The 57,671-nt window shown below is 71.9% G+C and carries 40 protein-coding genes and 2 pseudogenes (2 of these 42 running past the window's edge); 20 read left to right on the top strand and 22 right to left on the bottom strand.

From position 1 onward, the window contains the following. The 7 genes in view from HNR67_RS22675 to HNR67_RS22645 are tightly spaced (at most 29 nt apart) and all read left to right on the top strand, a layout consistent with a single transcriptional unit that may run on beyond the window. Window positions 1-682: the 3' portion of an LLM class flavin-dependent oxidoreductase gene (locus HNR67_RS22675; protein ID WP_185004211.1), read on the top strand. 281 nt of this gene lie to the left of the window's left edge; only the last 682 of its 963 coding nucleotides appear in the window; the start codon falls outside the window, past its left edge; it ends in the stop codon at window positions 680-682. After that, complete coding sequence (locus HNR67_RS22670; protein ID WP_185004210.1) at window positions 679-1,251, top strand: flavoprotein; 573 nt, start codon at window positions 679-681, stop codon at window positions 1,249-1,251. The genes HNR67_RS22675 and HNR67_RS22670 overlap by 4 nt, the downstream gene beginning before the upstream one ends. Further along, on the top strand, window positions 1,248-2,132 hold the full coding sequence (locus HNR67_RS22665) for a hypothetical protein (protein ID WP_185004209.1): 885 nt from the start codon (window positions 1,248-1,250) through the stop codon (window positions 2,130-2,132). Before HNR67_RS22670 ends, HNR67_RS22665 begins: the two co-directional genes overlap by 4 nt. Then, the gene (locus HNR67_RS22660; protein WP_312987837.1) at window positions 2,119-2,970 is read left to right on the top strand and encodes an ABC transporter ATP-binding protein; all 852 of its coding nucleotides are present in this window, start codon (window positions 2,119-2,121) and stop codon (window positions 2,968-2,970) included. Before HNR67_RS22665 ends, HNR67_RS22660 begins: the two co-directional genes overlap by 14 nt. Window positions 2,971-2,975: 5 nt before the next feature. Next, a complete protein-coding gene (locus tag HNR67_RS22655; RefSeq protein ID WP_185004208.1) occupies window positions 2,976-3,785 on the top strand; it encodes an ABC transporter permease in 810 nt (269 codons plus the stop codon). 29 nt (window positions 3,786-3,814) lie between these two features. Continuing rightward, entirely contained in the window at window positions 3,815-4,534 is a 720-nt protein-coding gene (locus HNR67_RS22650) for an ABC transporter ATP-binding protein (protein WP_185004207.1), read from the top strand. Further along, window positions 4,531-5,214 (top strand): hypothetical protein, encoded by a 684-nt coding sequence (locus tag HNR67_RS22645; protein WP_185004206.1) that lies wholly within the window; start codon window positions 4,531-4,533, stop codon window positions 5,212-5,214. Before HNR67_RS22650 ends, HNR67_RS22645 begins: the two co-directional genes overlap by 4 nt. An 8-nt stretch (window positions 5,215-5,222) precedes the next feature. Here the strand turns inward: HNR67_RS22645 and HNR67_RS22640 are convergent, their stop codons facing one another. The 9 genes and pseudogenes from HNR67_RS22640 to HNR67_RS22565 all read right to left on the bottom strand — a co-directional run bounded on the left by HNR67_RS22640 (window position 5,223) and on the right by HNR67_RS22565 (window position 27,899). Next, the gene (locus tag HNR67_RS22640; protein ID WP_185004205.1) at window positions 5,223-5,414 is read right to left on the bottom strand and encodes a hypothetical protein; all 192 of its coding nucleotides are present in this window, start codon (window positions 5,412-5,414) and stop codon (window positions 5,223-5,225) included. Window positions 5,415-5,466: 52 nt separating this feature from the next. Further along, entirely contained in the window at window positions 5,467-5,715 is a 249-nt protein-coding gene (locus HNR67_RS22635; protein WP_221490004.1) for a PASTA domain-containing protein, read from the bottom strand. Between the two features lie 8 nt (window positions 5,716-5,723). Beyond that, a complete protein-coding gene (locus HNR67_RS22630) occupies window positions 5,724-5,867 on the bottom strand; it encodes a hypothetical protein (RefSeq protein ID WP_185004204.1) in 144 nt (47 codons plus the stop codon). A 7-nt stretch (window positions 5,868-5,874) separates the two neighbouring features. Beyond that, window positions 5,875-9,879: a type I polyketide synthase gene (locus HNR67_RS22625; protein WP_185004203.1), complete on the bottom strand. Its 4,005-nt coding sequence runs from the start codon at window positions 9,877-9,879 to the stop codon at window positions 5,875-5,877. A 48-nt stretch (window positions 9,880-9,927) separates the two neighbouring features. Further along, a pseudogene (locus HNR67_RS22620) lies at window positions 9,928-15,396 on the bottom strand (type I polyketide synthase); the annotation flags it as partial. 54 nt (window positions 15,397-15,450) lie between these two features. Next, window positions 15,451-16,731 (bottom strand): cytochrome P450, encoded by a 1,281-nt coding sequence (locus tag HNR67_RS22615; RefSeq protein ID WP_185004201.1) that lies wholly within the window; start codon window positions 16,729-16,731, stop codon window positions 15,451-15,453. Further along, window positions 16,728-26,120 (bottom strand): annotated as a pseudogene (locus HNR67_RS45775) (SDR family NAD(P)-dependent oxidoreductase); the annotation flags it as partial. The pseudogene HNR67_RS45775 and the gene HNR67_RS22615, both read right to left, overlap by 4 nt. Before the next feature lie 361 nt (window positions 26,121-26,481). Further along, window positions 26,482-27,222 carry an SDR family oxidoreductase gene (locus tag HNR67_RS22570; protein WP_185004200.1) on the bottom strand — a complete coding sequence of 247 codons (741 nt, stop codon included), beginning with the start codon at window positions 27,220-27,222 and terminating at the stop codon, window positions 26,482-26,484. Beyond that, window positions 27,219-27,899, bottom strand: coding sequence for a TetR/AcrR family transcriptional regulator (locus HNR67_RS22565; RefSeq protein WP_185004199.1), 681 nt, complete (start codon window positions 27,897-27,899; stop codon window positions 27,219-27,221). The genes HNR67_RS22570 and HNR67_RS22565 overlap by 4 nt, the downstream gene beginning before the upstream one ends. Window positions 27,900-28,064: 165 nt before the next feature. Between HNR67_RS22565 and HNR67_RS22560 the strand changes: the two genes are divergently transcribed. Then, window positions 28,065-28,706, top strand: a complete 642-nt coding sequence (locus HNR67_RS22560) for a maleylpyruvate isomerase family mycothiol-dependent enzyme (protein ID WP_246492573.1) — start codon at window positions 28,065-28,067, stop codon at window positions 28,704-28,706. A 187-nt stretch (window positions 28,707-28,893) separates the two neighbouring features. Here the strand turns inward: HNR67_RS22560 and HNR67_RS22555 are convergent, their stop codons facing one another. The 3 genes from HNR67_RS22555 to HNR67_RS22545 form a co-directional block, all read right to left on the bottom strand. After that, window positions 28,894-29,415 carry an RICIN domain-containing protein gene (locus HNR67_RS22555; protein WP_185004198.1) on the bottom strand — a complete coding sequence of 174 codons (522 nt, stop codon included), beginning with the start codon at window positions 29,413-29,415 and terminating at the stop codon, window positions 28,894-28,896. A 17-nt stretch (window positions 29,416-29,432) separates the two neighbouring features. Beyond that, entirely contained in the window at window positions 29,433-35,111 is a 5,679-nt protein-coding gene (locus tag HNR67_RS22550; protein WP_185004197.1) for a sialidase family protein, read from the bottom strand. A 202-nt stretch (window positions 35,112-35,313) separates the two neighbouring features. Next, on the bottom strand, window positions 35,314-39,534 hold the full coding sequence (locus HNR67_RS22545; RefSeq protein ID WP_185004196.1) for an nSTAND1 domain-containing NTPase: 4,221 nt from the start codon (window positions 39,532-39,534) through the stop codon (window positions 35,314-35,316). Window positions 39,535-39,629: 95 nt separating this feature from the next. Between HNR67_RS22545 and HNR67_RS45770 the strand changes: the two genes are divergently transcribed. Further along, entirely contained in the window at window positions 39,630-40,436 is an 807-nt protein-coding gene (locus HNR67_RS45770; protein ID WP_312987831.1) for an alpha/beta fold hydrolase, read from the top strand. Window positions 40,437-40,600: 164 nt separating this feature from the next. After that, the gene (locus tag HNR67_RS22535; RefSeq protein WP_185004195.1) at window positions 40,601-40,882 is read left to right on the top strand and encodes a hypothetical protein; all 282 of its coding nucleotides are present in this window, start codon (window positions 40,601-40,603) and stop codon (window positions 40,880-40,882) included. A gap of 26 nt (window positions 40,883-40,908) precedes the next feature. Here HNR67_RS22535 and HNR67_RS46305 read toward each other — a convergent pair whose 3' ends face one another. Next, window positions 40,909-41,829 carry a M56 family metallopeptidase gene (locus HNR67_RS46305; RefSeq protein WP_185004194.1) on the bottom strand — a complete coding sequence of 307 codons (921 nt, stop codon included), beginning with the start codon at window positions 41,827-41,829 and terminating at the stop codon, window positions 40,909-40,911. Beyond that, the gene (locus HNR67_RS22525) at window positions 41,826-42,188 is read right to left on the bottom strand and encodes a BlaI/MecI/CopY family transcriptional regulator (RefSeq protein ID WP_185004193.1); all 363 of its coding nucleotides are present in this window, start codon (window positions 42,186-42,188) and stop codon (window positions 41,826-41,828) included. Before HNR67_RS22525 ends, HNR67_RS46305 begins: the two co-directional genes overlap by 4 nt. 98 nt (window positions 42,189-42,286) lie before the next feature. On the opposite strand from HNR67_RS22525, the gene HNR67_RS22520 reads away from it, so the two are divergent. Continuing rightward, window positions 42,287-43,294 (top strand): C40 family peptidase, encoded by a 1,008-nt coding sequence (locus HNR67_RS22520; protein ID WP_185004192.1) that lies wholly within the window; start codon window positions 42,287-42,289, stop codon window positions 43,292-43,294. 29 nt (window positions 43,295-43,323) lie between these two features. On the opposite strand, the gene HNR67_RS22515 is transcribed toward HNR67_RS22520, so the two are convergent. After that, complete coding sequence (locus HNR67_RS22515) at window positions 43,324-43,818, bottom strand: DUF3237 domain-containing protein (protein ID WP_185004191.1); 495 nt, start codon at window positions 43,816-43,818, stop codon at window positions 43,324-43,326. Beyond that, on the bottom strand, window positions 43,815-44,264 hold the full coding sequence (locus HNR67_RS22510; protein ID WP_246492572.1) for an ester cyclase: 450 nt from the start codon (window positions 44,262-44,264) through the stop codon (window positions 43,815-43,817). Before HNR67_RS22510 ends, HNR67_RS22515 begins: the two co-directional genes overlap by 4 nt. 58 nt (window positions 44,265-44,322) lie before the next feature. Between HNR67_RS22510 and HNR67_RS22505 the strand changes: the two genes are divergently transcribed. Further along, complete coding sequence (locus HNR67_RS22505) at window positions 44,323-44,931, top strand: TetR/AcrR family transcriptional regulator (RefSeq protein WP_185004190.1); 609 nt, start codon at window positions 44,323-44,325, stop codon at window positions 44,929-44,931. A gap of 19 nt (window positions 44,932-44,950) precedes the next feature. Here HNR67_RS22505 and HNR67_RS22500 read toward each other — a convergent pair whose 3' ends face one another. Continuing rightward, window positions 44,951-45,601: an O-methyltransferase gene (locus tag HNR67_RS22500; RefSeq protein WP_185004189.1), complete on the bottom strand. Its 651-nt coding sequence runs from the start codon at window positions 45,599-45,601 to the stop codon at window positions 44,951-44,953. A 72-nt stretch (window positions 45,602-45,673) separates the two neighbouring features. Between HNR67_RS22500 and HNR67_RS22495 the strand changes: the two genes are divergently transcribed. From HNR67_RS22495 to HNR67_RS22485, 3 genes are read left to right on the top strand one after another with little or no spacing between them, the layout of a single operon-like run. Then, window positions 45,674-46,291 carry a TetR/AcrR family transcriptional regulator gene (locus tag HNR67_RS22495; protein WP_185004188.1) on the top strand — a complete coding sequence of 206 codons (618 nt, stop codon included), beginning with the start codon at window positions 45,674-45,676 and terminating at the stop codon, window positions 46,289-46,291. Window positions 46,292-46,324: 33 nt separating this feature from the next. Beyond that, window positions 46,325-47,401, top strand: coding sequence for a serine hydrolase domain-containing protein (locus HNR67_RS22490; RefSeq protein ID WP_185004187.1), 1,077 nt, complete (start codon window positions 46,325-46,327; stop codon window positions 47,399-47,401). Window positions 47,402-47,435: 34 nt separating this feature from the next. After that, window positions 47,436-48,221: a MerR family transcriptional regulator gene (locus HNR67_RS22485; RefSeq protein WP_185004186.1), complete on the top strand. Its 786-nt coding sequence runs from the start codon at window positions 47,436-47,438 to the stop codon at window positions 48,219-48,221. Window positions 48,222-48,298: 77 nt separating this feature from the next. On the opposite strand, the gene HNR67_RS22480 is transcribed toward HNR67_RS22485, so the two are convergent. Genes HNR67_RS22480 through HNR67_RS22470 form a run of 3 tightly spaced genes read right to left on the bottom strand, consistent with a single transcriptional unit; the run spans window position 48,299 to window position 50,714 of the window. Continuing rightward, window positions 48,299-48,751, bottom strand: coding sequence for a hypothetical protein (locus HNR67_RS22480; RefSeq protein ID WP_185004185.1), 453 nt, complete (start codon window positions 48,749-48,751; stop codon window positions 48,299-48,301). Next, the gene (locus tag HNR67_RS22475) at window positions 48,748-49,524 is read right to left on the bottom strand and encodes a hypothetical protein (protein ID WP_185004184.1); all 777 of its coding nucleotides are present in this window, start codon (window positions 49,522-49,524) and stop codon (window positions 48,748-48,750) included. The genes HNR67_RS22480 and HNR67_RS22475 overlap by 4 nt, the downstream gene beginning before the upstream one ends. Window positions 49,525-49,535: 11 nt before the next feature. Beyond that, window positions 49,536-50,714, bottom strand: a complete 1,179-nt coding sequence (locus HNR67_RS22470) for a PA2928 family protein (RefSeq protein ID WP_185004183.1) — start codon at window positions 50,712-50,714, stop codon at window positions 49,536-49,538. A 125-nt stretch (window positions 50,715-50,839) separates the two neighbouring features. Between HNR67_RS22470 and HNR67_RS22465 the strand changes: the two genes are divergently transcribed. The 5 genes from HNR67_RS22465 to HNR67_RS22445 are packed head-to-tail and all read left to right on the top strand — an operon-like array spanning window position 50,840 to window position 56,178. Beyond that, window positions 50,840-52,072, top strand: a complete 1,233-nt coding sequence (locus HNR67_RS22465; protein ID WP_185004182.1) for a hypothetical protein — start codon at window positions 50,840-50,842, stop codon at window positions 52,070-52,072. Further along, the gene (locus HNR67_RS22460) at window positions 52,069-53,001 is read left to right on the top strand and encodes a hypothetical protein (RefSeq protein WP_185004181.1); all 933 of its coding nucleotides are present in this window, start codon (window positions 52,069-52,071) and stop codon (window positions 52,999-53,001) included. The genes HNR67_RS22465 and HNR67_RS22460 overlap by 4 nt, the downstream gene beginning before the upstream one ends. Next, window positions 52,998-54,647, top strand: coding sequence for a tetratricopeptide repeat protein (locus tag HNR67_RS22455; RefSeq protein WP_185004180.1), 1,650 nt, complete (start codon window positions 52,998-53,000; stop codon window positions 54,645-54,647). The genes HNR67_RS22460 and HNR67_RS22455 overlap by 4 nt, the downstream gene beginning before the upstream one ends. Then, window positions 54,644-55,717, top strand: coding sequence for a CHAT domain-containing protein (locus HNR67_RS22450; RefSeq protein ID WP_221490002.1), 1,074 nt, complete (start codon window positions 54,644-54,646; stop codon window positions 55,715-55,717). Before HNR67_RS22455 ends, HNR67_RS22450 begins: the two co-directional genes overlap by 4 nt. Window positions 55,718-55,740: 23 nt before the next feature. Further along, on the top strand, window positions 55,741-56,178 hold the full coding sequence (locus HNR67_RS22445; RefSeq protein ID WP_185004178.1) for a PH domain-containing protein: 438 nt from the start codon (window positions 55,741-55,743) through the stop codon (window positions 56,176-56,178). On the opposite strand, the gene HNR67_RS22440 is transcribed toward HNR67_RS22445, so the two are convergent. After that, window positions 56,168-56,371 (bottom strand): hypothetical protein, encoded by a 204-nt coding sequence (locus HNR67_RS22440; protein ID WP_246492571.1) that lies wholly within the window; start codon window positions 56,369-56,371, stop codon window positions 56,168-56,170. The genes HNR67_RS22445 and HNR67_RS22440 overlap by 11 nt on opposite strands. Before the next feature lie 83 nt (window positions 56,372-56,454). Beyond that, window positions 56,455-57,671: the 3' portion of an FGGY-family carbohydrate kinase gene (locus HNR67_RS22435; protein WP_185004177.1), read on the bottom strand. The gene runs 280 nt beyond the window's last position; only the last 1,217 of its 1,497 coding nucleotides appear in the window; its start codon lies off the right edge, out of view; its stop codon occupies window positions 56,455-56,457.

Here is a 57,671-nt window from a genome sequence, read left to right as displayed (position 1 = left end):
CCCCGGCGCCACCGGTTTCCAGCGCGCCGTGCTCGGCCATCCGTACCGCAGTCAGCTCACCGCGGTCCGGGAGTACCTCATCGCCTTCCGGGCGCTGCTGGACGGGGTGGAGACCGACGCGGGCGCGGAGTACTTCCCGCTGGAGGCCCGGCTGACCGACCTGCCGCACCCGCCGGTGGAACTCGGCGCCGGCGTGCTGCGGCCGCGGATGGCCCGGCTGGCCGGGGAACTCGCCGATGTCGCCCTCACCTGGCTCACCCCGCCGGCGTACCTGCGGGAGGCCATCGCTCCCGCCCTCGCCGAGGGGGCCGCGTCGGCAGGCAGGCCGATGCCCGAGCTGACCGCGGTGGTGCACGTCGCGCTGCGCCGTCCCGGCCGGGATCCGGTCGAGCTGGCCACCAGGGTCGCCAGTGGACATCTGACCGCGCCGCACTACACCGACATGCTGCACCGCGCGGGAATCCCGGTCGATCCCACCGATCCGGCGGCGGGCGCGCGGGCCCTGGTGGACGCCGGGGTCTTCCTCACCGGTGATCTGGACCAGGTCCTCGCCGGGCTGGCCGCCTACCGGGCGGCCGGGGTGCGCGAGATCGTGCTCAACCTCAGCGGCGTCGGACTCGCCGAGGGACCGGCGGTGGCGGTGCGGGAGCTGGCCGAGATCACCGAGGCGGTGACCGGATGAGCGCACCGGGGTTCGACCGGCTGCTGTTCGTGGGCACCGGCGCGGCGAGCGCGGCGTTCCTGCCGTTCTGGCTCAACTGGCTGCAGCTGACCCATCCTGCCCTGGACACCCGGGTGGTGCTCACCCGTACCGCCCAGCGCTTCGTCACCCGCGAGGCGCTCGCCGGTTTCTCCGCGCGGCCGGTGCTGACCGATGGCTGGCCGGACGAACCGAGCCGGTCGGCCCTGCACGTGGAACTGGCCGAATGGGCCGAGGCGATCGTCGTCTACCCGGCGACCCTGCACTTCACCGCCCGCCTCGCCCTCGGCCTGGCCGACTCCCCCGCGCTGCTGGCCGCCCAGTGCGCCACCGCGCCGATCGCGGTGGCTCCCTCGCTGCCGCCGGGCGGTGCGGACAGCGCCGCCTACCGCGGCCACCAGGAGGCCCTGCGGCAACGGGACAACGTGGTGGTGGTGCCGCCCCAGCCCGGCCTCAGCCGCACCACCGGCCGCCAGGACGCCTGGGTCTGCGCCGATCTGCCGGTGGTGCTGACCGAACTGAGCGCGCTGCACGCCGGTGCCGCCCGATGACCCGGCGGCACACCGTGGTCGTGCCCGAGTACGGCACGCGCTGGCAGCGGCAACTGGTGCGCACCGGCCTGGACGGCGGCTACGAACTGTTGCGCAGTCCGGGTCCGGACCGGCGGATCCCGTTCCGGGCGCCCGACGCCACCCTGCGCGCCTGGCTCGCGCGGGTGGCGACGCCAGGCGGCGGGCTGGTCCCCGGCCGCCCCTCCCCCGCCGGGACCGTGTACCCGATCGAGCACTGGCGCACCGCGGCGGACCTCCTGCTCGCCGGCGCGGCTCCGGACCGCGCCGGACTGGTCGGGGCGGTCCGGGAAACCGGTCGCCTGCTGGCGCTGGCACACCGCGGCGCACCGCCGTCGGTCGGTGTCCCACCACCGGCGCACGCCCGGCTCACCGCCTTCCTGCGGGTGGGCGGCCGCACCGAGGCGACCCGGCTGGCGGCGGCCACCCTCTGCCAGGGCCTGGGCATCCCGGCCTGGGCCCGGCTGCTGGGCTGGTGCGCCGACCTCGCCGCCGACCCGGACCCGGTGCTCGTGCACGGCGCGCCAGGACTGGCCGCGATCGTGCCGGGACAACGGGTCCAGCTGTTGATCGGCGACGACCTCGGCGCCGCCCCCGCTGCCTTCGACCTCGGCTGGTTGCTGGGCGAACTCCTCGAACTCAGCCACGCCTTCCCCGGCCCCGGCTGGCCGGAGCTGATCGCGGCGCTGGCCGAGGGCTACGGCACCGAGCTGGACGAGCGGGTGCGCCGGATGGCGGTGCTGCGCATCGTGCTGCACCTGCACGACTTCGTCGGCTACGTCGGCTGGCACACCGGTGCGGTGCGGAACTACGTCGGCCTGGTCGCGGACACACTGGAAGGAGTCCACAGTGGAGCGTGCTGAGCCCGATGCGGTGTCCGTGCGGGAGCTGCGGATGTGTTACGGCCGCACCGAGGTGCTGCGCGGGGTCGAGTTGACCATCCGGCGCGGCGAGATCTTCTGCCTGCTCGGCCCCAACGGCGCCGGCAAGACCACGATGATCGAGATCCTGGAGGGCCACCGGAGGCGCTCCGGCGGCGAGGTCAGGGTGCTCGGCTCGGATCCGGGCAGGCCCGGTCCGGGCTGGCGGGCCCGGATCGGCGTCGTGTCGCAGTCCTGGCGGGACCACGCGCAGTGGCGGGTCGGCGAACTGCTGTCCTATGTGGCCGGTCACTACCCTGACCCGCACGATCCGGCGGAGCTGCTGACGCTGGTCGGCCTGACCGCGCAACGAGATCATCCCGTGGCGCGGCTCTCCGGGGGTCAGCGCCGCCGCCTGGACGTGGCCCTCGGGGTGATCGGCAGGCCCGAGTTGCTGTTCCTGGACGAGCCGACCGCGGGCTTGGATCCGGTGGCCCGGCGGCAGTTCCACGACCTGGTGACCCAGCTCTCCGGCACCGAGGGCATGACCATCCTGCTCACCACGCACGACCTCACCGAGGCGGAACGGCTGGCGCACCGGATCGGCATCCTGGTGCAGGGCAGGCTGATCACCACCGGCACCCCGGCCGCACTGGCCACGATGACCACGGCCGGCACCGAGGTGCGCTGGGCCGAGGCGGGCGGGCAACGCCGGGAGCTGGTCGAGGATCCCTCGGCACTGCTGCGTGAGCTGAACGAGCGCTTCGGCTGCGCGGTGCCGGAACTACAGGTGCGCCGGCAGTCCCTCGAGGACACCTATCTAGACCTGATTGGCCGGTGATCCCGTTGTCCCAGCGTGCGAACACACTCCGGGCGGCCCGGCTGCGGGCCGTGGTCGAACTGAAACTCCAGTTGCGCGGTCGCCGGGAACGCGCCGGGCACGCCTTCGTACCGGTGATGATGGCCGTGCTGCTGCTGATGCTCGGCCAGGACGTCATTCCCGGCACGCCGGCCCGGTACGCCGAGCTGCTGCTGGCGGGTGGTCTGGCGCTCAGCGTGGTCAGCACGAGCCTGCTGGGACTGATGCAGTGGCTGGCCACCGACCGCGAGGACGGCGCGCTGCTGCGCCTGCGCGGGGTGCCCGGCGGGGTGCAGAGCTACCTGCTCGGCAAGCTCGCCGTGATCGGCGTGCTCACCATCGCCTACGTGATCGCGCTGCTCGTGATCGGGACGGTCGTCTCGGGCACCGGTCTGCCCGCGGGACCGGCAGGCTGGGCGACCCTGGCCTGGGTGCTGCTGCTGGGGGTGCTGGCGATGTCCGGCCTTGGTGCGATCGGCGGTGCGCTGGCCCCGGATCCGCGGCTGGTCGCCGTGGTGGGGTTGTTCCTGCTGGGTCTGATCCCGCTGTCGGGGTTCTTCTTCCCCGTCGACTCGCTGCCGGGGCCGCTGCGGATCGTCGGCGCGGTGTTCCCGTTGTCCTGGCTGGCGGAGGGGATCCGGCTCGCGTTCACCCCCGGACCGGCGCCGGGGCGGCTGGTCGTGGTGGGGCTGGTGCTGGGCGCCTGGACCGTGCTGGGCGCGGTCTGCGCGCCGCCCCTGCTGCGGCGGATGACCCGGCTGCGGTCGGGTTCGGCGCCGGCGAAGGCCAGCGCGTGATCAGGTCCCCAGGCGAAGGAGTTGGGCGAATGCCGCCAGTTGTGCGGTTCAGCGGGTTCGGCAAGGTCTACCGCGAGGTGGTGGCCGTGCGGGAGTTGAGTTTCACCGTCGGCCAGGGCCGGATCCTCGGTCTGCTGGGGCCCAACGGCGCGGGCAAGAGCACCGCGTTGCGCGGGCTGCTCGGGCTGCTGCGGCCGACCGCGGGGTCGGCGACCGTGTTCGGCAGGCCCTACGGCGAGCTGTCCACTCCCGCCAGACGGGTGGGCGCGCATCTGGACGGGGTCGGGTTCGAGCCGGGGATCAGCGGCCGCGGGCACCTGCGGATCTGCGCGGCGGCCGCGGGCGCGTCCCGGCAGCGGGTCGAACGGCTGCTGGCGGAGGTCGGCCTGCGCGCGGCCGCCAACCGCAGGGTCGGCAGGTACTCCGCCGGGATGACCCAGCGGCTGGGCCTGGCCACCGCGCTGGTCGGCGATCCGGAGCTGCTGGTGCTCGACGAACCGGCCAACGGCCTGGATCCGGACGGCATCCGCTGGCTGCGCCGGTTCCTGCGCGAGTTCGCCGACGGCGGTGGCACCGTGCTGCTGTCCAGTCACCAGCTCGCCGAGGTGGCCCAGACCATCGACGATGTGGTGATCATCAAGGGCGGCCTGCTCTTCGCGGGCAGCCTGGCCGAACTCACCGACGGCGGCAGGCACGAGCTGGAGCAACGCTACTTCGACCTGATCGACCGCGCCGGTGAACCCGCGTGAAGGCCGCCCTGCGGATGGAACTCCTGCGCCTGCCCCGGGATCCGACGCTGCTGGGCTTCCTGGTCTACGCGGTGCTGACCACCGCGATCTCCGGCCTCACCGGGAAATCCACGCCGACGGCAGGCGCCATGGTCACCCTGGTGTGCCTGCAGACCGCGGTGCTGGCCGCGCTCTACGGCGCGGTGCGCTTCACCCTGGCCTACCGGCACGGCGTGGTGGCCCGCGCGATGCTGCTCGGACGACGCGGACCGGTACTGGGCGCCGCCGCGTGCACCGCGGCGATCGGCGGCACGCTGCTCATGGTCACCGCCCTGGGCACCGGCGCGGTGGTCCTGGTGGCCCGGACCGGCTCGGCGGCGGGGCTGGTCGGCGGCCTGTGCTCGGTGCTGCCTGCCGGCCTGGTGCTGGCGGCGGTGCCTGCGGCGTGGGGACTGCTCGTCGGATCCATCGTGCGCCACCACGTGCTGGCCCCGCTGGCCGCCGCGGCCTCGCTGTTCGCCCCGTTGCTGCTGCCCCAGCCTGGGATCATCCGCCTGTTCCCGGCGGGCGCGGCGATGTCCCTGCTCGGCCTGGGCGAGCACCCCTGGCCCGCCCCAGCCGCGCTGATCGTCCTGCTCGGCTGGCTGCTGGCCCTGGCCCTACTGGCGCACGCCCTGCTCCAGTCCCGCGACCTCCGGTGACCCGCGGGCTAGTTCGGGGTGTTGCCGGTGGTCGTGGGGACGATGAGCGCGGCCGCCGTGGCGTTGTCGTCCTTGGTCTCGGCGACCGGCGTGACCGTCCAGGTCTTCGGCGCGGCCAAACTCGCCCGCGACCGCTGCCGGCGACAGCCCGCGCACCAGCGTCGTGAGGTGTCATGCCGCTCGCAGTGGTTGGGGCTCATGGGGTTCAGGCTACGTCGGCGCACTCCCAGCTGCCCGTTGACCATGAGAAAGTCATGCCCCACCGTGCTCGCGGAACTTCTCGAACTCGATCCGCACCACGTCCGCCCGGCGCAGGCGGCGCCCACCCGGCGGGTTCTGGGCGGTGACAACCCAGGTCCCTGGCCAGGTCAGGGCGCCCAGTGCCGGTCCGTCCAGGTCCGGGCCGGTGACGACCAGGCCGGCGTCGTGGCCGAGGCCGCGGGCGATGGGCACGGTCAGGCCGACGAGGTTGGGCACCTCGACCATGTCGGGTTGTTCCACTTGTCCCCCTAGTGCTCGCGCGGTGGCAGGTAAGGCCGGAAGTGCCCGGCGAGGTCATCCGCGACGCCTTCAGCATCCCGCGAGCCGTCCACCTCGACAACCCGGATTCCCAGTCCCAGCGCCGTTCGCACCGCGTCGTCGGGCACGGCCACTCCTCTCCTACCGGCTGGGCAGCACCTCCGGCAGCCAGGCGTGCAGGCGTTCGGACACCACGTCCGCGTGCCTGGACAGCATGGTGAAGTGGTCGCCGGGGATGGATTCCTTCCGGTGTACCAGATCCAGCGGGAACTGACGGTCTGTCGGGTTGGCCGAGATGCCGCCGACCGCCTCCGACGCGGTCAGGTGCAGGATCGGCGCCTTGATCGGCTGCGGGTGCCAGTCGCCGAACATGCGGTTGTAGCCGCCCATGGCGCCGATCTGGCCGGTGGTGGTGGCGGTGCGGTCGTCCCGGCCCACCGAGGCGGCCATCAGGTCGCGGCGGCGGATCTGCTCCTGCATGAACTCGCTCTGGTTCTCCGTCTGGGCGACCTCGGCGTCGGGCAGGTAGGTGTCGATCAGCAGCAGCGCGGACACCGGGACGCCCTCGGCCTCCAGGTGTTCGAGCAGGCCGTGCGCGAGGTAGCCGCCGGAGGAGTAACCCGCGAGCATGAACGGGCGGTCCGGGAACTGGGCGAGCACGGGTTTGGCGAGCATGCGGAACAAGGCCGGGCGGTCGGCGGGCAGCGGGTTGTCGCCGGTGAAGCCGGGGGCCCACAGGGACCAGACCTCGGAGGCGGGGCGCAGGGCGGAGTGCAGGTAGGTGTAGGGCAGGTCGAGGTTGGGGAAGATCGGCGGGGTGAGGCCGATGATCAGCGGGCCCTCGCCGCCGTCGCCGACCTTGATCAGTTCGGCCAGGTCCCGTGGATCGTCCTGGGTGAAGGTGTCCCGGGTTTCGGAGACGGCGCGGGCCAGGCGCAGGGCGGCGTTGAGCTTGCCGCTCTCGATCGCGCCGATGTAGACCGCGGCCAGGCTGTCGGACTCCTGCGACGGCTCGGGCGCGTTCCCGGGCACGCTCACCGGCGTGGACAGGGTGTCCTCCTCGGCCATCTCGGCGAGTTTCTCCACCGCGAGTTCGGCCAGGTCGAGCACGGTGGGGTAGTTGAGGATGTCGCCGAGGGAGAACTCGATGCCGGTGGCGGAGGTGACCCGGTTGCGCAACTGCATGGCGCTCAACGATTCCAGGCCCTGGTCGCGGAAGGTGTCCTCCAGGGGCACGTCCTCGGTGCCGGGGTGGTTGAGCACCACGGCGACGTGGCTGCGGATGATGTCGACGAGTTCGGTCTCGCGTTCCTCCGTTGGCAGCGCCCACAGCCGGGCGGCCGGGGAGGTCGCGCCGCCCGCGGGCAGGGCCTGGCCGTCGGCGGTCATCCTCGGCGTCTTCCACTCGCGGTCCAGCCAGTAGCGTTCGCGCTGGAAGGCGTAGCCGGGCAAGGGAATCCGGCGTGCGCCGGTGCCCGCGAAGACGGCCTGCCAGTCGATGGCGGCACCGGCGATGTATGCCTCGCCGAGGGCGCGGACGAACCGGGACAGGCCGGCGTCCTCGCGGTTGAGGGTGCTGGTGGCGACCGCGGCGATGCCTGCCACGTCAATGGTCTCACTGACCGGGTGCACCAGCAGCGGGTGTGCGCTGACCTCGACGAAGATCCGGTGGCCGTCGGCCAGCAGGGTGTCGGTGGAGCGGTCGAAGCGGACGGGTTCGCGGATGGCCTGGTACCAGTACTCGGCGTCGAGTTCGGCCGTGCCCACCCACTGGCCGGTGCGGCCGGAGACCAGTGGCACGGTGGCCGGTCGCGGCGCCAGGTCGGCGAGTTCGGCGATCAGGTTGTCCCGCAAGGGTTCCATCCGCGGGGTGTGCGAGGCGACCTCGGCCTGGACCCGGCGGGCCCGGATACCCCTGGTCTCACAGCGGGCGAGCAGTTCGGCGACCGCCTGCTCCTCCCCGGAGACGGTGACCGCGAAGGCGCTGTTGACCACCGCGATCCACAGCCGGTCCGCCCAGTCGGCCATCAGCGCGCGGGCGTCGGCCTCCGGCAGGGGCAGGGTCAGCATCCCGGCCGGTCCATCGTCGAGTGCGGCCATCAGTTTTCCGCGCACGACGGCGATCCGCATGGCCTCGGGCAGGGTCAGCGCACCGGCGGCCCAGGCGGCGGCGACCTCGCCCTGGGAGTGTCCGGCGATCGCGCCGGGGGTCAGGCCGACCTCGCGCCACAGTGCGGTCAGCGCGATCATCACGGCCACGTTGACCGCCTGCACCACCTCGGTGCGGTGCACCGGCGGTGCGCCGGGCGCGCCGTGCAGCACCTCCCAGAGTGACCAGGACACGTGCGGGCGCAAGGCTTTCTCGCACTCGTCCAGGGTGGCGCGGAAGGTCTCGGACTCGGCGCTGAGCGCGGTGGCCATGCCTGCCCACTGCGCGCCCTGGCCGGGGTAGAGGAAGGTGGTGCTGCCGTCGCCGACGGCGTTGCCCGCGATGACCGCGTGCGAGCCGCGGTGGGTGGACAGCGCGGTCAGCGCCTCGGTCAGATCCTCCAGTGTGCGGCCGAAAATGACCGCGCGGCAACGCAGGTGGGTGCGGGCGGTGGCCAGCGAGTGGGCCAGGTCGAGGGGATCCGGCTTGCTGCGCTCGATGTGCGCCAGCAGCGCACCTGCCTGCACTGGCAACGATTCCGGCGTCTTGGACGAGATGATCCAGGGCAGCAGCGGCAGGGTTCGGGTAGCCGCCGCAACGGTTTGTGGCTCGGACTCGGCGTGTTCGAGGATGACGTGCGCGTTGGTGCCGCTGACGCCGAAGGAGGACACGCCCGCGCGGCGCGGCCGTCCGGTCTCCGGCCAGGGCAGCGGTTCGTCGAGCAGGGCCAGGGCCGCGCCGTCCCAGTCCACCCGGGGGTTGGGCGCACCGGCGTTGAGGGTTTTGGGCAGCACGCCGTGCCGCATGGCCAGCAGCACCTTCAGCACGCCCGCGACGCCGGCGGCGGCCTGGGTGTGGCCGAGGTTGGACTTCACCGCACCCAGCAACAGTGGACGGTCCGCACCGCGGGCGCGGCCGTAGGTGGCTTGCAGGGCCTCGGCTTCGATCGGGTCGCCGAGCACGGTGCCGGTGCCGTGCGTCTCCACCACGTCCACGTCGGCGGCGGAGAGTTTGGCGGCGGCCAGGGCGGCGGTGATCACGCGTTGCTGGGCCGGGCCGTTGGGGGCGGTGAGCCCGCTGGAGGTGCCGTCGGAGTTGACCGCGGAGCCGCGCAGCAGGGCGAGCACCTGGTGGCCGTTGCGCCGGGCGTCGGAAAGCCGTTCCAGCACAACGAGTCCGGCGCCCTCACCCCAGGAGGTGCCGTCGGCGGTGGCGGAGAAGGGTTTGCACCGGCCGTCCGGGGCGAGTGCGCGCTGCTGGGAGAACTCCACGAACAGCAGCGGACTGGACAGGATGGTGACGCCACCGGCCAGTGCGAGGGAGCATTCGCCGTTGCGCAGGGCCTGGGCGGCCAGGTGCATGGTCACCAGCGAGGAGGAGCAGGCGGTGTCGACGGTGATCGACGGGCCTTCCAGGCCGAAGAAGTAGGACAGCCGCCCTGAGGTGACGCTGGGCGCGTTGCCGATGGAGAACTGGCCGATGAGTTCCTGCGGCACCTCGGTGACCGCGGCGGTGTAGTCCGAATTGGACAGTCCGACGAAGACACCGGTGCGGCTGCCGCGCAGGCTGGCCGGGTCGATCCCGGTGTCCGCGACGGCCTGCCAGGCCACCTCCATCAGCACCCGCTGCTGCGGGTCCATGCCGAGTGCCTCGCGCGGGGAGATGCCGAAGAAGCCGGGGTCGAAGTCGGCGGAGCCGGTGATGAACCCGCCCTCACGCACGTAGGACTTGCCGGGGGTGCCCGGTTCCGGGTGGTAGACCTGGTCCTCGGTCCAGCCCCGGTCGGCCGGGAACCCGGTGATCACGTCCCGGCCCTCGGCCAGCACGTCCCAGAGTTCCTCCGGCGAGGACACGCCGCCACCGAAGCGGCAGCCCATGCCGACCACGGCGATCGGGTCCTCTTCGGCGTTCTCCAGTTCCCGCAGGCGTTCCCTGGTGCGGGCGAGTTCGGCGGTCACCCGCTGGAAGTACTCCAGGAGCTTGGGGTCATCGGCCATGGCAGATCAATCCTTCGGGCTGGGTGGCGGACGGGAGGCGGTGGCGGCTCACGGGCTGCCCAGCTCTCGGTCCACGAAGGCGTACAACTCCTCGGCCGAGGCGGTCCGCAGACCTGCCACGACGTCCTGACCCGGGTTGTCCCCGAGCGTGCCGAGCAGGGCGCGCAACCGCTGCCGGAGCAGCTCGCGCGCGTCCTCGTCCGCGCCGAGCGCGCGCTGCCGGACGGCGTCCTCCAGCGCGGTCAGCTCGATGCCGGGATCGAGGGTGGTTTCCGTCGCGTCCGGGGCGATTTCCTGGCCCAGGTGACCGGCCAGCGCGGCCGGGGTGGGGTGGTCGAACACCAGCGTGGCGGGCAGGCGCAGCCCGGTCGCGCTGTTGATCCGGTTGCGCAGTTCCACCGAGCTGAGCGAGTCGAAGCCGAGATCGCCGAAGGCGCCCTCGGCCGGGACCCCGTCGGCGGAGGTGTAGCCCAGCACGGCGGCGACGTGCCCGCGCACCAGGTTGGTGAGCTGCCGGTCGCGTTCCTCCGGGCTGAGTCCGGACAGCCGCCTGGCCAGGGCCTGCGGGGTTTCCGAAGGCGCGCCCCCGCGTTGCCCGGCCGCGCTGCGCCGGGAGGAGCGGCGGACCAGGTCGCGCAGCAGCGGCGGGATGCCGTCGGCGCCGAGTTTGCCGACCGCGCCCAGGTCCACCCGGATCGGCACCAGGTAGTCCCGGCCGGTGGCCAGCGCGTCCGTCCACAGTGCGAGGCCCTGCGGGTCGGTGAGGCCGAGGATGCCGGTGCGGTTGAGCCGGGCCTGGTCGGCGGCGGCCAGGCCACCGCCCATGCCGTCGGCGCCGCTGTGCTCGTCGGCGGCCCACAGACCCCAGCCGAGGGAGAGCCCGGCGAGTCCGGCGGCCCGGCGGCGGGCGGTGAGCGCGTCCAGGAAGCTGTTGGCCGCCGCGTACGCGCCCTGTCCCGCGGTGCCGAAGACCCCGGCGGCGGAGGAGAAGCAGACGAACATGGCCAGGTCCAGGTCCTTGGTCAGCTCGTGCAGGTGCCAGCCGCCGTCGACCTTGGGCCGCAACACGTTCTCCAGCTGCGTCGCGGTCAGCGTCTCGACCAGCCCGTCGTCGAGCACGCCCGCGGCGTGGATGACCGCGGTGAGCGGGTGCGCGGCCGGGATGTCGGCGAGCACCCGTTCCAGGTCGGCCCGGACGGCCACATCGCCTTGGGCCAGCACGGTGTCCGCGCCCAGCTCGGTCAGGTCGGCGAGCAGTTCGGGTGGGGCGGTGCCGCGGCGGGAGAGCAGCACGATCCGGCGGGCGCCCTGGGCGGCCAGGTGCCGGGCGAACACGCCGCCGAGCCGTCCGCCGCCGCCGGTGATCAGCACGGTGCCGTCGGGGGCGCGGTGCGGGTCACCGGGAGTGGCCCGGTGCAGGCGGGGTGCGTAGAGCGCGCCGTCGCGCAGGGCCACCTGGGGTTCCCTGGCGGCCTTGGCGGTGGCCACGGCCAGCAGCGGCCAGGAGCGCAGGTCGTCGGTGTCGATCAGCAGCACCCGGTGCGGGTGTTCCATCTGCGCCGAGCGGGCCAGTCCCCAGGCCGCCGCGGTCACCGGATCGGGTTGCTCGCCGGGCAGCACGCCCAGGGCCTGCTCCGAGCACAGCACCAGCGCGGACTCGGCGAAGCGCTCGTCACCCAGCCAGTCCCGCAACAGCCCGGCCAGTTCACCCACTGCGGTGCGTACCGCGTCCGTCTCGCTACCGACCGGTCGGTAGAGACGCGAGAACACGACCTCGGGGGCGGGCAGGCCGTCGTCGACGAGGGCGCCGAGGGCGGCCAGGTCGGGGGCCTGCTCACCCAGCGCGACCCAGTCCCGGGCGGTGTCCGCGGACAGTGGCAGCGGCGCCCAGTCCAGGCCGAACAGCGCGGAGCTGTCCTCGGCCGGGCCGTGCAGGTGCGCGGCGTCCGCGGGCAGTGGCCGGAACAGCAGGGAGTCGACGGTGGCCACGGTCGCGCCGGAGCCGTCGGCCAGGGTGATCGCCACATCGCCGTTGTCGCCGGTGATGTGCACCCGCAGCATGGCCGCACCGGCGGCGAACAGGGAGAGCCCTGACCAGGAGAACGGCATCGAGCCGTGGCCCTGGTCGATCGTGTCGAGCTGCGGGCCGAGGCCGACCGCGTGCAGCACGGCGTCCAGCAGGGCCGGGTGCAGGTTGTACCGCTTGGCATCACCAGCGGCGTCCACGGGCAGGGCGACCTCGGCGAACATCTCCGGCCCTGCCGGGCTGTCCCGCCGCCACAGCGTGCGCAGGCCGCGGAAGGCCCCCTCGTAGGAGAAGTGCCGTCCCTCCACGACCTCGTCGTAGACCTCGGAGACGTCGATCTCCACCACATCGGTCGGCGGCCACTGCACCAGCGTCGCCTCGGGCACCGCGGTGCGGACGCCGACGAACCCGGCGGCGTGACCGCGCCAGCTGCCGGAGTCGTTGTCCGGCCGGGAGAACACCCGCACCGGGCGGCGGCCGGACTCCTCCGCCGCGCCGAGCACGACCTGGACCTGCACGCCGCCGTCGGTGGGCAGTGCGAGCGGGGCCTCCACGGTCAGCTCCTCGACCGCGTCACAGCCGACCTGCTCGCCCGCGGCCAGCGCGAACTCCAGGAACGCGGTACCGGCCAGCACCGGGATGCCGCGGATGATGTGCCCGGCCAGCCAGGGCTGACTCTGCAGGGAGAGACGGCCGGTGAGCACCACGCCGTCGCCGTCGGCTGCGCTCAGCACCGCGCCCAGCAGGGGGTGTCCGGCTGCTTCCAGACCGGCGGACTTGAGGTTGACCGAGTCGCCGTCGGGAACCAGCCAGTAGTGCTCGTGCTGGAAGGCGTAGGTGGGCAGGTCGGCGATCCGGGCGGGGACGGCGGGCAGTACCGCGGTCCAGTCCACGTCCACGCCGCTGTCGTGCACGGCGCCGAGGGCGCGCAGCAAGCTCTCCGGTTCGGCGTGGTCCTTGCGGCACACCGGGATCGCGGTCTCGGCCGGTCCGGCGTCCTGGCGAGCGAGTGCGGAGAGCACCGCGTCGGGGCCGAGTTCCAGCAGGGTGCTGACGCCGTTGGCGCGGGCGGTGGCGAGGCCGTCGTGGAAGCGGACGGCCTGGCGCACGTGGTCGGCCCAGTAGCCGGGTGAGCGCAGTTGGTCGGCGGTGGCGATCCGGCCGGTGAGGTTGGAGATCACCGGGATGGCCGGTTCCGCGGTGGGCAGCGCGGCGACGATCTCGCGGAACTCGGCGAGCATCGGCTCCATCAGCGGCGAGTGGAAGGCGTGGCTGACCTGGAGCCGCTTGGTCTTGCGCCCCTTGGCCGCCCAGTCCGTCACGAGCACCTCGACCTCGGCGGCGTCGCCGGAGATGACCACCGAGTCGGCCGAGTTCACCGCGGCGATCGACACCAGCTGCTCGCGTCCGGCGAGTACGGCGGTGACCTCTTCTTCGTTGCCCTGCAAAGCGACCATCGCGCCGCCGGTGGGCAGTGCGGCCATCAGCCGGCCGCGCGCGGCGACCAGGGTGGCGGCGTCGGCCAGGGTCCACACCCCGGCCACGTGCGCCGCGGCGATCTCGCCGATGGAGTGCCCGAGCAGGTAGGCGGGCCGCAGTCCGCAGGATTCGGCGAACCGGTACAGCGCGACCTCCACCGCGAACAACGCGGCCTGGGCGAAGTCGGTGCGGTGCAACAGTTCCGCGTCGTTGGCGATCACCTCGCGCAGTGGGCGCGGCAGGTGCTCGTCCAGGTGCCCGCACACCTCCTCGAAGGCGGTGGCGAAGGCGGGGAAGGTCTCGGCGAGGGCCAGTCCCATGCCCGGCCGCTGCGCGCCCTGCCCGGTGAAGAGCACGCCAAGCGAACCGGTGCCGGGCACCTGGTCACCGGGACCGGCCTCGGCGAGTCGGCGCAGTTCGGCGGCCAGTTCGGCCTTGTCCCGGCCGAAAACCGTGCGCCGGTGCCGGAAGTGCGTGCGTCCGGTGGCCAGTGCGTGCGCCACCCCAGCCGCGTGGGTCTCGTCCTGTTCGGCGAACTCGGCCAGCCGGGCGGCTTGACCGCGCAGTGCGGCAACGGTTTTGCCGGACACCGTCCAGGGAAGCACCGGCAACTCACCATCCACAGTGGACTCGACGTCCTCGGCGGGTGGTTCCTCCAGGATGATGTGCGCGTTGGTGCCGCTGATGCCGAAGGAGGACACGCCAGCGCGCCGGGGGTTCCCGGTCTCCGGCCAGTCCACCGGTTCGGCCAGCACACTGACCGCGTTGACACCCCAGTCCACCTTGGGCGTGGGCGCATCCACGTGCAAAGACTTGGGCACCCGGCCGTGCCGCATCGCCATGATCATCTTGATCGCACCGGCCACCCCGGCCGCGGCCTGGGTGTGCCCGATGTTGGACTTCAGCGAGCCCAGGTACAGCGGTCGCCCGTCCGGCCGGTGCTCGCCGTAGGTGGCCACCAGCGCGGTGCCCTCGATCGGATCACCCAGCGGGGTGCCGGTGCCGTGTGCCTCGACCACGTCGACCTGTTCGGGCGCCAGGCCCGCGTCGGCCAGCGCGGCCCGGATGACCTCCTGCTGTGCGGTGCCGTTCGGCGCGGACAGCCCGTTGCTGGTGCCGTCCTGGTTGATCGCCGAACCGCGCAGCAGCGCGAGCACCTGGTGACCGTTGCGCCGGGCGTCGGAAAGCCGTTCCAGCAACAGCAGTCCGGCGCCCTCGGCCCAGATCGCCCCGTCGGCCGCGGCGGCGAAAGCCTTGCTGCGCGCGTCCTTCGAGGTCACCCCCTGCCCGCAGAACTCGACGAACGTGCCCGGCGTGGCCAGCACGGTCACCCCACCGGCCAGTGCCAGCCCGCACTCCCCCGCCCGTAGCGCCCGCGCGGCCAGGTGCGCGGCCACCAGCGAGGAGGAACACGCGGTGTCGATGGTGACCGCGGGACCGCTGAAGTCGAAGGCGAAGGCGATCCGGCCGGAGATCACACTCATCGTGCTGCCGGTGATCGCGTACTGGGAGTACTGCGTGGTGCCCTGCCACAGCATCTGGTAGTCGTTGCTGGACGCGCCGGCGAACACCCCGGTCCGGCTGCCCGCCATCGACTCCGGCGGGATACCGGCGGACTCGAACGCCTCCCAGGCCAGTTCCAGCATCAGCCGCTGCTGCGGGTCCATCACCAGCGCCTCACGCGGTGAGATGCCGAAGAAGGCCGGGTCGAATTCGCCTGCCCCGTCGAGGAATCCGCCCTCGCGCACGTAGGTCCGGCGGGCCTGCTGGGAGTTCGGGTCCGGATCGTAGAGGTCCTCGATCGGCCAGTGCCGGTCCCGCGGGAACGGCGAGATCGCGTCCACCCCGCCGTCGACGAGATCCCACAGCTGGGCCGGGGAGGCCACACCGCCGGGCAGGCGGCAGGACATGCCGACCACCGCGATCGGCTCGTCGTGCTGCTGCTCGGCCTCGCGCAGTCGTTCCCTGGTGGCGAGCAGGTCCGCGGTGACCTTCTTCAGGTACTGGCGGATCTTGGCTTCGTCGCTGGACATCGGATCACCTCGTGGCGGGTTTGGCAGGCAGGGTCAGGCTTTGAAGGTGATGCGCTGGGTGTCGAGACCGCGCACCACCACGTGCCTGCGGTAGCTCAGCGAGTCCTCGTGCACGTGGAAGTCCGGCAGGCGTTCGGCGACCGTGCGGAAGACGATCTCGGCCTCCAGCTTGGCCAGGCTGTTGCCGAGGCAGTAGTGCGCGCCGACGCCGAAGGCCAGGCCCATGCTCTTGCTCTGCCGCTGGATCCGGAACTCATCGGCCTGCGGGAACTCGCGCTCGTCCCGGTTGCCCGAGCCGATCACCAGGGTGACGATGGTGTCCTTGTCGATGTCGATCCCGTTGACCTGCTTGCCTTCCAGCGCGACCCGGCCGATCAGCAGGATCGGGCAGTCATAACGCAGCACCTCGTCCACAGTGGACATCGCGAGCGACGGGTCCTGGCGCAGCTGGGCGAGCTGGTCCGGGAACCGGGACAGCGCGAGCAGGCCGTTGGTGATCAGGTTGGTGGTGGACTCGTGCGCGGCGATGAACACGGTGGCCACGGTGTTGGTGACCTCGCGGCGGCTGAGCTTGCGGCCGTCGTGCTCGGTGCGGATCAGGCTGGAGATCAGGTCCTCGCCGAGGTTCTTGCGCCGCTTGAAGATGAGGTCGGCGAAGTAGGCGTGCACCGTGGTGGTGGTCTGGGTGAGCCGGATCAGCTCGTCCCTGGTGAAGGTCTCGGCGTTGTGGAAACTGGCGACCAGGGTGGGGAGTTCGGTGGACAGCGCCATGTCACTGGACCACTCGCGCAGCTGCGGGATGTCCTCGGCCGGGATGTCGAGCAGTTTCGCGATCACACCAAGGGAAAGCCCGGTGGCCAGGTCCTCCACGCCGTCGAACTCGCCATTGGCGATGAACTTGGCGAACAGCGAGTCCACGATCTCCCGGATCCAGGGCTCGTACCTGGCGGTGATCCGCGGCGTGAACGCCTTGGTGACCAGCCTGCGCTGCCTGCCGTGCGCCGGGTCGTCCAGGAAGAAGATCGAGTTGAGCACCGGCTCCTCGGTGGCCTCCGGGAAGACCCGCTGCATCGCGGGCGAGGCGAGGGTGTCGTTGCCCATGGCGGCGTGATCACGCAGGATCGCCATGCAGGTGGCGTAATCGCTGATGATCAGCGACCCGTCCTCGGTCTCGATCGGCCCCATCTCCCGCCACTTGGCCAGCATCGGATAGGGATCGGCGAGGGTTTCCGCCTCCAGCAGGGCGTACAGCGGGTTGTCGCGGCTCGCGACCCGTTCCCCGGCGAGGGTCATCGTCTTGGCTCCCTTGGTCATCGGTCTTCGGCGAGCACGCCGTCAATCAGGTCGAAGATCTCGTCATCGGTGGCGCTGTCCAGGTCCGGCTTGGCTGTCTCGTCGCGTTCCCTGGACTGCCAGGACCGCAGGATCCGTTCCAGCGTGCTGGTGATCGCCTCACCCCGGCCCACCGCGCCCGGCCGCAGTTCCGACAGCGCCGTTTCCAGTTCCCGCAACCGGTTCATGGTGGTCTGGACCGCATCCCGCACCCCGCCACCCAGCGCCTCGATCAGGTGCCGGGCCAGCGCGACCGGGGTGGGGTGCTCGTAGACCACGGTGGCGGTCAGCGGGGCCCCGGTCGCGGTGCTGATCCGGTTGCGCAACTGCACTCCGGCCAGCGAATCCAGGCCGAGTTCGCGGAAGGACCGGCCCGGCGGGATCTCGTTCGCGGGGTGGCCGGACACGGCGGCCACGTGCGAGATCACCACCTGGGTCAGGTAGTTCTCGCGTTCCTCGGCGGGCACGTCGTCCAGGCGTACCGGGGCCGGGGGTGCGGGGTGGTCGTCCGGTTGCACGCCGGGCAGGTTGTCGCACAGGTGGCTCGGGCGGATCGCGTTGTGGGTGGCGGCGAACCGGGACCAGTCGACCTCGGCGATCGCGTATTCCGGACCGCCACCGGCCAGTGCGCGACCGAGGGCGTCGAGTGCGGCCGCCGCGGGCATCGGGGTGATTCCCCTTGTCCGCCAGGCGGTTTCGAGTTCGGTGGTGGCCATGCCGGTGTCCGCCCACGGGCCCCAGGCCAGGCAGGTGGCCGGCAGGCCGAGTGAACGTCGTTGGTGGGCAAGGGCTTCCAGCACCGCGTTGGCGGCACTGTAGTTGCCCTGGCCGGGTGAGCCGACCGTGCTGGCGAGGGAGGAACACAGCACGAAGAAGTCCAGTGGGTGATCGCGGGTGAGGTCGTGCAGGTGCCGGGCGCCGCCCACCTTGGCCGTGAACACGGTGTCGAACCGGTTGGGCGACAAGGACTCCAGCACGCCGTCATCCAGGACTCCGGCCGTGTGCACGACGCCGGAGAGCTTGTGGTCGGCGAGCAGGTCGGCCAGGGCGTCGCGGTTGGTGATGTCGCAGGCGGCGATGGTGACCTCGGCGCCGGTGGCGGTGAGTTCGGCGTGCAGGTCCTGCGCACCAGGGGAATCCGGTCCCTGCCGTCCGACCAGGAGCAGACGGCGGGCGCCCCGGGTGGCGAGCAGGCGGGCCACGTGCCCACCAAGTCCGCCGAGTCCGCCGGTGATCAGGACGGTTCCGGTGGTCTCCGGCACCACGCTGGGCCCGGCGGGCACGGTGGCGAGTCGGCGCACGTACCCGCGGCCGTCGCGGATCGCGGTCTGGTCCTCGCCGCCGAGTGCCGCGCGGAAGGCGAGCCAGTCGGCCTCGGTCGGCTGCTCGGGCAGGTCAATCAGCCCACCCCAGCGGCCGGGCGACTCCAGCGCGGCCACCCGTCCCAAGCCCCAGACCCCGGCCTGTTCCGGCCGCGGCACGGTGTCACCCGTGCGGGCCCGGATCGCGCCCTGGGTAAGCGCCCACACCGGGGTGCCCTCGGGTGCGGACTGGAGCAGGGCGAGGGTGGCGGTGACCGCACGCGGGACGCTCGCCTCGCCGATCACCGGGTCCAGCGCGAGCAGGGACACGATCCCGGCACTGGGTGGGAGCGCCTCGGTTCCGTTGAACCGCAACACCTCTGTGGTTTGAAGCGAGCGTGCCACCGCGTCGATGATCTCGTCGAACTGCTCCCCCGGCGGCGCGACGACCAGCCAGGGACCGGTCAGCGGCAGGTGCTTCGGCGTCGCCGCCGACCACTCGACCACATGCAGCAGCGGATCCCGGGACGGCTGCGCGGCGCGGACCGGCAGCCAGTACCGCTCCCGGCTGAACTGGTAACCCGGCAACGTCACCCGCCGACCGCCGACACACCAGGCAGCCCAATCCACGGTGACCCCACGGGTGTGCGCACCGGCGAGCGCCCGGAGCACCGACTCCACGCCGGGACGCCCCTTGGGCAGCACCGGCAGGAACTCCGCGTCGGGCCGGCTTTCCTGGCCGAGTGCGCTGAGCGTGTTGCCCGGCCCGATTTCCAAGTAGGTCCCGGCGGCCAGCGCGCCGAGGCAGTCGTGGAACCGAACCGGATGCCGCGCGTGCCGGACCCAGTATTCCGGGGTGCGCAGGTCCGTCCCGGTGACGGGGCGGCCGGTGACCGAGGAGATCACCGGGATGGCAGGCTCGTGGAATTCCAGCCTGGCAAGGACTTCCCGGAACGGCGCGAGCATCGGCTCCATGTGCGGGGAGTGGAAGGCTTGCGCCACATCCAGTCTGCGGGCGTGCGGGGTGCGCGCGGCCAGTTCCAGGACGAGGTCGGCGGTACCGGAGAGGACCACCGAGTTCGGGCCGTTGATGGCGGCGATGGCGACCTGGTCTTCATGTCCGCGCAACAGTTCCCGGGCCTCGGCCTCGGTGGCGCGGATGGCGACCATCGCACCGTCGCGGTCCAGCTCGTGCATCAGGCGACCGCGGGCGGCGATCAGCGTGCAGGCATCCGGGAGGGACAGGACTCCGGCGACGTGCGCGGCGGCGATCTCGCCGACCGAGTGCCCGGCGAGCGCGTCCGGGACCACGCCGAACGCGGTGATCAGCCGGTACAGCGCCACTTCCACCGCGAAGACCGCGGCCTGGGTGTGGTCGGTGCGGGTGAGTTCGCCGGTGAAGGTGAGGTCGGCCAGGGGGCGGTCGAGGTGCTGGTCCAGTTCGGCGGCGACGGCGTCGAAGGCCGCGGCGAAGCGGGGTTCCTCGCGGTGGAGGTCGGCGGCCATGGCGGGGAATTGGGCGCCCTGGCCGGGGAAGAGGAAGGCGGTGGGGCCGTCATGGACCTCGCCGGTGATGGCGGTGGCGGTGCTGATGGCCTGGTGCAGTTCGGGTTTGGTGCGGCCGAGGTAGACGGCTCGGGCGGGGAGGTGGGTGCGGGTGGTGGCGAGGGAGTGGGCGATGTCGAGGGGGGTGGCGGGGTGGGTGAGGAGGGCTTGGGCCTGGCGGGGCAGGGCTTGGGGGGTGGCCGCGGAGATGAGCCAGGGCAGGAGTCGGGGCTGGGACTCAGGGTCGGGCGCAGGCGCGGGGTCCGGCACGGGCCGGGACGCGGGCACCGGTCCGGAGCCAGACACGGGCAGTGCCGCGAGTTCCGGCACGGTCGTGGGCGTGGCCGCGGGCTGTGCCGCGGTGTCCGACCCGAGCCGGGGCGCGGGGGCCGGGGCGAGTTCCGGTGCGGGCTCTTCCAGGATCACGTGCGCGTTGGTGCCACTGATCCCGAACGAGGAGATCCCCGCCCGCCGCGGCCGCCCCGTCTCCGGCCAGCTCACCGACTCCCCCGCGAGTTCCACCGACCCGCCGGCCCAGTCCACGTGCGGACTCGGCCGTTCCAGGTGCAGCGTCCCCGGCAACACCCCGTGCCGCATCGCCATCATCATCTTCAGCACCCCGGCCACCCCCGCCGCGGCCTGGGTGTGCCCCAGGTTCGACTTGGCCGAGCCGATCAGCACCGGGCGGTCGCGGTCCTGGCCATAGGTGGCCAGCAGGGCCTGGGCTTCGATGGGGTCGCCCAGGGTGGTGCCGGTGCCGTGGGCTTCCACCGCGTCCACTTCGGACGGTCGCAGGCCCGCTGCGGACAGGGCGGCCTGGATCACCCGGCGCTGGGCGGCGCCGTTGGGGGCGGTGAGGCCGTTGGAGGCGCCGTCGGAGTTGATGGCGCTGCCGCGCAGGATGGCCAGGATCTGGTGGCCGTTGCGGCGGGCGTCGGAGAGTCGTTCCAGGACAACGAGTCCGGCGCCTTCGCTCCAGGCGGTGCCGTTGGCGGCCGCGGCGAAGGGTTTGCAGTGGCCGTCGGGGGCCAGGGCGTAGACCTTGGAGAATTCGACGAACAGGGTGGGGGTGGTCATCACGGTGACGCCGCCGGCCAGGGCCAGGGTGCATTCGCCGTCGCGCAGGGCTCTGGCGGCCAGGTGCATGGCGACCAGGGCGGAGGAACACGCGGTGTCCAGGGTGATCGCGGGGCCCTCGAAGCCGAAGAAGTAGGCCAGGCGGCCGGAGGCGACGCTGCTCGCGTTGTCGATGGAGACCTGGCCGCTGAGGTCGGCCGGGATCTCGTGCTCGCGGTGGGCGTAGTCGCTGCCCATGGTTCCGGTGAACACGGCGGTGCGGCTGCCGCGCAGGGTGGCCGGGTCGATGCCCGCGGATTCCAGGGCGTGCCAGGCGACTTCCAGCAGGATCCGTTGTTGCGGGTCCATCACCAGGGCTTCGCGGGGCGGGATGCCGAAGAAGGCGGGGTCGAACTCGGCGGCGTCGGCCAGGAAACCGCCACGGCGCACGGAATCGTTGGTGTAGCGGGATTCGACGTCCCAGCCGCGGTCGGTGGGGAAGTCGGTGATGACGTCGCGGCCCTCGGCGAGCAGGGTCCAGAGTTCGTCCACTGTGGACACTCCGCCGGGGAAGCGGCAGCCAGCGCCGACCAGGACGATCGGGTCGTCCTCGGGTGCGACCGGGGCAGCGATCGGGGCCGGGGTGGTGGCGGTGCCGCGTAGGTGGGCGGCGAGTTGGGCGGGGGTGGGATGGTCGAAGACGGCGGTGGCGGGCAGGCGCAGGCCGGTGGCGGCGCTGAGGCGGTTGCGTAGTTCCAGGCCGCTGAGCGAGTCGAAGCCGAGGTCGCGGAAGGCCCGCTCCGGGTTGATCTTGCTGTCGTTGCCGAGCACGGTGGACACGGTGCTGAGCACCAGGTCCAGCACGGCTCGTTCGTCGCCGGGGACGAAGGTGACCGGCTGGGTGCGGGCGGCGGCTCGGCGGCGGGGGGCGAGCAGTCCCGCGAGGATGGGCAGGCGGTCGCCGGATTCGCGGTCGGTCAAGTCGAAGCGGGCGGGTACGGACAGCGCCGGTCCGGCCAGGGCCGCGTCGAACAGGGCCAGGCCGTGCTCCTGGGCGATGGGGCGCAGCCGGGACCTGCTCAGCCGGGCGTGGTCGGTGTCGCTGAGGTGGCCGGTCATGCCGGATTCCTGGGCCCACAGGCCCCAGGCCATCGAGGTGGCGGGCAGGCCGTGTGCCCTGCGGTGCGCGGCGAGTGCGTCCAGGTAGCTGTTGGCGGCGGCGTAGTTGGCCTGGCCGCGGGTGCCGATGATCCCGGCCACCGAGGAGAACAGCACGAACGCGGTGAGCGGGAGGTGGCTGGTGAGCCGGTGCAGGTTGCGGGCGCCCTCGATCTTGGGGCGGGACACGGTGTCCAGCTGCTCGGGGGTGAGGGCGTCGACCGTGCTGTCGTCCAGGACACCGGCCGCGTGGATCACCGCGGTGAGCGGGTGTGCGGCGGGGATGTCGGCGAGCAGGGCGGCCAGGGCTTCGGTGTTGGCGACGTCGCACGGGATCACCCGGACCTTGGCGCCGGGCAGATCGGGGGCCTCGGCGGCGCGGCGGCCGGTGAGGATCAGGTGGCGGACGCCGTGGTTGGTCACCAGGTGCCGGGCCAGCGCGCGGCCGAGGGTGCCGGTGCCGCCGGTGATCAGCACCGTGCCGTCCGGGTCGAGGTGGACCGGCTGGCCGGGTTCGGTGCCGCGGGACAGGCGTGGGGTGAGCAATTGGCCCGCGCGGACGGCGATTTGTGGTTCGTCGCAGGCGATCGCGGCGTCCAGCTGGTCCGGGTCGTCCAGGTCGGCCAGGGCGAAGCGGCCGGGGTGTTCGGACTGGGCGGTGCGCACGAGTCCCCAGACCGGGGCCGCGTCGAGGTCGGTGACGTCCTCGGTCGGGCTGGTGGCGACGGCCCGGTTGGTGACGACGAGCAGCACGCCGTCCTGGTCCTTGGCCAGCCAGTCACGCAGGGCGGCGAGGACCTGGTGCGCGCCGGTGGCGTGCAGGACCTCGGTGTTGCCGGTGCGGGCGGTGCGGTGCGGGACCGGGATCCAGTCGAGGTGGAACAGGGTGCGGTCGCCGCCGAGCAGGTCGGTGCGCACCGGGCGCAGGGACACCGAGTCGAGCTGGGCCACGGGTGCGCCGGTGGGGTCGGTGATGGTGACCCGGTAGGCGTCGGGGCCGGACGGGGTCAGCGTGACCCGCACCGTCGAGGCGCCGGTGGCGTGCAGGGACACCCCGTCCCAACCGAACGGTAGGCGGAGGTTCTGGTCGGCGCCGAGCAGCAGCGGGTGCAGGGCGGCGTCGAGCAGGGCCGGGTGCAGGCCGTAGCGGCCGGGTTCGGTGGGCAGGGTGACCTCGGCGTACCGGGTCTCGCCGTCCTGCCAGGCCCGCTGGAGGCCCTGGAAGACCGGGCCGTACTCGTAGCCACGGTCGGCCAGTCGCTGGTAGGCGCCGTCGAGGTTGATCTCCTGCGCACCGGGTGGCGGCCAGGCCGACCGGTCGGTCGGTTCGGGTGTGCCGTGACCGAGGGCGCCGGTGGCGTGCTGGGTCCAGGGCTCGTCCCGGGCCGGGCGGGAGTAGATCGCCAGCGCGCCCGCGGCGTCCACGGTGACCTGCAGCTCGATGGTGGCGGTGGTGGGCACCAGCAGTGGGCGTTGCACCACCAGGTCGTCCAGTCTGGGTGCACCGATCAGTTCACCGGCGTGCAGGGCGAGTTCGGCGAAGGCCGCGCCGGGCAGCAGCACCGTGCCGTTGACCGCGTGGTCGGCCAGCCACGGGTGGGCACGCTGGGACAGCGTGCCGGTGCAGACCAGGCCGTCGCCACCGGCCAGCACGACCGCGGTGGTCAGCAGCGGGTGCTCGGCGGTGGCACTAGCGGCGGCGGTGGGCAGCAGCCAGAAGCGTTCCGGCTGGAACGGGTAGGTCGGCAGGCCGGTGAGCCGTCCGCCGGGGAAGGCCCGGTCCAGGCGGAGGTCGATGCCGTTGGCCTGCGCCTCGGCCGCGGCCAGCAGGAAGCGGTGCAGGCCGCCCTCCTCGCGGCGCAGGGTGCCGAGGGTGACGCCGTCCTCGGTGTGCTCGTCCAGCAGCTGGCGCAGGCCGACGGTGAGCACCGGATGGGTGCTGCACTCCAGGAAAGCGTGCTGTCCCTTGGTGATCAGGCCGCGGACGGCGGTCTCGAACTCGACGGTCCGGCGCAGGTTGGTGAACCAGTAGTCGGCGTCGAGTCCGGCGGTGTCGATCAGCTCGCCGGTGACCGTGGAGTGGAACGGGATGTCACTGGTGCGCGGGCGGATCGGGGCCAGCAGGGTGTGCAGTTCGGCACGCAGCAGGTCGACCTGGGGTGAGTGCGAGGCGTAGTCGACCGGCAGCAGCCGGAAGCGCACGCCCTCGGCCTCCAGCACGACTGAAAGCTCGTTCAGTGCTTGGGGATCGCCGGAGACCACGGTGGCCTCGGGACCATTCACCGCCGCCACGCACAGCGCACCGGCCCAGGGCTGGATCCGCTGCTCGGTCAGCTCCCGGGACAGCCCGACCGAGGCCATCCCGCCCAGTCCGGAGAGCGCGCGGATCGCCTTGGCACGCAGGGCGACCACCCGGGCGCCGTCCTCCAGGGACAGCGCACCGGCCACGGTGGCGGCGGCGATCTCGCCCTGGGAGTGCCCGACCACCGCGACCGGATCCACGCCGTGCGCCTGCCAGAGCGCGGCCAGGGAGACCATCACCGCCCAGGTCGCGGGCTGCACGATGTCCACTGTGGACAGTGCGGTCTCATCGGCGAGCACCTCGGTGAGCTGCCAGTCCACGAACGGCGACAGGGCCTGCTGGCAGGCGGCCAGCCGTTCGACGAAGACCGGGCTGGCGGCCAGCAGGTCCAGGGCCATGCCGGTCCACTGGGTGCCCTGGCCGGGGAAGACCAGCACCGGGCGCACGTCCCGCTGCGCGGTCCCGGTGACCAGCTCCGGCGCGGGCTGACCGGTGGCCAGCGCGTCCAGTCCGGCGCGCAGGGTGTCCGGGTCGGCCGCGACCACGGCGGCGCGGTGCTCGAACCGGGCCCGGCCGGTGGCCAGGGTGAAGCCGACATCGGCCAGTGCGGCCTCGGTGTTGTCCAGGTGTGCGCGGAGGCGGGCGGCCTGGGCGCGCAACGCGGTCAGCGAGGTCGCGGACAGCAGCAGCGGCAGCACCCCGGTTTCCGCGTCCCTACCAACCGGTCGGTCGGGGGCTTGTTCGAGGAGCACGTGCGCGTTGGTGCCGCTGATGCCGAAGGAGGAGATCCCGGCGCGGCGCGGACGGCCGGTCTCCGGCCACGGTGTGTGCTCGGCCAGCGGGCGGACCGCGCCACCGGCCCAGTCCACGTGCGGGCTGGGTTCGGTGAAGTGCAGGATCTTCGGCAGGGTGCCGTGCCGCATGGCGTGCACCATCTTGATCACCCCGGCCACCCCGGCGGCGGCCTGGGTGTGCCCGGTGTTGGACTTGATCGAGCCGAGCAGCAGCGGGTGCGCGCGGTCCTGGCCGTAGGTGTTGAGCAGCGCCTGGGCCTCGATCGGGTCACCCAGGGTGGTGCCGGTGCCGTGTGCCTCCACCGCGTCGATGTCCGAAGTGGACAGACCGGCGACCGCGAGTGCCTGTCGCACCACGAGTTCCTGCGCCGGACCGCTGGGCGCGGACAGTCCGTTGGAGGCGCCGTCGGAGTTGACCGCGCTGCCACGCACGATCGCGTGCACCCGGTGCCCGTTGCGCACCGCGTCGGAGAGCCGTTCCAGCACCAGCAAACCGCAGCCCTCGGACCAGGCGGTGCCGTCCGCGGCCGCGGAGAACGGCTTGCACCGGCCGTCCGGGGCCAGCCCGCGCAGCCGGGAGAACTCGACGAACATCTCCGGGGTGGCCATCACGGTCACCCCGCCGGCCAGCGCGAGATCGCTTTCGCCGCGGTGCAGGGATTCCGCGGCCAGGTGCAGGGTGACCAGCGAGGAGGAGCACCCGGTGTCCACGGTGAGCGCGGGGCCGTGCAGCCCGAGCACATAGGCCAGCCGACCGGAGGCGACGCTGGCGGTGTTGCCGGTGATCAGGTGGCCTTCCAGGCCGTCCGGCACGGTGTGCACCCTGGGCGCGTAGTCGTGCATCATCACGCCGGTGAACACCGCGGTCCGGCTGCCCCGGATCGAAGTCGCGGCGATACCGGCGTCTTCCAGGGCTTCCCAGGCAGCGGTGAGCAGCAGCCGTTGTTGCGGGTCGGTGGTGAGTGCCTCACGCGGGGACATGCCGAAGAACGCGGCGTCGAAGTCGCCCGCGCGGTCCAGGAATCCGCCGTGCCGGGTGTAAGACCGGCCGGGCCGGTCGGGGTCGGGATCGTAAAGCGAATCCAGGTCCCAGCCCCGGTCCGCCGGCATTTCCCCGATCAGGTCGGCAGCACTGATCGCGGCCTGCCACAAACCCTCCGGCGTGGTCACGCCGCCGGGATACCTGCAGGCCATCCCCACGATCGCGATCGGCTCACGCACTGCAACTGCCCCCAGGGTGGTCGGCTCCGGAAGGTGTGGTCCGGATGCTAGCCACAGAAAATAAGCCTCAACCCGAATACGGAAAGGCTCTGGTGAATTTCGCGGTATTCTCAGCGAAATCGATTACATCAGCTAATTGACAGGAAACTGCCAAAGGGTGACCGATTCCGGTCAGCGATGTAATGGATCAAGCGCTGATGATCAGTCCGGACTGTACACAGTTATCGACCCCTCGACGCGAACAGGCGATCGGCCCCCAGTTGGCCGTTCGGCGCAGAGACTAACACGAGTGCCGGAGAAGAAAATCGAATTGGAAAAGCTGAAATAGGGGTTGTCGTCCCAGGTCAATAGGGGTTTACGCGGTGAGGTAGTCCGCGCCGCCGACGTACACCGTGTGCCCGCTAGGCACGTCCGCCCACGCCGCGGCCACGACCTCGCCGGCGAACTCGGCGATCGTGGGCAGCGAACCGGCCTCGGCGCGCCGGGCCTGGATGGCGCCAGGGTTGGCGCGTTCCAGCAAAGTAGGGGTGATGGTGCCCTCGATCATGTCACCGGAGACGACCACCAGGCTGATCTGGTGGGCGGTCAGGGCGGGGATGCGCTCGCGCAGGGCGTCCTCGCCCGCGCGTTTGCTCGCGGCCACCGGCTCGTACACATCGTAGCCGAGGCGGCTTTGCCGGAAGTGCGCCTCGTGGCTGGTGACGAAGACGATCCGGCCCGAGGGCGGCAGCAGCGGCAGCGCGGCCTCGACCAGGAACACCTGGGCGTCGCGGTTGAGCCGGAGCGCGTAGCCGGGCGCGCGATCGCGTTCCAGACCGCCGGAAGCGTTGAGCACCAACAGGTCCAGCCACCCGGCCCGCTCCCGGATCTCCCCGATCATCGCCTCCACCGCGGCCGGATCGGTGAGGTCCGCGCGCACCGCCGCGGCCATGCCGCCCGCGCGCTCGATCTCCCCGACCACTCGGTCGGCACGCTTGGCCTTGTCCCGGTAGTTCACGAACACCGTGGCGCCCTGGGCCGCCAGCAATCGAGCCGTCTCCGCGCCGATCCCCCGGGATCCCCCGGTCACCAGCGCGATCCGCCCGGCAAGACTCATTTCCGCCCCTCCATCCGGTTGACCATCGTGTCCGCGCCCGCCGTGACGTCCGCGCTGCGCGGCACCCGCCCGCGGGCGAGCCGGGTGCTCACCGCGGCGCCGAACCCGGCCATCCGGACCACCTCGTTGACGAACTCGTCCAGGTCCGCGGGCCAGGGCAGTGAGGGCTGGTTGATCAGCAGTGAGGCGCAGCCGTGCATGGCCGACCACAGGCTCAGCGCGAGCCGGCGCGGCTCGCCGTGCAGCACACCGGTGGCCACACAGGCGGTGACGGCGTCGACCATGTAGCCGAAGCAGGCCTCCGCCGCGGGCGAGGATTCGGTGCGGCGCAGCATCAGCACCCGGTACTGCACCGGGTGGTCCAGGGCGAACCGGATGTAGGCGCGGCCGCACTGGCCCAGCGCGATGAACGGGTCGGTCAGCCGGGCGCATGCCTCCCGGATGCGGCTGCCAAGGCCGTCCCACGCACGCAGGCAGACCGCCTCGACCAGCTCGTCCTTGCTGGCGAAGTGCCGGTAGACCGAAGGCGTGGTGACGCCGACCCGCTCGGCCACCGCACGCAGGGTGAGCACGTCCTCGGTGCCTGCCTCGACCAGCATCCGCTCGGCCGCCAGCAGCACTTCCTCCCGCAGCCGCCCGCCCTCGCCAGGGTTGGCCCGCACTCTCCGGCTCGACACCGGACCACAATGACACTGTCAACCTGACGACGTCAACTTCGATCCCGGGTGTGCTGGGAGGACCTGGCGCCGACCGGGCCGGGGCGAAGTGGTCGAACAGGGTGCGCCAACCGGGTCCGCACGGCAGGATGCAGGGCGCCCATCCGGCTATCGGGAGGTTTTCCCTTGCCCGCCAACGACCCGGCCAGCATCCTCGCCATGGCCCGCGCCGAGCGCGTGGACTTCCTGGCCTTCCTGCGCACCCTGCCTGCCGAGCAGTGGGAGGCGCCGACGCTGTGCGGACAGTGGCGGGTGCGGGAGGTCGTCGCGCACGTGATCAGCTACGACGACCTGACCTTCGGCAAGGTCCTGGCCCAGTTCGCCCGCGGCCGGTTCAGCCTGGACCGGGCCAACGCGATCGGCCTGACCGACTTCCGCTCGCTCTCCCCCGCCGAACTGCTGGACGCCTTCGAGCGGCACGTCCAGCCGCGCGGGCTGACCGCGAGCTTCGGCGGCGGCATGGTCGCCCTGCTGGACGGGCTCATCCACCACCAGGACATCCGGCGGGCGCTTGACCTGCCCCGGGCCGTCCCGGCCGATCGACTGCTCCGGGCCTTGCGGTTGGCGCGCAAGGCACCGCCGCTGCACGCGCGGCGGCGGTCCAAGGGGCTGCGGCTGGTGGCCGAGGACGTGGACTGGTCGGCTGGCGAGGGGGCCGAGGTGCGCGGGGCCGGGGAGGCGTTGCTGATGGCGATGGCCGGGCGCCGGGTCCCGGCGGCGGAGTTGACCGGGCCCGGCGCGCCGGTGCTGCTCGCGCGCGCCGGGTGAAGGGCGGCGGGGCGGTCGGCGGTGTTCGCGCGCGCTGGCCAAGCGGTGCGGTCGGCCGGTACCGCTCGCGCACACCAACCGAACGGTAGGTAGGTCCGCGGTGTTCGCACGCCGGATGAACGACAGCGGATGAACGACGCCGGTCGGCCGGCGGTGCTGGACCGCCGACCGACCGGTTGGTAGAGCGTCAGGAAGTCGGTGGCTCCCAGCGGTACGGGGCCCACTTCTGCCAGCTGACGTTGAGGCAGTCCAGCGTCACCACGTCCGAGGGCGCGGTGTGCTGCACCCGGCCCGCGCTCAGGCACTTGTCCGTGAGCTGGGACCGGACCTCCACCGCCACCGCGACCGGGTCCCGCTGGACGAACTTCCAGCGCTGGGCCGGGGTGTCCGCGCAGGGTTGCTGCACGACGTCCGCGCCCTCGGCCGGGCCGGTGCTGAGCACGGTCAGGCAGAGGTCGGAGGTCAGCGACTGGTAGGTGTACCAGCCGCCACCCTTGTTGGCCCGGCGCCAGGCCTGCACCTTCGTCTTGTCACACGGCTCGAAGCCGATGTAGGCGCCGGCATCGCGACTGCCCCACAGCGGGGCGAGGCAGCCCTCACCCGAGGTCGGGGTGGTGAGGTAGTCCTCCTCGGCGCTGGCCGGGGTGACTCCGGTACTGACCAGCAGGCCGATGGTGGCCAGGGCCAGCGCGAGAATACGTGTTCTCATAACGGTTTCCTTGCCTCTCAGCCCTGGAGTGCGGTCAGCTTCTGCTTGGCCGCGTCGAGTTTGGCCTGGTACCTGGCATCGGCCGCGGTGAGCCGGGTGTAGATCTCCACCGCCTCCTTGGCCATGTTCACCGCCTCCGGCTTCTTGCCGTTGCCGACCGCGTAGTCGGTTCCGGGGTTGAGCAGCCAGGTGGCCAGGTGGTCGGCGTAGACGGGTGACTTGGCCGAGATCTGGCGGACCACACCGTGTCCCTCCTGGACCTTGGTCAGGCCACCGGCCTTGTCGCCCTTGTTCCAGGTGCGGATTCCCTGCCACACCAGGGCATCGGCCTCGTGCAGCCGGTGGTCGGCCTGCTGCGGGTCCTGCTGGGCCAGCTGCCGGTAGGTCGTGACCGCCTCACCCAGCAAGGCGATCGCCTCGTCGTGCTTGCCGGTGTCGGCCAGGAAACCACTGGCGGGCGTGCGGATCCACTGCGCGAACGCGGTGGCGTAGCCGGGTCCCTTGGCCACCAGGGTGCGGGCGAGGTTGATGCCCTCCAGGGTCTTGTCGCGGCCCTTGTCCTTCTCGCCCTTGTAGAAGATGCGATACCCCTGCCACACCAGGGCATCCGCCTCGTTGAGCTTGTACTCGAACTTCTGCGGCTCCTGCTGCGCGAGCTGCCGGTAGGTCGCGATCGCCTCACCCAGCAACGCGATCGACTCATCGTGCTTGCCGGTCTCGGCCAGGTAGCCACTGACCGGCGTGCGGATCCACTGGGCGAACCCGGCGGCGAAGCCCGCTGCCTTGGGCGCCAGGGTCCTGGCCACGGCGATGCCTTCCAGGGCCTTGTCCCGGCCCTTGTCCTTCTCGCCCTTGTTCCAGATCCGGGTTCCCTGCCACACCAGGGCATCCGCCTCGTTGAACCGGTGCTCCAGCTTCTGCGGTTCCAGCTGGGCGTTCTTGCGGTACACGGTGACCGCCTCGCCCAGCAGCGCGATCGCCTGGTCGTGCTTGCCGGTCTCGGCCAGGTAGCCGCTCACCGGGGTGCGGATCCACTGCGCGAACGCCGAGCCGAAGCCGGGTCCCTTGGCCACCAGTGGACGCGCCAGGTCGATGCCCGCGAGTGCGCGGTCCCGGCCCTTGTCCTTCTCACCCTTGTTCCAGATCCGGGTGCCCTGGGCCACCAGGGTGTCCGCCTCGCTCAGCTTGTGCTCGAACTTCTGCGGTTCGTACACGCTGAGCCTGCGGTAGAGCGCGACCGCCTCGTCCAGCAACGAGATCGCCTCATCGTGCTTACCGGTGTCAGCCAGGTAGCCACTGACCGGGGTGCGGATCCACTGTGCCAGCGTGGCCGCGTAGCCGGGGCTCTCCCGGACGAGTTCGCGGGTGAGCTGGAGCGCTTCCTTGGCCTTGGCCACGGCCTGCTCGCGTTCACCGCGGTTCCACATCCGGGTGGCCTCGGTGAGCATTGCCTCGTTGTGCTGGTGCCGGGCCTCGGCGCTCAGCTTGCTGATCGCCTCGGGCGCGGACCAGGTGATGCCGTCGGCACTGGTGGACACGCTGACCCGGTTGAGGTCGGTGGCATCCCGCCAGGTCGCGGCGAGCTTGCCGCCGACCAGGCCGAGTGAGGGCGTGCCAACGGCGTGCGCCTGGGCGTGCAGCGCCCGTGGTGCGGCCCAGTTGGCGCCGTCACCGGTGTCGCTGACGGACAGGCCGTCGTTGGCCGCGTTGCGCCAGATCCCGAACACCTTGTTGTTGTGCAGGGCCACACTCGGCGCGGCCGGGGTCCGGGCGGTGCTGGTGTTGAGCACCTTCTGGTTGGTCCACTCCACCCCGCTGTTGCTGAACGCGGTGTAGAGCGCCTCATCGCCCGCCCAGCCACGCCAGAGCTGGACCAGCACGCCGTTGTTCAGCGAGATGATGCCCGGCGCCTCGGCGGTGGCGCCGTTGTTGACCACCTGCTGCGGCCGCTTCCAGTTCTTGCCGTCGTGGCTGGAGGTCAGGTACTTGCCCTGATCTGCGCCCTTGAACAGCAGCTGCAACCGCTCGTTGTGCACGCTCAGGCCGATCCCGCCGGTGGCCAGCGGCATGGGCGCCAGCCGGGTGGGTTCGGTCCAGGTCTTGCCGTCGGTGCTGCTGGACAGCGCGATGGTGCGCTCGTTGTTGCCGTCCTTCCAGGAGAACGGCCCGCTCCGCCAGACCGCGATCAGCTTGTCCTGGAAGGTGGCGATGGCCGGGACGTCACCCGCGGTGTGCGGGCCGGACACGGTGACCGGCGGCCACCACGCCTTGCCGTCGGCACTGGTCGCCACCAGCACCTCGTCCTGTTTGCCCTGCCACACCATGAAGTGCTTGCCGCCCAGGGTGGCCCGCGAGCTGCCGCCGAGTCCGCCGAAGGTCTTGCCGATCTCCGCAGGTGGCACCGGGTTGGGCTCGCCGGGCTGTTCCAGCTGGTAGTCCGGGTGGGTGGCCTTGGTCTGGATCCGCAGCGCCCGCATCAGCGCGCCGATGGTCTGCGGGTCCTGCGCGGCCGGGTTGGCCACCAGGTCGGTGGCGTAGTACTCGATCCGCTCGGCCAGCGCGTTGCGGCGCAGCCCGGAAATGGTCGCCACACAGCGGGCCACCGGGTCCGCGGTGGTCACCTCGGCCGGGGCCGCGGTGCAGTTGGGCAGTTCGCCCTTGCTGAACACGGTCTGGTCGGTGAGCCCGTCCTTCTGCTGGGACAGGTTCAGCGAGGCCCTGGCGAACAGCTCGGCGAGCGGGTGCACCTCGCCCTGCCTGGCAGGCCGCACGTTCAGCGAGGACGGGATGGCCTTGGTGCCGTACAACAGTTCCCGGAAGCGCTCATCGCTCTGCAACGCGGTCGGGAAGCCGACCTCCAGGTAGCCGCGCAGCAGCCGCAGGTTGGTGTCCACCGCCTTGGCCGACTCCAGCTTCGGCTGGGCGCCGGTCAGTTCGGCCGCGAGCAGCCGGTAGTACCGGGCCTTCCGCTCGGCCAGCGACTTGTCGATCTGCGGGTAGCTGAGCTGGGTGTCGTCCTCGGCCATCGTGCCGGTGGGGTCGTACTTCGGCGCCTCTTGCACCTTCGGGTAGAAGTCGGCCGGGTTCATGGTGCACTTGCCGTCGCGCGGTTCGTCCTGGTGTGGCTGGACACCGGGGAACCGGCACCGCTCCACGGTGCCCACGCCGCTCATCCTGGCCAGCGCGCTCTCGTTCGTCTGCCCGGGGATGATCCCCCGGACCTGGAACTCGACGTTGATCCGGACCATCTTCCGGCTGCCCTTGGTCACCGTCTTGATGCAGCCCACCGGCGGGTCGGGCGACCACTCGCACCCGATCACCGTCGGCTGGTCGAGGTCGTAGCGCTCGTAGCCGTGGTCGATGGCGAAGGTGTGCGCCCAGCAGGTCCGCAGGTCCATGGCGGGGTTGAGCTGCTTGAGCATCCGCAGCGGCGCGGGCAGCTTGTCGCTCCAGATCAGCTGGGGCATGCCCGCGATGCCGGGGTAGTCGGCGGGCCGGTAGCAGTGCTGCACCGGTCCGGTGTCGTGCTTCATGAACCCGGTGACCGGCTGGTTGCGATCGCCCCACAGGTCGAACCGGCGGTCGGCGTCCTGCACCTCGAGGTGGGTCTCGAAGGACTTGAAGTCATTCGCCATGCCCGCGATCAGCCTGGCGTTGTCCTTGAGCCGGTCGCCGAGCAGGTTGTTGGTCGCCGTCCACGGACCGGTCGGCGGCTTGAACTCCGGCTGGTTGAGCCGCCGGGTCGCGCCGATCACGTCCTGGCCCGCCTTGAGCAGATCGTCCACCCTGGCCACGCCGAACTTGCCGTCACCGTCGGGGTCGACCAGCTTCTCCTGCGCGGCCAGTGCCGGGTTCTGCTCCATCAGCACGGCGTAGGAGCGCATCGCCGCGGCCAGCAGGTCGGCGTTCGGCACACCGGTGGAAGGCTTGCCGAAGCCGTACTTGGGTCCGGCGTTCAGCTCGGCCCAGGTGGTCAGGTAGTTCACCGCGGAGGTCGCGCTGTTGCGCGCCAGGACCGTCCCCGGCGGGTCGTTCGTGGCGGATTCCATGAACACATCGCTGCGCGCCAGGATGTCCCCGGCCACCGAGAAGGCTTCCGCGCCCTCCTTGTAGTTGGCCTTGGTCTGGTCGTCGAAGGACGGGATCGGGTGGCCCTCACGCGCGGCGTAGTCGAGGTACTTGCGGAGCTTCTCCTTGAACGGCTGGGCCGCCGCGGCCCGCAGTGCGGCCAGCAGCTGCGTGTGGTTGCTCTCCATCTTGGCCGCGATGCCCAGCAGCTCCTTGTGCATCCTGGTGATGTCGACGGTGAGCTGGAAGTTCGACTGCTTGATCGCGATCAGCACCTGGTCGAACTTCAGCAGCATCTCGCCGAACATCAGGTTGAGCGTGGCGTCGATGCGGTCGAAGCGGGCGTTGACGTGCTGGTGGAAGGCGATCAGGAAGTCCTTGAGCTGCTTGAAGCTCTCCCGCATCTCGGTGTGCATCTTCTGGATGGCCTGCAGTTCCGGGCTGGGTCCGCCGCCACCGCTGGCGAGCAGGCCGACCAGGGTGGTGATCAGGCCGACCGCGGCGCCGATCACGGTGCCGATGGCTGGCACGATCGAGCCGATCGCCGCACCGGCCGCGATGGCGGTGCCCAGCGCGGCCACCGCGTTGATCATCGGCAGCACGTGCTTGCCGATCTTGTACAGGGTGTCGGCGAACTTGACCAGGTCCGCGGCGTAACGCGGGCTGAGCACCTTGGCCACGGTCGCGAAGGCGGTCAGGCCGCCCTTGACGTAGTCCAGGTACTCGTCGAACTTCTTGGCCTGTTCCTCGAGTTCCTTCAGCTCCTGCTCGGCGGGCTTCTTGACCTCGCCGGTGACCGGGTCGACGTGCTCCTTGACCCAGGCCAGCGCCTTGCCCAGCGGGGTGTCCGGCGAGTTCGGGTCGCCGAGCACCTTCACCAGCGGGGTGAGCTGCTTGGTCAGCGCCGCCATGCCCTGCGGGAAGCCCTGCTGGAAGGCCGTCTGGACGGCGTCGACGTCGATGACCTTCTTGATCTGCGGCAGCTGCTTGAGGGTGTCCAGCGGCGCGGCCGGGTCCACCGCGGCGGTCTCGGCCACGGTGGCCTTGCCCAGCCGGGTCTTCCAGAGGTCCTTGAGGGTCGCGTCCCGGCCCGCCACATCCCGCACCGCGCCCCAGATCTGCGGCGCGATGTCGATGGAGCTGACGCTGAACTGCTGCAGCACCCCGCGCATCTCCTCCGGCGAGTCGGTCGCCTTGAGGTCGCGTTTGGTCAGCGCGGTGAGCAGCACCTTGAGCTGCTTGCCGCCCTTGTCCACCTCGGGGATGGCGTAGAGGGCCTCCATGCCGCGGCCGAGGGTGTCCGGCACCAGGTCGCGTTCGGTGGCCGGGGCCACGGCCAGGCCGACCACCCGCTGCACGTCGGCGGCGTGCCGGTCCAGCGCGTCGGCGGTCGCGGCCGGGTTCTTGGCCCGCCAGTCCACCAGTTCGGCGCTGAGCAGCAGGTTGCGGTCGTGGGTGCGGCCGTTGTCCTTGAGCTGCACGGCCGCGCTGAACAACGCGCTCGCGAGCTGTTCCGGGGTGATCCCCGGTTCGGCCGCGACCGCGCTGGGCGCGGCGACACCGCCTGCCAGCACCGCCATCGCCACCACAGGCGTCACCAGACGCCGGGCGAATCCGGTCAGAGTCATCAACGTTCCTCGCGATTGGAGAGAAGCGGCCAGAACGGCCCAGCGGGTGCTCACCCGGCGAGGAGACTGCCCAGCGAATCGGCGAGATTCCAGGTCAAGGCGTATCCCGCTGTCTGATGCGACTGGGATACACCCGCTGACCTGGCCTGTTACCGGCCGGGCAGACCGATTTGCCCGATCAGGCGGCCGGTTGGCCGGGGGCTCAGGGGCAGCCGGTGACCTGGCGGGCGGGTTCGGGGAGCTGGGCGATCCGCTCCTCGGACAGCTTGGCCGGACCCACCGCGGCGCACACCGCGGCCCGCCGCGCGCCGTCGTCCGCGGGCACCACCGTGGGCGCGGGCACCAGCTGGACGAGCAGGCCGCCGTCGGTGGTCTGGGTGCGTTCCTCCTCGACGCCGAACCAGCCGCCGCGCCACACCACGGTCAGCGGGCCGGGTTGCCTGCCGGGCCGCAGGCCGTTGTCGGCCGGCAGCTTCTCCGGCACGGTGAGGTCGGCGGCGGTGCGCACCCGGACCTGGTCGTCCTCGGCGGAGAGGGTGAGTTCGGCGGCGGGTTCGGGCAGGGCCAGGGTGTCGGTGCGGCGGCGGGTGGTCAGGTCCCAGAGTTCGACCCGGTCCGGCAGGGCGACCCCGAGGGTCCGGCCCGCCGGGTCCACCGCGAGCGCGGAGACGTCCCTGGACAGCTCGAAGGGCAGGGTGAAGGCGGTGTCCGGGACCTCGGCGCCGTCGGAGAGGCGCAGGCGGCGGACCTGGCCGTCGGCCTCGGCGATCAGCGCGGTCTCGCCGAGCGGGAAGATCCGCGGCTGGCCGAGCGGGATGTTGTCCCGGTACCGGACCGGCACGGCGACCGGCGGGTGCCGCCGCCGGCCGGTGCCGAGGTCCCAGCGGGTGATGGCGCGGTCCAGCACGGTGGTCAGTTCGGCACCGCCGGTGAAGGTCAGGTCGACCGGCAGCATCAGGGAGGGCTCGTTGCCGAGGCCCAGTTCGGTGATCTTGGTGAGGGTGACCGGGTCGTAGACGGTGACCAGGAACTGGTGTTCGGTGGCGGTGTCCCGGCGGCTGGCCACGGCGAGGTGTTTCCCGTCGCCGGACAGCGCCATCGACTTGGGCGCGAACGCGTCCATCGGGTGCCTGCGCCGCTCGGCGGGCACCGCTCCGGTGCGGCGCTGGGTCTTGAGGTCCCAGGTCTGCACGGATCCGTCCAGCAGCTGCACGTGCAGCCGGGAGCCGTCGGCGGCGAAGCGCAGGTTCTCCGCCGAGGCCACCGCGGAGTCGACCGACTCCAGCGGCGGGATGCGCAGACCGATCAGGGTGTTGTCCGCGGCCAGCACCACCCGGCCCGAACCATCCGGCTGGAAGGCGGCGGCGCGGACGGTCCAGGTGTCCTGCTGGTCCTTGCCGCCCAGGGCCGGGATGACGAAGCGGCGATCCGGGGCGCTGCCGTCCGCACGCCAGATCGCGAGCACGTCCGGGCGGTCCGAGCCGGTGCGGAAGGTGGCGACGAGTTGCCGGTCGGAGGTGTCCAGGCGCTGGTTGTGCGGTCGGCAGGTGCTGCCGTGCACGTGCAGGTCGCGGTGGAACTTCCGTTCGGCGAGGCCGATCACGACACCGCGTTCCACCGCCTCGTCCTTGAAGCAGCCGCTCATGACGATGTCGTCGGCGGAGTTGGCCACCACGGTCCCACCGGGCATGGACGGCAGGTTCCGCCTGCCGCGCGGGCTGAGTTCCAGCAGCGGATAGGTGCCGTCGGCGGCCTTGACGTCGAGCACCAGCGCGGTGTCGGCGCCCCGGACGGCCAGCGCGCCCGCGCCGACGCCCTTCTCGTCGCGAAGCGGGTTGGGCAGTTCCAGGGTGGTGCGCGCGCCCGAACCGTCCACGGCCAGCAGGGCCAGGGTGCGGCCGCCGGACTCCCCGAAGGCGAGGGTCCTCCCGGTGCGGTCGAGCACGAAGGCGGCCGGGAACTGGGAGTTGAGGTTGCCGGGGAACGGGATCAGCCGCCGCACCTCGCGATCGGCGGCGAGGTCCCAGACGAAGACGATGTCCTCGCCCTTGGCCAGGGACCGCGGGGTGGTGCGTTTGGCCGAGATCACCGCGTGGCCGGGGTCGAGGATGGCGATCCGGTTGGCGAAGGAGAACTCCGGCGGCAGCGTGTAGGTGCGGTCGGTACGCGCGCGGTCGAACTGGTGGATGGTGAAGCGGTTGGTGACGCCGTCGGTGGCCGCGGTGGCGGTGGCGTCCGCACTGACCGATCGGTTGGCTGCGCTGCTGCTGCTCATCTCCAGCAGCCGCTCGGCCAGGCGCAGGCCCAGGTGGTCCTCGTCCACCCGGCGCCGCACGGCAGGCGGGTCGGCCACCGCGGCGGCGCGCTGGTTGATCAGCAACCGTTCGGTGAGCGTGCCAGCCCGCTCGGCGCCTGCCTTGACCGTGTCCAGCGCGGCGGCGGCGCGGGCCTCGGCTTCGCGGGCGCGTTGCCCGGCGACCTGGTTGCGCCACACCAGCACGCTGCCAGCCAGCAGCACGAGCACCAGCGCGACCACCCCGATCCGGGCCAGCAGCGCGGTGCGGTGCGCGCGCTGTCCGGCCCTGATGTACTCGGCCTCGCCGGGCAGCACCTGGCCGGCGTGGGTCTTCTCCTTGCGCAGCGCGGTTTTCAGCGTGCTGCCACGTGGGAGCAGTGCCTTCTCCCGGCCGGAGGCGCGCCACTGCCCGGCCTGCTGGTGCACGGTGTCCTGCCAGGTGCGGAACTCCCGTTCGGCGGCCAGCCAGTCGCGCAGCCGGTCCCAGCCGTGCACGAGTTGCTCGTGCGCGAGTTCGACCTTGCGCCCACCACGCTCGCTCTCGCTGACGGTGATCAGCCGGGTGGTGGCCAGGCTGTCGACGACCGCGGCCAGTGCCGGGTCCAGGTCGGCGGCGTGCAGTGGTCGGCGGGCGTAGCCGGTCTCGCCGATCGGGCTCAGCAGCTGGCAGAGCAGCCTGCGGGCGGAGTCCTGGTCGGGCAGGTCCTGCCACACCGTCTCGGCGTAGTCGGCGATCGCGCCGGTGACGCCGCCGATGCCGTCGTAGGCGGCGTGCTCGATGACACCGCCGCGTTGCCGCTCCCACAGCATGGTCAGCGCGAACTGCAACAGCGCCAGCGAACCGGCCGGGGTGTGCGCGACGATCCGCTCGACCAGGCCGGGCGCGTAGGCGGGCATGGCCGGGGCGCGCAGCGGGGCCTCGATGATCTCGCGCAGTTCGGGCTCATCCGGCGGGCCGAGCAGGGTCATCCGCTCGTTGAGCAGCTGCGCCATTCCCGACCGAGCGGTCAGTACACCGATCAGATCACTGCGCACGGTCACCAGCACGGTGACGATCCAGCCCGGCCGCGGCCCCGCGAGGTTGGCCAGCGCCCGCAGCACGTCCTCGGGCGGTTCGGTCCCGCCGTGCCGCAGCTCCTCGAACTGGTCGACCAGGACCAGCAGTCTCCGCTGCCCCTCCCCCGGCGGCAGCAGGTCAGGGGCCGGGCCGGTGAGCAGTGCGCGGGCGGCCTCGGCGGTGGGGTTGTGCTCGGGCAGGTGCGGGCGCAACGCGGTGCACAGCCCGGTCCAGATCGTGGCCGAGGGCGTGGCCCGCAGCACCGCGACCCGGTAACCGTCCCGCCGCAGCGCGGGCGCCACCCCGGCCAGTGCGAGCGAGGACTTGCCACTGCCGGAGGGCCCGGCCAGCACGGCGAACCTGTTCTCCCGCAACACGGTCACCAGTTCGGCGGTGCGTGCGGCCCGGCCGTGGAAGGTGTCCGCGTCCTCCTCGGTGAAGGGTTCCAGCCCACGGAAGGGCGGCCGGACCAGCGCGAGCCGGTGCAGTTCCGGCCACGCCTGGTTGAGCAGCGCCGCCGGGATCAGGTAACCGGTGCGCCGATGCGCCTGCCGTTCAGCCGCCGCGACGATACCGACCACCCCGTCGGCGGCGTGGTCCCAGACCGGCGCACCGCTGAAGCCGGGCGCGAGGGAGAACCCACCGGTGCGCTCGTCGTCGATCTGCACCATGCCCGAGGCCGAACTCCCGCGCAGCACCCCACTGGCCCACACACCCTGGTCATGCCCGACCGGCACCCCGAAGGCCCGAACCTCGTGCCCCCACACCGCGTCCACCGACACCACCCGGGCCGCCGCCGCTGCCGCCGGCGTGCGCTCCAGCACCAGCCCGGCGACATCGCGTTCGGGATCCCAGGAGGCCACCGTCGCCTCGACGAACTCCCCCGCCGCGACCAGCGGGAAGTCCACTCGCACCGGCAACCGCGGCGCAGGCCCCGCCAACGGCACCCCCAGCGCGTCGGCGACCACGTGCGCGCAGGTCAGCACCTGCCGCGGCCCGACAAGACAGCCCATGCCCAGTGGCTCACCGCCGCGGAACAACCGGACCACCGACGCCGCAAGCGGATCCACCCGCACCCTCCCCGCCTCGGACTCCCCCCAATGTCGCGCTACGCACCCACTCCGTTACCCCAGGTTGCCCCTTCGGGCACCGCTAACCTGCCCCCGTGCTGATCGAGTCCACCTACCCAGCCACGGACGCCCGCCCCCTCTCCGTCACCACCCTGGGCACGGGCCCCCTGGTGGTCCTCCTACACGGCGGCGGCCCCGACCACCACAGCCTGCTCCCCCTGGCCCACCACCTGTCCGACCAGCACACCGTCGCCCTACCCGACATCCGCGGCTACGGCCGCTCGCTTTGCCCCGACCCCACCCAACACACCTGGACCCACTACACCCAGGACGTCCTGGCCCTGCTGGATCACCTGGGCGCCGAACGGGCCGCACTGGGTGGCACCGGACTGGGCGCGACCATCAGCCTGCGCACGGCGTTGCGGCATCCGGACCGGGTCGCGGCCACCGTGCTGATCAGCGTCGAGGACATCGAGGACGACTCGGCCAAGGCCGCCGAGGCGGAGTTCCTGGCCGCTTTCGCCGAGCGGGTGCGGACTTCCGGGCTCGAGGCGGGGTGGGCGCCGATCCTGCCGCAGCTGGCGCCGTTGATCGGGGCGCTGGTGCGGGAGGCGATACCGCGGGCGGATGCGGCGAGTGTGGCGGCGGCCGCGGCTATTGGGGCGGATCGGGCGTTCGGTGGGGTGGGTGAGCTGGCGGGGGTGGTGGCGCCGACGCTGGTTTTCCCGGGGGCTGACTACCGGCATCCGGCTGCGGTGGCGCGGGAGTTGGTGGGGGTTCTACCGAACGGTCGGTTGGCGGGGGTGGGGTTGTCGGAGGATTTGCGTAGTGCGGAGGATCTGGCGGGGGCGGTGGGGGCGGCGGTGCGGGAGTTCTTGGGCGAGGTCCACCGCGTGGCCTGAGCGGGCTCAGTGCGGCCAGGCCGGTCACGGTCATGTGGTCACGAATCCGCCGAGCCGGCCACCATCGTCACCGCCACGGCGAACACCCGAGGTGGGCTGGTCGCTGTTGGCGTCCAACGGTCGGCGGGCGGGCCGACCAACCGCGGGCCAATCAGGTGCTCGTCGTGCTCGTATCCGCGAGCCCAGATGTTCCCCACCTGCTCGGTGCTGGAGCTGAGTTGCCTGCGCTGCAACGCGATCGACAGGAGCACCTCACCGAGACGCGGTTCCGCGCCGCCGGTAACTGGGGAAGATGTCCAGCGAATCCTGCTCTCGGCAAGGCAGATCCGGCAGGCCGTAGATCCGCGGACAGCGTTTCGAAGCTGGGTGGCAAGATGTTGTTTCCCCAGAACGATTCCGAGGACTTCCAGCTTCCGGCGCCGTCGATTGAGACCATCGCGGGCTGAGGCGATCTACCACCGGACCAGCCCGCTCAGTGCGCGCCAAGCACCAGCGACAGCACGCACAGTTCGCTCACCGCGTTCCCCACCCACCCCACGCCGACCACCACGCACCCCAGCACCAACACCGGCGCCACCCAACGCCAGCACCTACCGCCCGGTCGGGACAGCTGCGCGATCCGCGTCGCGAGCTGCTCCCCCGGCGCCGCCGGATGATGCGGGAAGGCACGCAACGCCGCCAGCACCGCGGGCACCCCATGCGCGCGAGCGGCGACGGCATCCGCGTCCAGCTCGGTCAGCAACGCCACCTCGCCCGGGGCCGCCCGGAACAGCGGGACGAACGGAAAAGCCTTACGCAGCGCGGCAAACCCCGCCACCACCAGATGATGCCGACGAGTCCGGTGGGCTTGTTCGTGGGTGAGTACGGCGGCCAGCTCCGCCTCGGGTGCCTGGTCGAGCAGGGCGGTGCTGACGACGGTGGGGCCGGTGGTGCCGGCGAGGCTGTAGGCCAGGGGTTGGTCGTGCGGGAGGGTGACCACGGTGGGGTGGCCGGGGATCGGGGTGGCGAGCAGGGCCAGGGCGTCGCGGTGGGTGCCGGTGCTGTGGCGGACTCGGCGGGCGTGTGGGATCACGGTCAGTAGCAGGCGGGTGAGCAGCAGGGTCACCAGGAGCACGGCGGTGGTGTGCAGGGCGGTTTCGGGGGCGAACAGGCCCGCTTCGCGCAGGGCTGTCCAGCAGCGGTGGACGGTCGCCGACCAGGCCGCGGTGGTGACCTCGGGGAACAGCAGCAGGGCGATTCCGGTGGGCAGGGCGAGCAGCGCGCCGATGGTGGTGAGCACCCAGGCGGTCAGGGTCAGGGCTGGGGGCAGGGTGCGGCGGGCCAGGCGGAGGGCCGGGGTGGCGTACCAGGCCAGGGCCAGGGCGGTGGTGATCAGCAGCAGGCCCGCGGTCACCGGCGCCGCCCGTCCTCGCCCAGCACGTCACGCAGGGCGGCGGACTCCTCGGCCGAGACCGACTGGGCGAAGTGCAGCAGCACGGCGGCGGAGTCCGGGGACTCGTCGAGCACCTCGCGCAGCAGGCGGGCGGTGCGCTGGGCGCGGGTGGCGGTGGCCAGGTACCGGAACGCGCGGCCGTGCTTCTCCCTGGTGAGCCAGCCCTTGCGGCACAGCTTGTCCAGCACGGTCTGCACCGTGGTGTAAGCCAGTGCCCGATCGGGCCGCAGCGACTCCAGCACGTCACGGACGGCGACCGCGCCCTCGGCGGCCCACACCACGTCCATGATCGCCGATTCCAGTTCACCAAGCCCGTGCACCTGCGCATTCTGGCATGTCCGGACCGCCTGGCTCGAACTCCTACGCTCGATAGTAGTGTGGCGGCGTGGCTGTCAAACCCAACCGTCGACCCGTTCGGATGACTCTGCTGATCGCCGCGCTCGGCGCCACCTCGGTGGCCGTGCCGGGTGCGGCGGCGGCCGATCCACCGCCGCCCGCCAACGCCTCCGAGGCGCTGACCAAGCTCACCGAGCTGAACAAGGAGGCGGTGAAACTCACCGAGGAGTGGCACAACACCCGCGATGACCTGGACCGGCGGCGCAAGGACCAGGACACCGCCAAGACCCAGCTCGACCAGGCGAACCGGGAAGCGGGCGCGGCCAGGGACAGCATCGGCTCCTACCGGGTCGAGGTGGACAAGCTGGCCGCCGCCTCCTTCGACAACGTCGGCCTCAACCCGGTCGCCGCCCTGCTGACCAGCGGTTCCCCCCAGGATTTCCTGGACCGGATGTTGTTGCTGGACATCGTTTCCAGCGAACGCAAGGACACCCTGGAGGGCTACCGCCGGGCCTTACAGCTCGCCGAGACCGCCCAGCGCCGGACCGAGGAGGCCGGTCGCCGCGCGGGCGAGGCCGAAGCGCAGGCGAGCCGGCTGCTCGGCGAGCTGGATCAGCGCAAGGCCGAGATGGATCGCCGGGTGGCCAGCGCCAAGGCCCAGCTGGACCGGCTCTCCGCCCGGGACCGCGGCGCCCTCACCGGCGGCGGCCAGACCAACTACACGGTCAACGACATCCCGCAGGGCCTGGCCCAGCAGGCCATGCAGAAAGCGTTGGGCCGTCAGGGAAAACCCTATGTCTGGGGCGCCTCCGGACCGGACACCTTCGACTGCTCCGGCCTGCTGTACTGGTCCTACCGCCAGCTCGGCGTCACCCTGCCCCGCTCCAGCCGGGACCAGGCCAGGGTCGGCGCCGCGGTGACCAGGGACCAGTTGCGGCCGGGTGATTTCGTGGCCTTCTACCAACCGGTCGGTCACATCGGGATCTACGTGGGCGACGGGAAAATGGTGCACGCGCCGCAGGGCGGGGACACGGTGAAGGTCTCCGGTGTGATGTGGGGCGACCTGGTCGCCATGCGCCGCCTGGGCTGAGGCGGAGGTCGGCTCGGGCGATCACGGCTTCAGGTGATCTGGTCGACCCGGTAGGCGATCCCGCCGTCGACCAGGTATCCCGAGCCCACGCAGACGATGTCGTTGAGCCATGCGTAGTGCCCTGCTCCGGTCTCGAAGAGCGGGTTCGTCCGGAAGTAGTACCGGCTGGGGTCGATGTGGTGCCTGGTGGCGGGATCGGCCAGGTCAGGCCGCAATTCGGGCGGGGTGACCCAGCGGCCGCCGTAGGTCATGTGCACCAGGGCGTCGTCGTGGGTGCGCAGGGTCAGCCGGACATCCAGGTTCATCGTCCCGTCCGGGCCGAACAACGCCCAGTCACCGCCACCGGGAAGCACCTCGCCGCGCAGCCGCGGCCCGCGGAAGGTGCCGCCTGCGGAACCGAAGACGGTGCGCCTGCCGAAGGGGCCCGTGCCGATCTCCAGCCGCGGGTTCAGGTCGATGACGATGTCGAACAGGTGGCAGGTGGTGATCTCGCCGATGGTCTTCACCCGGGGGTCGTGCGTCATGTGTTGTCTCCGAACAGGGTGTGCCGGACCGCGTCCGTGGACACGCCGGACTGGGCGCACAGTGCCGACAGGTCGATGAAGAACCGCTCGCCGGCGATCAGGTCGTCGGCGAAGGTGAACTGGAGGAACGCCGGCAACTCGGCGCGTCGGCCGTTGGGCGTCACGCCGAACCGATCGCCGGTCATGGTCATCCGCACCGTACCCCAGCAGACCAGCGTGTCGTCGTTGGCGGCGTGGCCGTGCAACTCGACCTCATAGTCGGGAAAAGACGCGAAGAAGCGGGTCAGCGCCTGCTCGTTGGCCGCCGGCCCGCGTGCCCTGGTCCCGAAGGCCGGCGCCTCCAGCAGCATGTCCCGGTGCAGCAGCCGCAGGGCCGCGGGCACATCCTGGCGGCTCTTGGCGACCGCCAGCTCCTGTGCCAACTCGAACATCCGGTGATCGTTCATAAAGTAAACGTACGGTCGATCGTACGTTTACCGCAAGAGTTGTGGCAGGATCCAGTCGATGAGCGAGATCGCGGGTGACCGGCGCCTGCTGCGCGGCGCGCAGTCCCGGCGGGCGATCGTCCGGCACGCCGTCGATGTGGCATCGCTGGACGGGCTCGACGGGCTCAGCTTCGGCAGGCTCGCGATCGATCTCGGGCTCAGCAAGAGCGGTGTGCAGACCCTGTTCGGCACGAAGGAGAACCTTCAGGTCGCCGCGGCCGAAGCCGCACACGAAGCGTTCGGGGATGCCGTGATCCGCCCCGCCCTGTCCCAGACCAAAGGCGCCGCACGGCTACGCGTCCTGGTCGACCAGTGGATCGCCTACGCCGAGGGACCGCTTTTTCCCGGCGGCTGCTTCTGGGCGGCGAACCTGCCCGTCTTCGACAGCCGCCCGGGTCCGGTCCGCGACGCACTGGCCAACCAGCAACGGGCCTGGCGCGGCCTGATCGCCGCCGAGGCGCGACATGCCGCTGACGCGGAACACATCGCCGGCCTCGACGCCGATCTCGTGGCTTTTCAGATCGATGCGGTGCTCACCGCCACGAACATCGCGCTACGACTCGGCGAGGATGACGCGGTGCGCAAGGCCCGCCGGGTCATCGAGGCGTTGCTCGCACCAGCACGCTGAGCCGCCCCGACCGCCGCGATCACAACCGGCAGCTGATCTCCAGGCCGTCCTCGACCGGGAAGGTCACGCTCTGGTAGCCGTTCTCCGGGTCGCGGACGTAGTCGAGGTAGGGCTGCAGGCTTTCCAGGTTGACGTCGTCGGCGACCACCAGGGTGCCTGGGGCCAGGCGTGGTTCCAGGAGCTGGAGCACGGGCAGGCAGAGGTTCTTCCAGCCGTCGAGCAGGACGAAGTCGGCGGGGGTGTCCCCGGCGAGGGTCTCGCGGGCGTCGCCGAGCCGGACCGTGATCAGGTCGTCCAGGCCGGTCTCGGCGAAGGTGCGGCTGGCGGCCTCGGCCTTGGCCGCGCTGAGTTCGGTGGTGACGACGTGGCCGGAACCGTTGTCGCGCACCGCGGCGGCCAGGTACAGCGTGGAGATCCCGAACGAGGTGCCGAACTCGACCACGGTGGCGGGCCGGATGGCGCGGATCAGGTTGTAGAGCAGTCGGCCGCCCTGGGCCGAGATGGGCATGACGATCTCCGCCGCGGCATCGGCCTGCTCCTGCGGCGCCATCGCGGCGAAGTCGGTGCGCCAGGACGGCGGCAGGCGGGTCTCGTCCTGGTCGGCCGAGGCGAACAGGCGGGTCAGCTCGGCGGTGACCCTGGGGTCTTCGAGGGTGTTGGCGGTTGTCATGGGACCTAGAGTAGACGCAACGGTGCGTCTAGTCTAGGTCGAACGGTCGTACCCTCTTGCGAGGAGGTGCGGATGAGATCGGACGACGTGGCCGACCCGGCGGCGCGGCGGCATCACGGCAATCGGCACGGCCGCAGCGAGCACGCGCGGCGCGCGGTGCTGGAGGCCGCCGACGACCTGCTGGTGGAGAAGGGGTTCGCCGGGGTCACCATCGAGGCCATCGCGAGCAGTGCCGGAGTGGCGAAGCAGACCATCTACCGCTGGTGGAGCACGAAGACCGACATCCTGCTCGACGCCTTCCTGCAGGACGCGGCCGAGGACCTGGCGGTGCCCGATCACGGCGAGGTCGGCGCCGACCTGCGGGACTACCTGTCGAGCCTGACCCACTTCCTGACCCGGTCGGACGCGGGCGCCGTGCTGCGCGCCCTGCTCGGCCAGGCCCAGCACGACCCCGCCTTCGCCGCGGTGCTGCGGGCACGGTTCCTGGACGAGCAGCACGACCGCGACCGGCTGGTGATCGAGCGGGCTGTCCACCGTGGACAGTTGCCCGCCGACCTGGACGTGCCTGCGGAGGTCGACCAGCTGGTGGGGCCGATCTACTACCGCCTGCTGGTCACCGGCGATCGGATCGACGAGCACTTCACCGACCGGTTGGTAGCGGCCTTCCTCCAGCGTGCCGGGAGGAGTTGACCCCGCCCCGAGGTCAGGGCACAGCCTGGCCGCATGACAGACATCGCGCTGACCGAGGCCGTCCAGGCGTTCGTGGACATCGGATTCGCCGGGATACAGGTACGCGTAAACGATCAGCGCGGCGAGTGGACGGGCAGCGCCGGGGTACGCGAACTGGGCGGGACGGCGAAGCCGCCGACGGACGGCAGGTTCCGGATCGGCAGCAACACCAAGACCTTCGTCGCGACCGTGGTGCTGCAACTGGTCGCCGAGGGCCGGATCGGTCTGGACTCCCCCGCCGCCGACCACCTGCCGCGGTTCGCCCTGGACCGGCGGATCACCGTGCGGATGTTGCTGGCGCACACCAGCGGGGTGTTCAACCACACCGGCGAGGTCGACCCGGACGGGACGACCGTGCCCGGCCTGCCCTCGATCGGCCAGGACTGGGTGGACCACCGCTTCCGTACCTACCAGCCGGACGAACTGGTGCGTTTCGCGCTGGCCAGACCGGCGAGGTTCGCGCCGGGAACCGGTTGGGGCTACTCGAACACGAACTACGCGCTGGCCGCGCTGCTGATCGAGCAGGTCACCGGGCGCTGCTACGCCGAGGAGTTGCAGCGACGGATCCTGCGTCCACTCGGGCTGGACAGCACCATGACGCCGGGCGCCTGGCCGGGAATCCCCGGGCCGCACGCGCACGGCTACTACCGCTACCAGCACGCCGGGCAGTCAAGAACGGTCAACGTCACCCGGCAGAATCCGTCCCTGCTGTTCGCCTCGGGTGACCTGATCTCGACCACCCAGGACCTGCACACCTTCTTCGCCGCGCTGATGAGCGGCAGACTCCTGCCAGCCCCGCTGCTGGCCGAGATGCGCCGGACCGCGCCTGACAGCAACGGTTTTGGCCTTGGCCTGCGTGTGCGGGAGGCGAGCCCGGACTGCGGCGGCACCCTGTTCTTCCACAACGGCAGCACCATCGGTTACGGCGCGCTGATGTACGGCACGCCCGACGGCAGCGAAACCCTGACCGCCTCGGTGACCGGCGGGGACGCCGAGGTCGACCTGGCGACGGAGTTCCCGAAGGCGTTGGACCGGCTGCTCAACGCGTTCCGCGACGGGCAGCCGGGTTGACCTTGACCTCGGGTCAGGCCGCACACTGCCGGACATGGCTCCCCCGACCGGCGTCACGATCGGCCAGGCCGCGGCCTTCGCCGGGGTCACGGTGAAGACGTTGCGGCACTACCACCGGCACGGACTGCTCGCCGAACCACCGAGGGACAGCTCCGGCTACCGGCGGTACGGCTCGGCCGACCTGCTGCGGCTGGTCCAGGTCCGCATCCTGGCCACCGCCGGGGTGCCGCTGGCCGAGACCGGGCCGCTGCTGGCGGCCGGGACCGAGCAGTTCACCGCCGCGGTCGGCGACGTCGACCGGCGTCTCACCGAGCAGATCGCCGCCCTGACCGCCCGGCGGGACACCCTGCGCCGGCTCGCCGAGGGCGACCGGCTGCTGCTGCCGGACCGGGCGCTGGCGATCCTGGCGCGCTTCACCGAGCTTGGCTTCGATCCCGACTACGCGGTCGGTCAGCGGGAGGCGCTGGTGCTGGCCAGGGCGGTGGCGCCGGAGTTGTTCGACATCTTCCTGACCCAGCTCGAACACCGGCTCGCCAACCCGGAGTTCGTCCTCCTGACCAAACGCGCCTGGGACGCCCGGTCCTGGGCGCCGGCGGACCCGCGGATCGAGGAGCTGGCCACCGCGCTGGCCGACAACCTGCTGGCCGACCGCGAGCGCCTGGCGGTACCGGCGGGCGTCCGGCTCCCGCCCGATGCCGCCACCCGGTACGGGCTGGTCAACCACCACGGCGAGGATCAGTCAGCACCGGCATGGGCCCGGCTGAACGGGCTCGTCGAGGCCAGGCTGCGCGCCGCGGGCGTGTCCATCCCGCACCAGTGACGGCTCCGTCTACCGAACGGTCGGTAGACATGCAAAAGCGACCGGCGCTCAGATCGCGCCGGTCGCTTGCGTCGGGGTCAGGACAGTTCCCGGACGTCCCAGCCGAAGTCGCTGATCGTTTCCCGGCCCTCGTGCTCGGCCAGCACGATCAGTTCCATCCCCAGCGCGTTCGGGCTGAAGTGGATCTCAACCCGGCTGCTGAAATCCGGGCGGATCGCCGAGTGGTACTCCAGCACGTCGGCCTGGCCCTTGAGCAGCTGCTCGAACTGGGGCGTGCTGAGCCCGCGGGACACCTTGGCCACTGCCTTCTCGCAGCTCTCCGCGTTCGCCCTGGCCTGGAACTTGGTCAGGGCGGCGCCGGAGAGCAACTGGCAGGTCTTCGGCGAGTTGACCGCCACGGCGCGGAAGAACTCGTACACGGTGTCGCCGCTGGACCTGAGATAGGCCGTGCATCCCTTGAAGATCAGCACGATCATCCCGATGGTCACCACCCCGGCCGCGACCCGGACCAGGACCTGCCGCGCCGTCATGGCTGGGCCGCTACCACGACGATCACCTCGGACTCGTCGTGGGCCAGGTAGCGCACCCGGACCACCGCGCCCGGCTGGGCCTGCGCGACCATCTCCGGCGAGAGCGTCTTCTCCTGCACCAGGTCGAACTTGCTGCCGTCGGGCCGGGTCACCCGCATGCCCATGGACACCACGGAGCGGTTGCCGCGGATCTCGCCGGTGGGGGCCAGGGACAGCACCACCGCCTGGGTTTCCAGGCCCTGGTGGGAGATCTGCAGCTGCCGGGGCGTCACCAGGCCCTTGGCCAGGCGGATCTGGTCGAGCACCGACTGCAGTTCGGCCGGGGGCGCGTCGGTGGCCAGCACGACCTTGTCGTTGCCTGGCAGGTAGCGCACCGGCAGCAGGCTGCCGGGCTGCACCGCGGGCATGTCGGTCAGGTCCACCATCTGCTTGGCCGTGGCCCGGAAGGACCGGCCGTCCTGGGCGTCCACGTCCAGGGTGATCAGCAGCTGCGGCTGGTCGTTGACGGACAACCCGGTGCGGGACAACGCGACCACCGTGCCCATGCCGATCGGCGCGCCCCGGTAGGCGGCCGGGATCTTGCCGCCGAAGCCGGAGTTCTCCAGCGCCGCGCTGACCCGGAACAGCATGGGGACCACGGTCAGGGCGATGATCGGGCCGGCGATGAAGCCGCTGAGCCAGGGCATCGGGCCAGTGCCGGTGAGGCCCTCCTGGATGTAGAGGAAGGTGGCGACCAGGCCGACCGCGGCGATGAGCCAGGCGAGGATCTTCATGTCTGGTCCTTTCAGAAGGAGGGGTTGCCGAAGAAATCGATGGTGCCGAGGTAGAACCAGTTGATCCGCCCGTCCAGGCCGATCGTGGCGAGGCCGTCGCCGAGCATGCTGTCCTCGCCATCGGCGAAGAGCAGCGTGCGCTTGCCGGGGCTGGTCAGGACGCGGTTCATGCCGGGGCCGATCGGGTGGGTCGCGACGACCTGGCCGGTCTGCACGGACACCACGCTCACCGCGTAGTTCCGGGAGTTGAGGTCGCGGAGGTGCTGCACCACCACCAGTCCGGCGGGTGTGCCCGCCGCGCTGCTGGAGCTGTCCGGGAAGCCCTTGCCCTCGACCTCGCCAGGCGGCGGGGTGAGCAGCAGCCTGCCCTCGTGGAAGACGGTCTCGCCGATCGGCGTGCCGCCGCTGTTCCCGGTGCGGCGGACCAGGCGCAGGCCGGGCACGTCCTCCCGCGGGATCAGCTCCACCTTCTCCCGCCCGGCGAGCACACCGTGGCTGGAACTGGCACCGCTGGTGCTTTCGGTGCCGGGACGCTGGGGGCTGAGCTTGCTCCGCCAGGTCCTGGCCAGCTCCGGCGGCGCCGGGGCCGCGACGACGGTGTCCAGTGGAATGGTGCGCAGACCGCCGTCGGCGCTCATGGCCACGATCGAGGTGGACGAGGCGTCGTAGCCGTAGGCGGCGCTGGAGGTCACCGGGTTCGGCAGGCCCTGGATGTCGCCGTCCCTGGCCAGGATGTCACCGGTGGCCAGGTCCAGGATCACCAGGCCGCCATCGGTGGCCACATAGGCGTTACGGGCGCCCGCGGTGATCACCTTGGCCTGCCAGCCCGGCGGCATGCTGGAGAGCTGTGTGTCCCACAGCCGCCGCCCGGTGTCCAGTTCGACGGCGAACAGCCGCACCTGGAAGGTGTCCTGGGTGATCATCTGGAACAGGCCGCGGCTGCCGCTGCGCCGGTAGGGCACCAGCGCGATCTCCTTCTCCGCCACCGTGGCGTACCCGACCCCCTTCTGCGCGTCGGCGCTCACGTACGGCGAGGCGAAGTAGGACATGCCGAAGACCATGAATCCGATGAACGAGAACAGGACCAGGACGAAGATCCCGCCGTTCCGCTTCCGCCTGCGGAAGCTGCGCTGCACCTCATAAGGCCCTGGTGAGGCCCACACGTACCCGTCCTGGCTGCTGTCCTTCATCGGGCTGCTCCCCTCGTCATGGGAGAAGCTTCGAGCCAGGGCTGCGGCTACCGATCACAACTTTGCGGCCATGGGCCGGCCTGTCGCCGTCAACCCCTAGGCTGGCCGGTATGGGGATGGGGACGGTGACGACGGTGTCACGGGGGCAGGTGCTGGCCCAGGCCTGGGCGGAGCTGGGTCCGGCGGTGGCGCCGCTGAGCAACGGCCTCGGCCGTCCGCTGGTGCGCACGGAGAAGCTGATCCTGGACCCGCTGGTGCTGCGGCCAACGCACAATCCGCGCTTCGCCGGGGTCTCGGTGCGGGCCGAACACGCCGGGGAACTGCGTGCGGTGCTCGCCGCGGCCGGACCGGCGCTGGCGGCCACCGCCGGCTGGTTCACCCTGCTCAAGAAGGCGCGGCGGCGGGCCAAGGTCACCGAGGGCAACCCGCAGGACCTGTACTTCCAGCGCTGCTACGAGCTGGCCACCGAGTACGGCGACCCCGGCATCCGGCCGGATGCCGACCGGATCGCCACCGACACCATCGCCGAGCTGCACGAACCCGGCGGGCGGCTCACCGTCACCGAACTGCGCGAGTTCGTGCGCACGCACGCCCCCGAGCTGACCGCGCTGCTCACCCGCACCTGGCCCGCCCCCCGGCAGCGCACCGCGCCCGCCGCCCGGCTGGCCGACTTCCTGGCCACCAGCGCCGAGGCCCCGGACGCCGAGCTGTTCGCCACGCTGGTCGAGGGCCGCGCGGGCACGCACGAATCAGCCGAGGTGGAGCGGCCGGGGGTGGCGCTGGGCTACGGGCTCACCGACCACCAGCGGCTGGTCCCGCCCGCGCTGGGCAGCACCGCGTCCAAGAAACAGCTGCCCAAACCGCTGGACCGCTCCATCCTGGAACGCTTGTTCGCCTCCTTCACCAGCGCCTTCCACCGGGAGGCGATGGCCGAGGTGCCCGCGCTGGTGCGGCAGGAGATCCACCGCTGCGCGCAGCCCTGGCAGCTGGCCGAGGAGGTCAGCAGGCTGGTGCTGGTACTGGGCCGGGACGCCACCGACGGCCTGGACGCCGACGGCCCGGCCGCCCCCGGCGCGGCCACCCGGCTGCGCGCCCGCTGGCAGCGCGAGGCGTTCGTGCGCCGGGTGCAGCGACTGCCCGCGGCCGAGGTGCCGGAACGCTCCCGCGCGGACGTCTTCGGGGTCCGCCAGGCCTATCTGCGCCGGTTGTGGGTGCGGCTGCACGGCAGGGAACTGCGGGCCGAGGAGGTCACCGCCGACCAGGTGTGGGACCTGCTGGACGGCGTGCTGCGCTCGGTGATCATGGACCAACGGGACCAGCTCCGCTCGGCGCTGAGCCGGGAAGCTGGTGCGGCATGACCCATCCCGAACAGACCGCGCTGGTGGAGGCCGCCGGCGCGCTGGTGTCCTGGGACCTGCTGGGCGCGCCGGAGCCGGTCGTCGAGGTGCACGCGGCCGACCGCGCCGCCGCCTGGCAGTGGGAACTGGCCGAGCCCGCGGTGCTGACCGCCGTGCACCGGCTGGCCCTGCTGAACTGGGCCCGATTCTGGTGGCCCGCCTCGGCCCTGGCCGGGGTGCCGGTGCTGCACCCGGCGTTGCTGGCCGCCGAGCACGCGCTGGCCACGCACGCGGTCAGCCACCTGCTCGACGACGAGCAGGCCACCGAACGCGCGCTCGCCGCACTGCTGCCGCTGCCGCTGGAAGCCTTGTCCGCCAACGAGAACCTGCACGCCGAGGCACTCGCACTGGCCGAGCGGCTGGCCGAGCTGGCCGAGGACTTCGGCGTCCAGGCCCCCGCCCCGGCGGCGGCGGCCCGGCGGGATGACTACGCGCTCGCCGCCGGTGGTGGCGGGCAGCCGGGTGGCCTGGTGGTGCAACGGGGTTCGGCCCCGGTGGACTGGTCGCTGGTGCCCGCCGGTGCGGCGGACGCGGTCGCCGAGGCGAGCTGGATCATCCTGCGCCGCAACGGGATCTCCGTGCTCGAAGCCTCCATCCCACCCAGCCCCGGCGGCTTCCCGCCGCGGCTGGCCGCCCGGTTCGGGCCGGTCGAGCTGGACCTGGAGCCCACCCCGACCGGTGAGCTGACCGGCTCGATCCCGTTGCCGGCCACCGCGTTGCTGCTGCCTGCCGACCAGCGGGTGCTCACCGTGTACGCGCCGGAGTTCGCCGCACCCGCTCCCCCGGACCCGGCCGCCCCGGCCCGTCGCGCGGCCCTGGTGGGCTTCGCCCTGTCCCGTCTGGAGGATCCGGCCGCCAGCCTCACCGAACGCGCGGGACGGCTGCTGTGACCACCCCCGCGGGACCGCACTGGCAGCGCTGGAAACGGCTGCACAACAAGGGCGCGTTGCAGGCCAGCCGGGGCAACCTGAAGGCGGCCAATCGACTGGTGCGCAAGGCATATGAGCTGACCCTGGCCGCCCCCGGTGATCCGGAGGCGCTGGCCAGGCGGGCGCAGACGTTGATCAACCTCGCCAACCTCACCGAGGGCCGGGAGGCGATCGAGCTGGTCAACACCGCGATCGGGCTGACCCACGAGTGCGAGGCGCTGGTGGGTGATGAGTTCGGCACGGTGTCCTTGCGCGCCACCCTGTTCGCCGTGCGCGCGATGACCGTGCTGAACACCGGCGAGTGGCGGGAACCACTGGCCGACCTGCGGCGGTCGCTGGAACTGGAACCGGCCAACGAGGTCGCCCAGCCCGTGCTCGGCCACCTGCTGAGCTGGCTCAACCAGCTGGCCACCGAGCGCCGCCACTACGCCGAGTTCGCCAAGGCCAGGGAGATCCTGGACGCCGGGCTGGAGGCCGTCGCCTGGTTCCCGCTCCCGCAGGAACAGGGCATGGCCGTGCTGCTCAGCACCAGGGCCATGGTGCTGGCCGCCGCCGGTGACTACGCCGAGTCCGCCACCGACGCCGAGGCCGCCATGGCGCTGGCCGAACGGGTCGCGCCGGAACTCATCCCGAACATCCACCTGGCCCTGGCCGAGGTCGCCGACGGCACCGGGGACCAGGCCACCTCCGGCGAGCACCTGCACCTGGCGCGGGAGTTGTTCGCCGCCATCGGCGAGGCCGAGGGCGAGGCGATCGCGTTGAACAGCCTCGGCAGGCTCGCCCACCTCAACAGCCGGGACGACGAGGCGCTGGCGCACTACACCGCGGCGGCGAAGCTGGGCGCCGATCCCTGGCACCAGGTGGTCAGCCAGTTCGGCCGCGCGGCCATCGCGGTCATCCAGTCCCGGCCGGAAGAGGCATTGCGGCTGCTGGACGAGATGCCCGCGGACTCGCCCCGGTTCCGGACCGCGGTACTGCAGGTGCGCGGCAACGCCTACGAGACGATGGCCGAGTTCGCCAAGGCCGACGAATGCCTGGACCAGGCCAGGGCGCTGTGCGTGGACAACGGCATGTGGCATATGGCGCTGACCCTGGACTCCTGGCGTTCGGGCGCCCTGCACCGCCGGGCCGCCTACGGCGTGCCACCAGCCGATCTGGTCGCCCCCGCGCTGGACCTGGCGCTGCCCGCCGCACTGGCCGCCGAGGCCGCGCGCCGGCGTTTCCGGGCCGGTCCGATGCGGGAGCGCTGGATCGCCCAGGCCGCGGCCCCCGCCACCAAGGCCGCCCTGGTCGCCATCGGCGCCACCCTGGACGAGCAGCTGGTGGTGGCCTACCTGGACCATCTGGCGGCCGCGGTGTCGCTGCCCGGCCAGTCCGCCGAACCCGCGGAGATCGACCACTCCGCGCTGCTGTCCCTGCCCACGCCGGAGGATCTGGCCCTGGTCGCCTCGGGCGAGGGTGAGCCGCTGCCGGTGCCGGAACTGCTGCTGCCGCCCAGGGTCCGGGCGAACACCGCGGTGCCCTCGCGGCTGGATCCGTGGCTGGACCTGGCCGAGCAGCGCTACGGCATCCAGGTGCGCTCGGCGGAGGTGGTGCGCTCGTGGTGACCACCGTCCAGGTGACCTACGTCGACGCGGGCGAGTTGTACATCAGCTGGCGCTGGGAACACGATCCGGAGCACCCCAGGGCGCTGATCCTGCCCAGGGACCGGGTCGGCCCGCCGCTGGCCGAACTGGCCGAGGCGCTGCCCACCCCGCGGCCCGGCGAGTCCGCGCACCAGGCCCTGACCAGGGCGCTGGCACACGGCGCGCTGACCGACCGGGACCGCGAGCGCAAGCTGTCCTGGCAGCTCACCGGCGTGCTCTTCCCGTCCCAGCTGGGCCAGGAGCTGCACCGGGCGCACGAGCGGGGTCCGCTGCACGTGCGCATCCAGCCGTCCCCGTCCACCGCCCAGGTGCCATGGGAGTCGCTGCGGATGGAGGAGGAGGAACGCTTCGTGCACGCCGCGAAGGTCTCCATCCTCACCCCGGCCACCGTGCGCAACGCGGTGGCCCGCCGGGTCTCCCCCGGCACCGGCCCGGTGGCCGCGGTGGTGGACCCGCCGACCCCGCTCGGCCGGGTACTCGGCCAGGTGCCGGAATCCCTTGCGGCACTGGAGGTCCTGGACCGGGACACGCTGCGCCCGGCACTGGCCGAGGCCGGCCGGTTCCTCTACGTCGGCCACGTCACCACCACCGCGCACGCCCTGGACGCCCGGCTGCACCTGGGCCAGGGCCCGCTCACCGCCGCCGACCTGCTCGGCTGGCGGATCCCCAACCGCACCGCGCTGATCGCCTGCGAGAGCGGCGGCGACCACCGCTACGCCGAACCCTCCGGCCTGGTCGCCGCGCTGGTGCACGGCGGCGCCGAGTACGTCACCGCCACCCGCTGGGTGCTGCCCACCGACGCGGGCCTGACCAGGCTGTTCCCCGGTTTCCGGACCCCGGAGCACGGCGTGCTGAGCGAGGCGGTGCTGGCCGTGCACCAGGCCCAGGAGCAGCCGGATCCGGTCGCCGCGCTCAACGCCTGGCAACGCACCCAGGCCGAGGGCTGGGACTCCACCGGCGCGCCGGAGCTGACCCCGCTGGTGTGGGGGGCCTTCGGCGTCGCACACGCGCCCGCGCCGCCGGGAGCGTAGGCGGGACCTGCGAGAATGCCGATATGACTGGGGAACATGGAGCCGCCAGGGTGTGGCGGGTGCGCTGGTGGGTCCGCCTGCTGACGGTGCTGCTGCCACTGGCGCTGGCGCCGTTCCTGCTGGTGCCCTCGCTGATGCCCAATCCGGACTGGCAGCAGCACGGCATGCCGGCCGAGGAGTGGGTCTGGGTCGGGGTGTTCTACCTGCTCCTGGGGCTGGCGGCCTGGTCCGCCTTCCGCGCGCGCCTGGAACTGGCCGACGGGCGGGTGCGGGTGGTCAACCCCTGGGGTACGCGGGAGTTCGCGGTCGCCGAGGTGGCCGAGGTGCGGGAGGGCTCGCGCGGGGTGGAGTTCGTGCTGACCTCTGGCCAGGTGGTGGCCGCCTTCGCGGTGCAGTGCACTGCCGTCCACCGTGGCCCGGAACCACGGTGGGTCGAGGTGGCCCGAGCGGTCAGTCCTTGACCTTCTTGTTGAACCAGCCCATCGAGTTGGCCATCACCGCGGCGCCGATCATCACCACGATGGGCAGGGTGCGGGCCAGGAACGCGCCCGCGTCCAAGGAGATCATCAGCGCCAGGGTGCAACCACCCAGGGCGAGCAGCACAAGTGTGCCCAGGGCGAGACGTGCTTTGGAGATGTTCGGGTCCATGGCCATGGCGAGCCCCTTTGCGCGACAACAGTGCGCGCACAGTCTCGTCCGGGTGTTCCGCCGCCGATGAGGTGATTTTTGACGGCGGCTCAGCGCTCGCCGGACTGCCGCTGCCGCCGGGCCAGGAAGTGCGCGGTGTCCACAGTGGACGGATAAAGCCGCAGGTAGTGCTCGTGGTACTCCGCGTACAGCTCGGCTCGCGCCGGATCAACGGACACGGTGTGCGCCAACGGGTTCCACCGCGCAGGGTCCACCTCCTCGCCGAGTGCGCCCGCCGCGAGCATCGCGTTGCCCAGGCTGGCGCCCATGGTGTGCCGGGGCACCTCCTGGGCGCGGCCGGTGACGTCGGTGACGATCTGGGTCCACAGCGAGCCCTGCGCGCCGCCGCCCACCGCGACCAGCCGCCGGGCCCGGCCACCGGCGGCGGCCAGTGCGGCCAGGTTGTGCCGGACGCCGTGCGCGACGCCCTCAAGGGCGGCCCGGTACAGCTCGGCGCGGCCGTGCCGCAGGGTGAGTCCGGCGATGATGCCGCGCGCGTCCGGGTCGAAGATCGGGGTGCGTTCCCCGGCGAAGTAGGGCAGCACCAGCAGGCCGTTGCTGCCCGCGGGCACCTGGGCGGCCTCGTCCAGCAGGGTGGTGAACTCGCCGCCGAGAAGGCCGCGCAGCCAATCGGTGATGGTGCCGGAGGTGGCCATCCCTGCCGCCAGGCTGTAGGTGCCGGGGAACACGCCCCGAGTGGTCCACAGTTCCGGCGTGGGCGCGGGGTGCTCGGGCACCTGGACGAGGAACAGCGTGCTGCCGTACATGATCATGGTGTCGCCGGGGTCGCGGACGCCGACGCTGGTGGCCTCGGCCCAGGCGTCCACCGTGCCCGCGGTGACCGGGATCCCCTGCGGCAGCCCGGTCTCCCGCGCCGCGGCGGCGCTGATCGAACCGGCGATCTCGGTGGGCCACAACAACTCCGGCAGCGGCAGCCCTGGCGCGACCAGCTCGGCCCAGTCCCTGGCCCAGTCCGCGGCGTGCAGGTCGTAGAGCGGATCGCACTGGCTGGCCGAGTGGTGGTCCAGCACGAACCGGCCGGTGAGCCGGTGCACCAGGTAGGAGCTGGCCATGAACCACAGTTCGGTACGCCGGTGGATCTCCGGCTCCTGCTCGGCCACCCAGCGGATCTTGGGCCCGACCGCCTGGCTGGACAGCGCGGTGCCGCCACGGGCCAGGATCCGCTGCTCACCCAGCTCGGCGTTGAGCGCGGCGATCTGCTCGGTGGCCCTGGTGTCCACGCCGTAGAGGATCGCCGGTCGCAGCG

The sequence above is a fragment of the Crossiella cryophila genome (genome assembly GCF_014204915.1).
Taxonomy (GTDB): domain Bacteria; phylum Actinomycetota; class Actinomycetes; order Mycobacteriales; family Pseudonocardiaceae; genus Crossiella; species Crossiella cryophila.
Note: the sequence above shows the minus strand (reverse complement) of the source record. Positions and strands in the feature narration are given on the sequence as shown.

Excerpts from the sequence above, each read along its gene's own strand:
- HNR67_RS22480 (WP_185004185.1), bottom strand. The coding sequence starts at position 48,751 with ATGACGGCGCGGCAGGTCCTGGTCCGGGTCGCGGCCGGGGTGGTGACC.
- HNR67_RS22490 (WP_185004187.1), top strand. The coding sequence starts at position 46,325 with ATGACAGACATCGCGCTGACCGAGGCCGTCCAGGCGTTCGTGGACATC.
- HNR67_RS22460 (WP_185004181.1), top strand. The coding sequence starts at position 52,069 with ATGACCCATCCCGAACAGACCGCGCTGGTGGAGGCCGCCGGCGCGCTG.
- HNR67_RS22640 (WP_185004205.1), bottom strand. The coding sequence starts at position 5,414 with ATGAGCCCCAACCACTGCGAGCGGCATGACACCTCACGACGCTGGTGC.
- HNR67_RS22665 (WP_185004209.1), top strand. The coding sequence starts at position 1,248 with ATGACCCGGCGGCACACCGTGGTCGTGCCCGAGTACGGCACGCGCTGG.
- HNR67_RS22485 (WP_185004186.1), top strand. The coding sequence starts at position 47,436 with ATGGCTCCCCCGACCGGCGTCACGATCGGCCAGGCCGCGGCCTTCGCC.
- HNR67_RS22505 (WP_185004190.1), top strand. The coding sequence starts at position 44,323 with ATGAGCGAGATCGCGGGTGACCGGCGCCTGCTGCGCGGCGCGCAGTCC.
- HNR67_RS22500 (WP_185004189.1), bottom strand. The coding sequence starts at position 45,601 with ATGACAACCGCCAACACCCTCGAAGACCCCAGGGTCACCGCCGAGCTG.
- HNR67_RS22440 (WP_246492571.1), bottom strand. The coding sequence starts at position 56,371 with ATGGCCATGGACCCGAACATCTCCAAAGCACGTCTCGCCCTGGGCACA.
- HNR67_RS22625 (WP_185004203.1), bottom strand. The coding sequence starts at position 9,879 with ATGGCCGATGACCCCAAGCTCCTGGAGTACTTCCAGCGGGTGACCGCC.
- HNR67_RS22550 (WP_185004197.1), bottom strand. The coding sequence starts at position 35,111 with ATGACTCTGACCGGATTCGCCCGGCGTCTGGTGACGCCTGTGGTGGCG.
- HNR67_RS22555 (WP_185004198.1), bottom strand. The coding sequence starts at position 29,415 with ATGAGAACACGTATTCTCGCGCTGGCCCTGGCCACCATCGGCCTGCTG.
- HNR67_RS22515 (WP_185004191.1), bottom strand. The coding sequence starts at position 43,818 with ATGACGCACGACCCCCGGGTGAAGACCATCGGCGAGATCACCACCTGC.
- HNR67_RS22670 (WP_185004210.1), top strand. The coding sequence starts at position 679 with ATGAGCGCACCGGGGTTCGACCGGCTGCTGTTCGTGGGCACCGGCGCG.
- HNR67_RS22510 (WP_246492572.1), bottom strand. The coding sequence starts at position 44,264 with ATGAACGATCACCGGATGTTCGAGTTGGCACAGGAGCTGGCGGTCGCC.
- HNR67_RS22445 (WP_185004178.1), top strand. The coding sequence starts at position 55,741 with ATGACTGGGGAACATGGAGCCGCCAGGGTGTGGCGGGTGCGCTGGTGG.
- HNR67_RS22520 (WP_185004192.1), top strand. The coding sequence starts at position 42,287 with ATGACTCTGCTGATCGCCGCGCTCGGCGCCACCTCGGTGGCCGTGCCG.
- HNR67_RS22470 (WP_185004183.1), bottom strand. The coding sequence starts at position 50,714 with ATGAAGGACAGCAGCCAGGACGGGTACGTGTGGGCCTCACCAGGGCCT.
- HNR67_RS22650 (WP_185004207.1), top strand. The coding sequence starts at position 3,815 with ATGCCGCCAGTTGTGCGGTTCAGCGGGTTCGGCAAGGTCTACCGCGAG.
- HNR67_RS22495 (WP_185004188.1), top strand. The coding sequence starts at position 45,674 with ATGAGATCGGACGACGTGGCCGACCCGGCGGCGCGGCGGCATCACGGC.
- HNR67_RS22475 (WP_185004184.1), bottom strand. The coding sequence starts at position 49,524 with ATGAAGATCCTCGCCTGGCTCATCGCCGCGGTCGGCCTGGTCGCCACC.
- HNR67_RS22570 (WP_185004200.1), bottom strand. The coding sequence starts at position 27,222 with ATGAGTCTTGCCGGGCGGATCGCGCTGGTGACCGGGGGATCCCGGGGG.
- HNR67_RS22615 (WP_185004201.1), bottom strand. The coding sequence starts at position 16,731 with ATGACCAAGGGAGCCAAGACGATGACCCTCGCCGGGGAACGGGTCGCG.